At 59.5% G+C, this 57,671-nt stretch carries 50 protein-coding genes, 1 tRNA gene and 1 riboswitch (1 of these 52 only partly in view); of the genes, 15 read left to right on the forward strand and 36 right to left on the reverse strand.

Going from position 1 to position 57,671, the window contains the following annotated elements; translation table 11 throughout:
* Positions 1 to 826: the 3' portion of a LysR family transcriptional regulator gene (locus tag PV407_RS12590; RefSeq protein ID WP_332090277.1), read on the forward strand. It extends 71 nt beyond the left edge of the window; only the last 826 of its 897 coding nucleotides appear in the window; its start codon lies off the left edge, out of view; the stop codon is at positions 824 to 826.
* 33 nt (positions 827 to 859) lie between these two features.
* On the opposite strand, the gene PV407_RS12595 is transcribed toward PV407_RS12590, so the two are convergent.
* The 4 genes from PV407_RS12595 to PV407_RS12610 form a co-directional block, all read right to left on the reverse strand.
* Complete coding sequence (locus PV407_RS12595; RefSeq protein ID WP_332090278.1) at positions 860 to 2,242, reverse strand: glycine--tRNA ligase; 1,383 nt, start codon at positions 2,240 to 2,242, stop codon at positions 860 to 862.
* Between the two features lie 879 nt (positions 2,243 to 3,121).
* On the reverse strand, positions 3,122 to 4,621 hold the full coding sequence (locus PV407_RS12600; protein ID WP_332090279.1) for a CAP-associated domain-containing protein: 1,500 nt from the start codon (positions 4,619 to 4,621) through the stop codon (positions 3,122 to 3,124).
* Between the two features lie 168 nt (positions 4,622 to 4,789).
* On the reverse strand, positions 4,790 to 6,097 hold the full coding sequence (locus PV407_RS12605) for an extracellular solute-binding protein (protein WP_332090280.1): 1,308 nt from the start codon (positions 6,095 to 6,097) through the stop codon (positions 4,790 to 4,792).
* Between the two features lie 176 nt (positions 6,098 to 6,273).
* A complete protein-coding gene (locus tag PV407_RS12610) occupies positions 6,274 to 7,086 on the reverse strand; it encodes a helix-turn-helix transcriptional regulator (RefSeq protein ID WP_332090281.1) in 813 nt (270 codons plus the stop codon).
* 219 nt (positions 7,087 to 7,305) lie between these two features.
* Between PV407_RS12610 and PV407_RS12615 the strand changes: the two genes are divergently transcribed.
* Complete coding sequence (locus PV407_RS12615) at positions 7,306 to 8,856, forward strand: FAD-dependent oxidoreductase (protein ID WP_332090282.1); 1,551 nt, start codon at positions 7,306 to 7,308, stop codon at positions 8,854 to 8,856.
* A gap of 51 nt (positions 8,857 to 8,907) precedes the next feature.
* The gene (locus PV407_RS12620; RefSeq protein WP_332090283.1) at positions 8,908 to 10,155 is read left to right on the forward strand and encodes an ABC transporter substrate-binding protein; all 1,248 of its coding nucleotides are present in this window, start codon (positions 8,908 to 8,910) and stop codon (positions 10,153 to 10,155) included.
* Between the two features lie 149 nt (positions 10,156 to 10,304).
* Here the strand turns inward: PV407_RS12620 and PV407_RS12625 are convergent, their stop codons facing one another.
* A complete protein-coding gene (locus tag PV407_RS12625; RefSeq protein WP_332090284.1) occupies positions 10,305 to 12,095 on the reverse strand; it encodes a hypothetical protein in 1,791 nt (596 codons plus the stop codon).
* Positions 12,096 to 12,416: 321 nt separating this feature from the next.
* On the opposite strand from PV407_RS12625, the gene PV407_RS12630 reads away from it, so the two are divergent.
* Together PV407_RS12630 and PV407_RS12635 are read left to right on the forward strand one after the other, a co-directional pair.
* Entirely contained in the window at positions 12,417 to 12,689 is a 273-nt protein-coding gene (locus PV407_RS12630; protein WP_332090285.1) for a transposase, read from the forward strand.
* Between the two features lie 178 nt (positions 12,690 to 12,867).
* Entirely contained in the window at positions 12,868 to 13,461 is a 594-nt protein-coding gene (locus PV407_RS12635) for an NADPH-dependent FMN reductase (protein ID WP_332090286.1), read from the forward strand.
* A 54-nt stretch (positions 13,462 to 13,515) separates the two neighbouring features.
* Here the strand turns inward: PV407_RS12635 and PV407_RS12640 are convergent, their stop codons facing one another.
* The 9 genes from PV407_RS12640 to PV407_RS12680 form a co-directional block, all read right to left on the reverse strand.
* Positions 13,516 to 13,662, reverse strand: coding sequence for a hypothetical protein (locus PV407_RS12640; protein WP_332090287.1), 147 nt, complete (start codon positions 13,660 to 13,662; stop codon positions 13,516 to 13,518).
* Positions 13,663 to 13,689: 27 nt separating this feature from the next.
* Entirely contained in the window at positions 13,690 to 15,000 is a 1,311-nt protein-coding gene (locus PV407_RS12645; RefSeq protein WP_332090288.1) for an ABC transporter substrate-binding protein, read from the reverse strand.
* 51 nt (positions 15,001 to 15,051) lie between these two features.
* Positions 15,052 to 15,888, reverse strand: coding sequence for a carbohydrate ABC transporter permease (locus tag PV407_RS12650; protein ID WP_332090289.1), 837 nt, complete (start codon positions 15,886 to 15,888; stop codon positions 15,052 to 15,054).
* Between the two features lie 34 nt (positions 15,889 to 15,922).
* Positions 15,923 to 16,801 (reverse strand): carbohydrate ABC transporter permease, encoded by an 879-nt coding sequence (locus tag PV407_RS12655; protein ID WP_332090290.1) that lies wholly within the window; start codon positions 16,799 to 16,801, stop codon positions 15,923 to 15,925.
* Complete coding sequence (locus tag PV407_RS12660) at positions 16,798 to 17,847, reverse strand: ABC transporter ATP-binding protein (RefSeq protein ID WP_332090291.1); 1,050 nt, start codon at positions 17,845 to 17,847, stop codon at positions 16,798 to 16,800. The genes PV407_RS12655 and PV407_RS12660 overlap by 4 nt, the downstream gene beginning before the upstream one ends.
* A 606-nt stretch (positions 17,848 to 18,453) precedes the next feature.
* Positions 18,454 to 18,639 (reverse strand): hypothetical protein, encoded by a 186-nt coding sequence (locus PV407_RS12665; protein ID WP_332090292.1) that lies wholly within the window; start codon positions 18,637 to 18,639, stop codon positions 18,454 to 18,456.
* 92 nt (positions 18,640 to 18,731) lie between these two features.
* On the reverse strand, positions 18,732 to 19,886 hold the full coding sequence (locus PV407_RS12670; RefSeq protein ID WP_332090293.1) for an acyltransferase domain-containing protein: 1,155 nt from the start codon (positions 19,884 to 19,886) through the stop codon (positions 18,732 to 18,734).
* A 42-nt stretch (positions 19,887 to 19,928) separates the two neighbouring features.
* The gene (locus tag PV407_RS12675) at positions 19,929 to 20,600 is read right to left on the reverse strand and encodes a GNAT family N-acetyltransferase (RefSeq protein ID WP_332090294.1); all 672 of its coding nucleotides are present in this window, start codon (positions 20,598 to 20,600) and stop codon (positions 19,929 to 19,931) included.
* A 175-nt stretch (positions 20,601 to 20,775) separates the two neighbouring features.
* Positions 20,776 to 20,976 carry a hypothetical protein gene (locus tag PV407_RS12680; RefSeq protein WP_332090295.1) on the reverse strand — a complete coding sequence of 67 codons (201 nt, stop codon included), beginning with the start codon at positions 20,974 to 20,976 and terminating at the stop codon, positions 20,776 to 20,778.
* 248 nt (positions 20,977 to 21,224) lie between these two features.
* On the opposite strand from PV407_RS12680, the gene PV407_RS12685 reads away from it, so the two are divergent.
* Positions 21,225 to 22,979: an ABC transporter ATP-binding protein gene (locus PV407_RS12685; RefSeq protein ID WP_332090296.1), complete on the forward strand. Its 1,755-nt coding sequence runs from the start codon at positions 21,225 to 21,227 to the stop codon at positions 22,977 to 22,979.
* Positions 22,976 to 24,733, forward strand: coding sequence for an ABC transporter ATP-binding protein (locus PV407_RS12690; RefSeq protein ID WP_332090297.1), 1,758 nt, complete (start codon positions 22,976 to 22,978; stop codon positions 24,731 to 24,733). The genes PV407_RS12685 and PV407_RS12690 overlap by 4 nt, the downstream gene beginning before the upstream one ends.
* Positions 24,734 to 24,833: 100 nt before the next feature.
* On the opposite strand, the gene PV407_RS12695 is transcribed toward PV407_RS12690, so the two are convergent.
* From PV407_RS12695 to PV407_RS12730, 8 genes are all read right to left on the reverse strand, one after another.
* Complete coding sequence (locus PV407_RS12695; protein ID WP_332090298.1) at positions 24,834 to 25,190, reverse strand: GtrA family protein; 357 nt, start codon at positions 25,188 to 25,190, stop codon at positions 24,834 to 24,836.
* A gap of 51 nt (positions 25,191 to 25,241) precedes the next feature.
* A complete protein-coding gene (locus tag PV407_RS12700) occupies positions 25,242 to 26,231 on the reverse strand; it encodes a glycosyltransferase family 2 protein (protein WP_332090299.1) in 990 nt (329 codons plus the stop codon).
* Entirely contained in the window at positions 26,224 to 27,909 is a 1,686-nt protein-coding gene (locus tag PV407_RS12705; RefSeq protein ID WP_332090300.1) for a hypothetical protein, read from the reverse strand. The genes PV407_RS12700 and PV407_RS12705 overlap by 8 nt, the downstream gene beginning before the upstream one ends.
* A 1-nt stretch (position 27,910) precedes the next feature.
* Positions 27,911 to 30,265: a glycosyltransferase family 2 protein gene (locus PV407_RS12710; protein ID WP_332090301.1), complete on the reverse strand. Its 2,355-nt coding sequence runs from the start codon at positions 30,263 to 30,265 to the stop codon at positions 27,911 to 27,913.
* On the reverse strand, positions 30,235 to 30,471 hold the full coding sequence (locus PV407_RS12715; RefSeq protein WP_332090302.1) for a hypothetical protein: 237 nt from the start codon (positions 30,469 to 30,471) through the stop codon (positions 30,235 to 30,237). Before PV407_RS12715 ends, PV407_RS12710 begins: the two co-directional genes overlap by 31 nt.
* Positions 30,472 to 30,497: 26 nt before the next feature.
* Positions 30,498 to 31,868 carry a sugar phosphate nucleotidyltransferase gene (locus PV407_RS12720; protein ID WP_332090303.1) on the reverse strand — a complete coding sequence of 457 codons (1,371 nt, stop codon included), beginning with the start codon at positions 31,866 to 31,868 and terminating at the stop codon, positions 30,498 to 30,500.
* Positions 31,869 to 32,209: 341 nt separating this feature from the next.
* A complete protein-coding gene (locus PV407_RS12725) occupies positions 32,210 to 33,505 on the reverse strand; it encodes an enolase C-terminal domain-like protein (RefSeq protein WP_332090304.1) in 1,296 nt (431 codons plus the stop codon).
* A gap of 134 nt (positions 33,506 to 33,639) precedes the next feature.
* Entirely contained in the window at positions 33,640 to 33,963 is a 324-nt protein-coding gene (locus PV407_RS12730; protein WP_332090305.1) for a hypothetical protein, read from the reverse strand.
* Positions 33,964 to 34,208: 245 nt separating this feature from the next.
* Here PV407_RS12730 and PV407_RS12735 point away from each other — a divergent pair, with 245 nt between their 5' ends.
* Positions 34,209 to 35,162, forward strand: a complete 954-nt coding sequence (locus PV407_RS12735; RefSeq protein ID WP_332090306.1) for an SPL family radical SAM protein — start codon at positions 34,209 to 34,211, stop codon at positions 35,160 to 35,162.
* Positions 35,163 to 35,279: 117 nt separating this feature from the next.
* Here PV407_RS12735 and PV407_RS12740 read toward each other — a convergent pair whose 3' ends face one another.
* On the reverse strand, positions 35,280 to 35,627 hold the full coding sequence (locus PV407_RS12740) for a DUF2512 family protein (protein ID WP_332090307.1): 348 nt from the start codon (positions 35,625 to 35,627) through the stop codon (positions 35,280 to 35,282).
* 213 nt (positions 35,628 to 35,840) lie between these two features.
* On the opposite strand from PV407_RS12740, the gene PV407_RS12745 reads away from it, so the two are divergent.
* On the forward strand, positions 35,841 to 36,254 hold the full coding sequence (locus PV407_RS12745) for a DUF1259 domain-containing protein (protein ID WP_332090308.1): 414 nt from the start codon (positions 35,841 to 35,843) through the stop codon (positions 36,252 to 36,254).
* Between the two features lie 118 nt (positions 36,255 to 36,372).
* Here PV407_RS12745 and PV407_RS12750 read toward each other — a convergent pair.
* Positions 36,373 to 36,445: transfer RNA gene (locus PV407_RS12750), tRNA-Thr, on the reverse strand.
* Between the two features lie 219 nt (positions 36,446 to 36,664).
* Here PV407_RS12750 and PV407_RS12755 point away from each other — a divergent pair.
* From PV407_RS12755 to PV407_RS12780, 6 genes are all read left to right on the forward strand, one after another.
* Complete coding sequence (locus tag PV407_RS12755) at positions 36,665 to 38,974, forward strand: helix-turn-helix domain-containing protein (protein WP_332090309.1); 2,310 nt, start codon at positions 36,665 to 36,667, stop codon at positions 38,972 to 38,974.
* Between the two features lie 331 nt (positions 38,975 to 39,305).
* Complete coding sequence (locus PV407_RS12760; protein ID WP_332090332.1) at positions 39,306 to 40,172, forward strand: ABC transporter permease; 867 nt, start codon at positions 39,306 to 39,308, stop codon at positions 40,170 to 40,172.
* A 54-nt stretch (positions 40,173 to 40,226) separates the two neighbouring features.
* Entirely contained in the window at positions 40,227 to 41,099 is an 873-nt protein-coding gene (locus PV407_RS12765) for a carbohydrate ABC transporter permease (RefSeq protein WP_332090310.1), read from the forward strand.
* A gap of 80 nt (positions 41,100 to 41,179) precedes the next feature.
* The gene (locus PV407_RS12770) at positions 41,180 to 42,763 is read left to right on the forward strand and encodes an extracellular solute-binding protein (protein ID WP_332090311.1); all 1,584 of its coding nucleotides are present in this window, start codon (positions 41,180 to 41,182) and stop codon (positions 42,761 to 42,763) included.
* A gap of 146 nt (positions 42,764 to 42,909) precedes the next feature.
* A complete protein-coding gene (locus tag PV407_RS12775; protein ID WP_332090312.1) occupies positions 42,910 to 43,512 on the forward strand; it encodes a DNA-3-methyladenine glycosylase I in 603 nt (200 codons plus the stop codon).
* A gap of 76 nt (positions 43,513 to 43,588) precedes the next feature.
* A riboswitch (cyclic di-AMP (ydaO/yuaA leader) is annotated at positions 43,589 to 43,751 on the forward strand.
* A gap of 7 nt (positions 43,752 to 43,758) precedes the next feature.
* Positions 43,759 to 44,652 (forward strand): 3D domain-containing protein, encoded by an 894-nt coding sequence (locus PV407_RS12780; protein WP_332090313.1) that lies wholly within the window; start codon positions 43,759 to 43,761, stop codon positions 44,650 to 44,652.
* Between the two features lie 27 nt (positions 44,653 to 44,679).
* On the opposite strand, the gene PV407_RS12785 is transcribed toward PV407_RS12780, so the two are convergent.
* The 12 genes from PV407_RS12785 to PV407_RS12840 all read right to left on the reverse strand — a co-directional run bounded on the left by PV407_RS12785 (position 44,680) and on the right by PV407_RS12840 (position 57,415).
* Positions 44,680 to 45,705, reverse strand: coding sequence for a polysaccharide deacetylase family protein (locus PV407_RS12785; protein ID WP_332090314.1), 1,026 nt, complete (start codon positions 45,703 to 45,705; stop codon positions 44,680 to 44,682).
* A gap of 47 nt (positions 45,706 to 45,752) precedes the next feature.
* A complete protein-coding gene (locus PV407_RS12790) occupies positions 45,753 to 47,252 on the reverse strand; it encodes a sensor histidine kinase (protein WP_332090315.1) in 1,500 nt (499 codons plus the stop codon).
* A complete protein-coding gene (locus tag PV407_RS12795) occupies positions 47,249 to 47,923 on the reverse strand; it encodes a response regulator transcription factor (protein ID WP_332090316.1) in 675 nt (224 codons plus the stop codon). Before PV407_RS12795 ends, PV407_RS12790 begins: the two co-directional genes overlap by 4 nt.
* A gap of 73 nt (positions 47,924 to 47,996) precedes the next feature.
* Positions 47,997 to 49,718, reverse strand: a complete 1,722-nt coding sequence (locus PV407_RS12800) for an MDR family MFS transporter (protein WP_332090317.1) — start codon at positions 49,716 to 49,718, stop codon at positions 47,997 to 47,999.
* A 127-nt stretch (positions 49,719 to 49,845) separates the two neighbouring features.
* A complete protein-coding gene (locus PV407_RS12805; RefSeq protein WP_332090318.1) occupies positions 49,846 to 50,307 on the reverse strand; it encodes an Rrf2 family transcriptional regulator in 462 nt (153 codons plus the stop codon).
* Positions 50,308 to 50,358: 51 nt separating this feature from the next.
* Positions 50,359 to 50,871: an acyl-CoA thioesterase gene (locus PV407_RS12810; RefSeq protein ID WP_332090333.1), complete on the reverse strand. Its 513-nt coding sequence runs from the start codon at positions 50,869 to 50,871 to the stop codon at positions 50,359 to 50,361.
* A 151-nt stretch (positions 50,872 to 51,022) separates the two neighbouring features.
* The gene (locus tag PV407_RS12815) at positions 51,023 to 51,460 is read right to left on the reverse strand and encodes a chemotaxis protein CheW (protein ID WP_332090319.1); all 438 of its coding nucleotides are present in this window, start codon (positions 51,458 to 51,460) and stop codon (positions 51,023 to 51,025) included.
* A gap of 36 nt (positions 51,461 to 51,496) precedes the next feature.
* The gene (locus PV407_RS12820) at positions 51,497 to 53,086 is read right to left on the reverse strand and encodes a methyl-accepting chemotaxis protein (protein WP_332090320.1); all 1,590 of its coding nucleotides are present in this window, start codon (positions 53,084 to 53,086) and stop codon (positions 51,497 to 51,499) included.
* Between the two features lie 153 nt (positions 53,087 to 53,239).
* A complete protein-coding gene (locus tag PV407_RS12825; protein WP_332090321.1) occupies positions 53,240 to 53,566 on the reverse strand; it encodes a hypothetical protein in 327 nt (108 codons plus the stop codon).
* 131 nt (positions 53,567 to 53,697) lie between these two features.
* Positions 53,698 to 54,858 carry a Ger(x)C family spore germination protein gene (locus tag PV407_RS12830; protein WP_332090322.1) on the reverse strand — a complete coding sequence of 387 codons (1,161 nt, stop codon included), beginning with the start codon at positions 54,856 to 54,858 and terminating at the stop codon, positions 53,698 to 53,700.
* Positions 54,855 to 56,327, reverse strand: coding sequence for a spore germination protein (locus PV407_RS12835; protein WP_332090323.1), 1,473 nt, complete (start codon positions 56,325 to 56,327; stop codon positions 54,855 to 54,857). Before PV407_RS12835 ends, PV407_RS12830 begins: the two co-directional genes overlap by 4 nt.
* A complete protein-coding gene (locus PV407_RS12840) occupies positions 56,324 to 57,415 on the reverse strand; it encodes an endospore germination permease (protein ID WP_332090324.1) in 1,092 nt (363 codons plus the stop codon). The genes PV407_RS12835 and PV407_RS12840 overlap by 4 nt, the downstream gene beginning before the upstream one ends.
* Between the last annotated feature and the right edge of the window lie 256 nt (positions 57,416 to 57,671).

Genomic DNA, 57,671 nt, shown 5'->3' on the forward strand with positions numbered 1-57,671 from the left:
GCTGCGGATCGCGCAGCCGGCGCTCAGCAAGACGATCGCCCGGCTGGAGGAGGACGTGGGCGTGCCGCTGTTCGATCGAAACGGCAGGCACATCCGGCTCAACACGTACGGCAAAGCGTTTCTGCAAAAAGTCGAGGCGGCGCTCGATTTGCTGGAGGAGGGCAAAAAAGAAGCGAACGAGCTCGCCGGGCTGGAGCACGGAAGCATTCATCTGGCGACCTCGACGCTGGAGCTGCTGTCGGAGCCGCTCGGCGCCTTTCTGGAGCGGCGTCCCGACGTCGACTTCCGCATCACGCAAAGCTCCGCGGACGAGATGGCCGCCCTGCTCGCAGCCGGCGACGTCGACCTTTGCTTCACCGTCCTGCCGATCGAGGGACCGGACTATCGTTCCGTCTCCGTGCTGCAAGAAGACGTCTATTTGGCGGTTCCTCCCGGACACCGGCTGGCGGGCCGCCGCAGCGCCCGCTTGTACGAAGTGGCGAACGATCCGTTTATCGGCTACAAGGAAGGACTGCTGTTCCAGCCGATGAACGACTCCTTTTTGCGCGAAGCCGGGTTCGCGCCGAAATTCGTCTGCCGGGTCGACGAGCCTTCTGCGATCGCCCGCCTGGTCCGGGCCGGACTCGGCGTCGCCCTTGTCGGAGGATGCGGCAAAAACGCCGGGGTGCCGCTCAACCTGCTGCGCATCGAGGAGCCCGTCTGCCGGCGCAACTTCCGGCTCGTCTGGAACGGCAAACGGTATTTGTCCAAAGCGGCCGTCCATTTCCGGGACTTTCTGGCCGATTACTTCGCGGCCGCCCAACAAAAAGGCCGGCCCGGGGCGTAATTCCCCGCGGCCGGCCTCGGCAAGAGCGCCGTTTCAGAAGTTAATTTTGCTTTCGATAAACGACTTCAGCTCGGCGATCGGCATCCGCGTTTGTTCCATCGTATCGCGGTCGCGAACGGTCACCTGGCCGTCCTGCTCGGACTCGAAGTCGTACGTGACGCAGAACGGCGTGCCGATTTCGTCGTGGCGGCGGTACCGTTTGCCGATCGAGCCCGCCTCGTCGTAATCGACGTTGAAATGCTTCGCCAGCTCGGCGAACACGTTGCCCGCGCCTTCGGACAGCTTCTTCGACAGCGGGAACACGGCCGCCTTGAACGGCGCGAGCGCCGGGTGCAGGTGCAGCACGGTGCGGCTGTCGTCGCCTTCGAGCCTCTGCTCCTCGTACGCGTCGATCAGAAACGCCAGCGTCACCCGGTCCGCGCCGAGCGACGGCTCGATGCAGTACGGCACGTACCGCTCGTTCGTCTCCTGGTCGATGTAGTTGAAGTCTTCGCCCGAATGCGCCATATGCTGCTTCAAATCGTAGTCGGTGCGGTCCGCGATGCCCCACAGCTCGCCCCAGCCGAACGGGAACTTGAATTCGATGTCCGTCGTCGCGTTGCTGTAGTGGGACAGCTCATCCTCCGAATGGTCGCGCAGGCGGATGTTCGCTTCGTTCAGGCCGAGCGATTTGAGCCACTCGAAGCAGAACGTGCGCCAATATTCGAACCATTTCAAATCTTCGCCCGGCTTGCAAAAAAATTCAAGCTCCATCTGCTCGAACTCGCGCGTCCGGAACGTAAAGTTGCCCGGCGTAATTTCGTTGCGGAAGCTTTTGCCGATTTGGCCGATGCCGAACGGCATTTTTTTGCGCATCGTCCGCTGCACGTTTTTGAAATTGACGAAAATGCCTTGCGCCGTTTCCGGACGCAAATAAATTTCGTTCGCGCTCGATTCGGTGACGCCCTGGAACGTCTTGAACATCAGGTTGAACTGGCGGATGTCGGTGAAGTCGCGGCTGCCGCAATCCGGACAGGCGATCTGATGCTCTTCGATCAGCGCCCGCATCTGGTCGAACGACAAGCCGTCGACGACCATCTCGATGCCTTTGTCCGACAGCGCGTTCTCGATCAGCTTGTCGGCGCGGTGGCGCGCCTTGCACTGCTTGCAGTCGATCATCGGATCGTTGAAATTGCCGACGTGGCCGGAAGCGACCCACGCTTGCGGATTCATCAGGATGGCGGCGTCCAGGCCGACGTTGTACGGCGATTCCTGGATGAATTTTTTCCACCATGCCCGCTTGATGTTGTTTTTCAGCTCGACGCCGAGCGGGCCGTAATCCCATGTGTTCGCGAGTCCGCCATAGATCTCCGAACCCGGAAAGACGAAGCCCCGATGCTTGGCCAGCGCTACGATTTGGTCCATGTTGACACTCATTACCGCTTCTCTCCTTTTGCGAAAGTAGAAAGTAGTCGGCCATGCGGAACAATAAAAAAAGCTCTCTCCCATGGCATTCGACGATGCCTAGGGACGAGAGCTTCGATTCGCACCCGCGGTTCCACCCTAGTTGACGCGCCCCGCCGCAATTCCGCCTATAGCGTCATTGCAAGCCGTCCGGTCGATGCCCGAACGCGCGTCCCCTTTCTTCGACTGCGGCTCCGGATTGCCTTTTCCCCGCTACTTCCCCCGGGCTTTCACCGTCCCCGGGTCGCTTGTGCGAAAGTGGCTGCGGGTACTATTGATCCATCACGGCCGCGCTTATGCTTTGCACATCATTGTACCCAACTTTATAAAAAAAATCAATCGCTCGGCGGGATAAAGGGCGGAGCCGCTTGGGTTGACGGTTGCGGGGTTGGGGATCGCTCGCTGCTTAAGACAAGCTGGCGATGTCATCGCGGCTTCGTCGACAGTGTCGGCAAAAAGTCGGCATCTAACGTTCCAACTGCGTCGTCAGCAGAGATTAGCCGGAATTCCTCCCTCTAAGTTGGAGCAAAGGACTCGAGATTGACGATTTTACTGGAAAACCTACAGCTAACTTCGGGACAGTTGGACAAACGCACAGTTTCGCCGAAATTAACTGTAGGTTTTCCCGTTCTGCAACGCAAAGCGAGGCGATCGCAGCAAATAGCAGGACGTTTTCCCGTTCTTCTGCGACTGCCCCAAATCGAACGGAGCGGCGAACCCATCCGGTACGGCAACGCCTCTCGCCGCCCCTCTTAATCGAGTTTTTCTCGTACAGCTCAGCCTCAAGTCCGCCCGATCGTTCCGAAGCCAGTTCACCGTCCAAAATCGCGGCTCATTCCGCCGCCAAGACTCTTACCGCTTGAGCGGCGTATAAAAGTTTTGCGTATAATACACGCGCATCGAGCCGCCGAAGTAGACGCCTACGCCGAGCCGCGTCGTCTCCCCGAGCAAGCTTTCGCGGTGTCCGCTGTACGAATTGAGCCATCCCGAATGGGCGACGATCGCGTTCGGCTGACCGGCCGCGATGTTTTCCGCGCCGATCTCGTAATCGACGCCGGCCCGTTCGAACCGCTCCCGGATCGTATCGCCTTGCGGGCTCTTATGGTCGAAATAGCCGTTGTCCGCCATATCCTTGCTGTGCCCGTAGGCGATCGCCGCCATCGTATCGTCCCACTGGAACGGCTTCAGTCCCCGTTTCGCCCGCGCGGCGTTGGCCAGATCGAACACTTCCTTCTCGAAGGCGGTCCGCAGCGCGTCGCTCGGCGTGCCGTAATAGTCGGTCTTCGCTTCCTCCGTCTCCTTCGCGATCAGCTGGATCGCTTCCAGGGCGCTGTTTTCGTGCGTATCGTAATAGAACGTCACATAGCTGTCGTCGATTTCGTAGACGCCGTCCTCTTTGCCGGGATTGTTCAGGATATAGCGGGTAAAGGCTTTCGTAATCGATTCGAGCGGCTTGCCGAACGCCTTCGTCACGTCCTGCGCCGTTTTGCCCGGACCGATTTCGGCTTTGGCCGACGTCCACGCCGCGGAATTCGTATACAGCCCGACGACGAAGCCGTCCTTGACGCCGATCTGCGCGTATTGCGAATAGTCCTGATTGTAAATATACCATTCGAACCCGTATTCGCTCGCGTCTTTGCGGGCCGGCTCGCCGAGCTTCGAGCGGACGGACTGCTCCGAATCGCCGAGCGATACGCCGCGCACCGTAAACGCCCGGGACGGCGCCGGAAGGCCGGTCAGCGTCAGCTTGCCGTTTATCACATTGCGGATGAGCTGCACCGCTTCGGCGCGGGTGACGGTATCGGACGCACCGAAGCCTTCCACCGTCGCCGACGTTTTCCCTTGCGCCAGCCCTTTGTCCAGCAAGTAGCGGATCGAGCCGGCCGTATCCAGATCCTGTCCGACCGATGCGGCGATGAGGCGCGCCACCTGGCCGCGCGCGTACGGATCGCCCGCGCGTCCCGCGTCGACAGGCAGCCTCAGCTGCTTCGCATACGCGTAGTAGCCCGCGTACCACGGATCGTTCGGGCCGGACGCCGCCATCGTCTTGCCGGTGAAAGCGCGGAGCAGCATCGCGACGAATTGCGCTTCGCTGACCGTCTGATCCGGCTTGAACGTGCCGTCCGGAAAGCCGTCGACGATGCGCTGCGACACGGCCCAGTCGATCGCCGCTTTCCCCCAATGGCCGGCCGTGTCGGTAAAACCGGCCGACGCCGCCAAGGCCGCAACCGGAGCGGCCGCATCGCCTCCCGGCTCCGCCGAGGCCAGCGCCGACGAAAGCAGCAGGGCGGGCGCGAGCAGCGCCGATAAGGTCCATTTGCCGATATGTGCATAGCGATAGTCGGTTTTCATTAGGCTCCCCTCCCATCCCGATACGTTCGACGCCGGCGCCGGATTTTCCTGTTTCCGGACGAAAATGGGTACAACGGGCCGGACGGTCCGCCATAAAACAAACATACCGGCCGGAGCCCGTTTCCGGGCACCGTTCCGGCATGTTTGTTTTCGCTATGCGCTATGCGGCTACTTGTTTTTGTCCGCCTCGATCGCCTTCTTGACCGCTTCCTCGGCATCCCGCAGCGCCGTATTGACGTCCTTGCCCTCGTACAAAATGCCGCGCAAGGCGTTCGTTCCGAGCTGCGTCGTCGCGGCCGAGTAATATTTGCTCTGGGGCGACGGCTTCGCCATATTTTTCAGCGGGATCGCGGCGATATTGCGCCCTTTGTACAGCGGAGCGTCCTGGCCGAACACTTTCGGAATGTTCGGGCTGCTCAGCGCCGGGATGAACGTCGCCGCCTTCGCCTTCTCCGTCAGAAACGCCTCGGTGGACAAAAAGTCCATCACCTGGTACGCGTCGTCCTTGTATTTGCTGCCGACGTTCAGAAACATGAAGGTCGGATACGGCTGCGGGCCGAAGCCGTTCAACGTCGGGTACGAGACGATATCCCAGTTGAGCGGGGCCAAATCTTTCTCGACGTGCAGGCCGCTGACCGGCGTCCACATCGCCGACACTTGGTCCTGGAAAAACATTTTGACCAAGCTGTTCATCTTCGTCTGATCCGGATTGAAGCCGGGGATTTGGTAAAAGCGGGCGATGTTGTTCATGAGGCTCTTGACGTCGTCGTTCGTCAGCGACACCTGCAGCGTCTGCGGATCGACGAAGTTGAGCGACATTTGGTTGCGCAAAAAGTAATGGTTCGGCGAAATCGTGAAGCCGTAATATTGGACGCCGCCTTCGTTGCGCGTCAGCTTGACCGACAAATTGTACAGCTCGTCCCAGGTGATGCCGTCCTTCGGGTAGGCGACGCCGAACTTGTCGAACAAGGTTTTGTTGTAGTAAATGACGGCCGCCTGATTGTCGAACGGCAGCGCGTACAGCTTGCCGCCGCTCATTTGCCGGATCATCTCGAGCGTCTGCGGCTCGAAGCGGCTTAAATCGGTCTTGTATTTTTTGACGAGCGGTTCGATGTCGTACTGCGTGTTGTTCAGGAAGACGCTGTTGTAGGCGAGGCCGACCGAGCCGAAAATGACGTCGATCGGCTGGTTCGACGCGATCAGCTTGTCGAGCGCCCCGCTCGTGGTAGGGATGAGAACCGGAGTAATGTGCGGGAATTTTTCCTTGATCGCTTTGCCGAACTTTTCTTCGAAGTAGCCTTCGGCGTTGAAGTTGGAGCCGACGTTGTAAAAATATAGCGTGATCGGCTCTTTTTTCTCGGGCTGGGCCGGAGCCTCCCCCGCCCCTTTGCCGGCATCCGGCGCGCCCGCCCCGGAACAGGCGGCGAGTACGAGCAGCAGTCCCGCCGCTCCGATCGCAATCGATGGCTTCAGCATGAACGACACCCTCTTCTTTTTTTGGTTTATAAGCGCTTTCAACATCGATAATCGCTTCCATACCGGTATGAAAGATGTATGCTGTAATGCGATTACAGCCATTATAGACGGTTTTTTCCGAAAATACGTGCCAAAATCGATCGTTTCATGAGACAAAACATGTATGTTCGCCGCCGCTAAATGGGCATCGCATGCAGCTTGCGGAATTTCGAGGGATTCATCCGCGCATATTTCGTAAACATGCGGCTGAAATAGTAGCCGTTGTCGTAGCCGCATTGGCGGGCGATGTCGTCGAGGGTGCAGTCGGTCTGGACGAGCAGCCATTTCGCCCGCTCCATCCGGATCGAGAACAAATAGCGGGACGGAAGCAGCCCGAATATGCTTTGGAACCTGCGGGTGAATTGGACGGGATGCATGTCGAACAGCTTGGCGACGTCGCGCATTTGAATGTCGGTAAAGGCGTGGCGGTCGATCCAGTCTTTCGCCTCCCGCATGAGCGGATCCTTCGACGCGCCGTCGTACCTCGTCAGCGATTCGACTTCGGCGCCGAACAGCATCCAGACGTCGTTGACGTAGTGGACGACTCCCCGGTTCGTATGCATGTCCCCGATCATGAAATGGCCGAGCAAATGCCGGAAATTGTTGAACAGCCGGTCCTGCTCGGGTGTCGTGAATTTGTAGCCGAACCAGTCGCGCAGCAGCCGTTCGATCCGCTCCTCCTCGTCGGCCGCGCAGTCCGATAGGACGAACTTGATATAGAAAAAGGATAGCGGAGTCAGCATTTCGCGGCGAAAGTCGAGCGCCGGCGGACAAAGCACGATGTCTCCGGCCGAAGCTTCGCCGGGCACGTCGCCGATCCGGTACCGGAAGCGGCCTTCCTCGACCGCCATCATCGTCCATACGGCGGCGCGTTCGTTCTGGAGCAAAAATTTCGGCTTTTTCCTCCAGTAATTCGCGTTCAAGAGAGAAATCGGATAAGCCAACGGCATGATCGCCAATCCCCCAATACCCGTTTATGGATTCCGCCGTTTCCGGCGTATCCTATTTCGCGCCGTTAACGCCGATCGGGAGCGTCCGGCCCGGTCGGAAATTAAGTATAAATTTTTCTAATTATATGCATTTCGGCAAGCGGACGATGTCACTATACTTGTGTATGAAAGCGCTTAATCTCATCGGCATGAAACGAATACGGACAGGGGGACGACGGTATGGCTGACTTCAGTCGGCTGACGTACTACGAGCCGAAACCGGCGAGCGACAAGCCGCTGCGCATCGAAGCCGACCTTTGCGTCTACGGCGGCACCGCCGCCGGAATCGCCGCGGCGGTGCAGGCCAGCCGAATGGGGCTGCGCGCCGTGATCGCCGAATTCGGCCGCCATGCGGGCGGCATCGCCGCAAGCGGGCTCGGCAGCACCGATCACGGCAACAAGGCGGCGATCGGGGGAATCGCCAAACAATTTTTCCGCGATCTGGGGACGTATTACGGCACCTCGGCGGAGGACGGTCTCGTCTGGTATTTCGAGCCGCACGCCGCCCGGCGCATATTCCGGGAATGGCTGGAGCGGGCCGAGGTTCCGATTTATTACGAGCAGCATTTGGCCGGCGTCGAAATGCGGTCGGGCAAAATCGCGTCGATTTCGATGGAGAACGGGAATACGTTTTCCGCCGCGATGTTCATCGACGCAACGTACGAAGGCGACTTGATGGCCCGCGCCGGCGTCTCGTACCACGTCGGCAGGGAGTCGAACGCCGTCTACCGGGAAACGCGCAACGGCATCCAGTTCGGCTCGCATCACCACATGTTCAACGCCGCCGTCGACCCGTACCGGATCGAAGGGAAGCCGGACAGCGGCCTTTTGCCCGGCATCATGGATGTCGAGCCGGGTACGCAGGGGCAGGCCGACCGATCTATTCAAGCGTACAACTTCCGCATTTGTTTGACAAACGTACCCGGCAACCGGGCACCCATCCCGCAGCCTCCCGGCTACGATCCCGACAGGTTCGCCCTGCTGGCCCGCTACATCCGGGCGGGCGTATGGGACTACCGCTACAAACCGCCTCAGCTGCCGAACGGCAAAACCGACACGAACAATTTCGGCGCCGTCAGCACCGACCATATCGGAGCGAACCACGAATGGCCGGAAGCCGACTACGCGACGCGGGAGCGACTGTTTCAAAGCCATGTCGCGTACAATATGGGCCTGCTTTATTTTTTGGCGAACGACGAAAGCATCCCGCTCGAGCTCCGGCAGCAGCGAAGCCAGTGGGGACTGGCCGCGGACGAATTCGTCGATACGGCGAACTGGCCGCATCAGCTGTACGTGCGGGAAGGCAGGCGGATGGTTTCGGACGTCGTCATGACCGAACGGCACTGCCGCCATTTGCAGGTCGAGGGCGATTCGGTCGGGATGGCCTCCTATACGATGGATTCCCACAACTGCAGACGTCTCGTGCTCGAAGGGCTGGCCGTCAACGAAGGCAATGTGGAAATCGCCGTGCCCGGGCCGTACCCGATTTCGTACCGGTCGATCGTCCCGAAGGGCGACGAATGCGTCAACCTGCTCGTTCCGGTCTGTTTGTCCGCCTCGCATATCGCGTACGGCTCGATCCGCATGGAGCCGGTGTTCATGATTTTGGGCCAGTCGGCGGCCACGGCGGCCGCGATCGCGATCGCGGACGGAACGGCCGTTCAAGACGTCCCGTACGGCAAGCTGAGGGAACGGCTGCTGCGGGACGGCCAAGTGCTGGAGCTGCGGTAAAACGTCATTTTCGAAAGGGTGTTGCGCTTGAAACAATGGGGGATTCTTGCTTTGGCATCCGCCGTTCTGCTCGTTTCGGCTTGCGGAAAAAGCGGCGGAGACGCTTCGCCGGGAACCGCGCCCGATTCGGCGAAGGAGCCGCCGAAGCCGTTTACGCTGAACTATTACACCAACTTGAATCCGCAGACGATGGAGCTGGAGAAAGCGATCATCCAGGCGAAATTTCCGCATATTACGGTCAATCCGACGTTTTACAGCGCCCAGATGAAGCCCGAGCATTTGGCGCCCGCCGGGAACATCCCGGATTTGATCTCGTTTACGATCGGATCGCTGTGGGATTTCCGGGACGCGAACCTGCTGTCGGACTTGACGCCGTTTATTAAAAAGACCGGGTTCGACATGAACCGGTTTTTGCCGAACGTGCTGGAATCGGTCCAGTCTTACTCCGACAGCGGCGAAATTTTGTTTATCCCGTATACGCTCAGCAGCAACGTGCTCTACTACAACAAAAACATTTTCAACAAATTCGGGGTGCCGTACCCGAAAGACGGAATGACGTGGGACGAAGTGAGCGAGCTGGCCAAAAAGCTGACCCGCCAGGACGGCGCCGTGAAATATAAAGGCTTTCAATTCCAGCTGCAAAATTTGACGTGGAAAAATCAGCTCATGCTGCCGCTCGTCGATGCGGGAACGTACAAAACGCTCGTGAACGGCCCCGGCTGGAAGCGGTGGCTGGAGACGATGGGCGGCTTCTTCTCCATTCCGGGCAACGAGGTCGGCGGCTCGTTCGACAAAGCGCAGGACGTGGCGATGTACTCCGGCCCGAACATGCTCAGCACGCTGCCGGAGGCGGCGAAAAACGGCCTCGACTGGGACGTCGTATCGCTGCCCGTCTTCCCCGGCAACCAGGCGGGAGGCACGCAGCTTATATCCCCGTTCTACGCGATGCCGCCCAAAGGCAAATATATGGACGACGTGTTCCAGGTGATCGGCTACATGCTTTCCGAGGAGGTGCAGACGATCAAGTCGCGGAAAGGGCTCGTGCCGATCATCAACAGCGACTCCGCCGCCGCGCAATACGGCAAAGATCTGGAGGGCGTCGAAGGGAAAAATTTGGCCGCCTTCTTCAAGGATAAAGTCGGCAAGCCGTTCAAAACGACCAAATTCGACGACATCGCCAAGACGGTCATCTATACGGAAATGCTGCCGGCCTATTCCAAAGGCGGCAAAGACATCAATACGGTCATGCGCGAGGCGGAGGAGAGCATCAACAAAAAAATCGAGGAAAAACGCAAGTAATCCGCCGTTTCGCACCAAAAAGGAAAAGGAACTGCCGCCGTTCGCCGACCTCCCGATCCATACGCCTTGACAAGGCCGGGGCGCGGCCGGTCGGGTAACGAAGCGCAGCTCCTTTTCGTTCGTGCGGCCGTACGGGGCTTGCTGCCGTCTTACTCTAACGCGACGTTCCACTTGTACAGCTTCGTCCCGTAGCAGTTGAAATAAACCGATCCGTCCGGCGTCCGCGCCGCCGTCGACACGTGCCCGGGCAGCCCGCCCAGCGGCTCGGCCGTCATCCGGTTCGCGTCGATCGCGAACAATGTCTTTTCGCCGAAGGCAGCGATCCGGTCCGGGCCGAGTGCCAGCAGGCAGCCGCATCCTTCGCCGAGCGGAATGCGACGCAGGAACGATGCCGTCTCCGGCTCGAACACGGCGATCTCTTTGCCGACCCGCAGCCATACGAGGCCCGCCGCCGCGAGTACCGCGCCGGGCCGCTCCCCTCGCTCGAACCGGTGCAAAAACGAGATGCGCCCTTCCGTCTCCCACATCGCGAAATGGCACGGCTCGTCGCGCGCCTTCAGTCCGTTGCCGCCCGTTCCGGTCGTAAAATACAGCCGTTTGTCGTCGGCCGTCAGCCCGCCGATTTCCTGTCCCGGCACCGGATCGTACCACGACGTCACTTCCTTCGTCCCGATGTCGATGCGCGACAGTCCGCCGCCGTATACGCCGTATTTGGCCATCCACCCGGTCCATACGCCTCCGTCCGGTCCGACGACCGACTTCGCATGGGGCCGGATGAGCTCCGGACCGACCGGGCGAAGCGTGCGCGGGTTGACGTTGCCGTACTGGTCCCACGGCTCGCCCGGACGGTACACGATATGGTCGCCACCGGCGTACGCCGCCATGAACAGCTCGTCGCCGGCGAACGCCATGCCGTACACTTCCCCGCCGGCGTTGCACACCGCCCCCGAATTCCAATAGGAGCCGTCCTTCGGATCGTAGCGGAATATCGTTTGGCCGAAGCCGCTCGACCCCCACAGTACGCCGTCCCGATCGGAGATGACGGTATGAATGCGAGTCGCCGGCGCTTCCGTCGGAATCGGCCGGAGGTTCGGCTCGCTCTCGCCGGGAGGCAGGATAAAGTAGTCCTGCCCTTTGACTCCCGCCCGGGAGCCGTCCCGCAGCGGAATATAGCGGACGCTCAGACGGCCGCCTATTTTCATCTCCCTCGACTCCAGCATGCCGCTCCATCGCTCCGCCAAATCGCCGTCGACGGGCTGCATCGTTTTCGCGTCATAAAAACGGTTTTCTCCGTCGAGCGTCGTGCAAACGAACGTCTCCGTCACTTGCCGGATCGTCTCGCCCGGCGAGCCGAAGTCGGCGAACGTTTCCGACGCGATATCCCATACCCGCAAAAACGGCGTATCCATTCCTCCGCTGATGAAGATGCTCCCCGGCGCTCCGCCGTACACGTTTCGGCTGTACATGTCTTTCGGGTTCGCCGAGACGCGCCCGACGTCGACCAGCTCATGCTTCGCCGGGTCGTAGCGCAGCAGCGCGCAGCCGGGATACGTTCCGCCGTACACGAGACCGTCCGAGCCGACGACCAAATTCCAAATGTATTTCTCCGACTCGATCCGCAGCGGCTTCGCCCATTCCCGCGTTCGCAGGTCCAGGCTGTGCAGGTAGCCGTAGTCGGGGCAAGTTCCGATCAGCAGCTTGTCGCCGAGCGGCAAAACGGCCCATGCCCCCGAATCGCCGGGAAGCCGGATCGCCTCCCCCTCGTGCGTCTCCGTATCGATCAGAATGAGGTTGCCGACGGACCCGGCCGCGAAATTGGACAGCACCAGCTTCTCCCGTCCGTCCTTCGGATCGATGAGCGCCACCGCGCCCAAAATGTTGAAATTGCGGCAGGGCTCCGCCGCCTCCGCGTACATGGCGCGCTCCGTGCGAGTTTCCATAGGTTCCTCCCGATTTTGGCCCATCAGGCCATGGTTGACAGCGGGCAGTCGCAGTCATTGTAATACGATTGCAATCGTTTGCAGCAGACGAAAACTGATATTGCGCCGGTCATTTTTTGACTTTTTCGGTTCATCCCCGTCCCGCATCCGCTTTGGACGCATCCGCTTCCGAACCGGCATGATTTGCCGATAATGGGGCATAGTAAAGTTGCGTAAAAACCGGCGGATTTCGATCGCGAAGCCTGGCCGGCCGATGACTCGGCATTTGGCGCCGAAAACGAAAGCTTTCCGAACCCGCATTGAAGGAGGACTACTGCTAACATGAGCGAACATGACCGCATGAACCCGATGTCCGGCGAGCCCGTGGAAATCGACGGCGTTTATTCGAATGAATGGGGGCGCGAGCAGTTTTTGCAGAAGGGCGACGTTTTCCCGGCCGATCCGCAGCTCGGCACGACCGCCTGGGAGCTGGTGCGCTACAGCGTGGATCGCCTGACGGGCGAAACCGAGCACGCCCATTTGAATTTGGCCGACAAAAACGAGCAAAGCGGGCACGGCTCCCCGCGCAAGCATGTGGACCGGGGAGACAAGTAACGGGGAAAGGGACGTCGAACGTCCCTTTTTTAGAGCGGGAAAAACGGGGTCTTCGGTTTACAATAATCTTACTTGACTTCACCAAGTTATTTTTATATGATTACTTACGAAAAGTAATATACAAACAAATCAACAAGGTGAACTTCGACTCGAAGCCCTTCGATGAAAGGTGAGAAAGATGGGGTTTCTGGACAAATTATTCGGGAAACCGACCAAGGAGGAACGTCAAGTGGCAAATTTAAAAATCGGCATTATATTGGGCAGCACGCGTCAAGGCCGCGTCAGCCCGCAGGTAGGTCAGTGGGTGAAAGGAATCGCCGACAAACGCGGCGACGCGGATTACGAAATCGTCGACATCGCCGATTTCAAGCTGCCCTTCCTTGGAGAAACGAGCGGCGACGAGCCGGGGATCCAAGCGTGGTCGCAGAAGCTTTCCAGCCTGGACGGCTTCGTCTTCATCGTCCAAGAGTACAACCACAGCATTACCGGGGCGCTGAAAAACGCGCTGGATATGGCCCGCGAAGAATGGAACAACAAGGCGGCCGGCATCGTCAGCTACGGTTCGACGGGCGGCGCCCGCGCCGCCGAGCATTTGCGCGGCATCTGCGGCGAATTGAAAATCGCCGACGTTCGTACGCATCCGACGCTTTCTCTGTTCACCGATTTCGAAAACTTCACGACATTCAAGCCGGCCGATCTTCATCTGAATAACGTCAATACGATGCTCGACGAAGTCGTGGCCTGGAGCGGCGCGCTGAAAACGCTGCGTTAAAGCAGAAGAACCTTCGAATCCGCGTTTCGCGCGGAATCGAAGGTTCTTTTTCGCTTAACGGCCGAGCGCCGCATCCGGCAGAAGCCGGTCCAGCGCGTACACGTTCGCCAGCCTTTTCGGAGCGAAGTCCGAGGCGAAGCCGAAGGCCAACTCGGCTTTTTGCGGATGCTTCGGATTCGGCAGCCGCATGCCGACATCCATGTCTCTCGCCTCCGATCGTTCGCCCCGTTAATTTTTAAGCAGCCGCTCCGTTTCTTTCTTGAACGTGTCGAGCGTCGTCTCGATATTTTTGCCGTCGTACATAATGGCCTGGATCGCCTTGAAAAACTCCTGCATCACTTGCGGCCAGGCGACGTGCTTATTCGTGTCGGTCGCGTATTGCAGCTGGTCGTACGCAACTTTGCGGTTCGGCTCCTTCGCCCAAAGGTCTTTCATTTGCTGCGACTCGACCATTTTTTTCGTAAAAGGCAGATAGCCGGAGTCGAGCACGAACTGCAGCCCGCCCTTCGGATCGGTCATCATCCAACGGATGAATTCCCATGCCGCTTCCTTATTTTTGGAGCCGGCCATCAAAGCGATGTTCGCTCCCCCGGTCGGCGTCGCGTACACCTGATCCATAGGCAAGTATGCCGTCGCGTAGTCGAATTTGACGCTGTCCTTCAAGCTGCCGATCACGCCGGTCGACTGGAACATCATTCCGATTTTGCCGCTGGTGAACATTTGGTTGACGATATTGCCGGAGTCTTGGGCCGGCGGGTAGTACAAGGCGCCCGTGCTTTGCAGGTCCTTCAAAAATTTGAACGTCTTGACGCCTTCTCCGCCCGCGAAGCCGATCGACGTGCCGGCGTCGTTGAAAAACTTGCCCTTCGCCTGCGAAATCATCGCGATCGGATACCACGTATCGTACGGCATGCTGTAGCCGTAGCGCTTGTATTCGCCGTTTTCCTTGACGACGAGCGCTTCCGCCACCTTTCTCAGCTCCTCCCACGTTTTCGGGACGGCGAGCCCTTTCTCGTCCAGCATCGTCTTGTTGACGTGCAGAATCGGCGTCGAACGGTTGAGCGGCAGCGAGACGAGCTTTTTGTTGAACGTCGAATGGCCCATCAAGCCGGGCGTAAAGTCGTCCACGCTCATGCCGGACGTTTTCAGAAAAGGCGTCATGTCTTCGAGCACGTCCGAGTCGGCGAACATTTGCACATAGGCGCGCTCCAGCATCGTGACGTCCGGTCCGGATTTCGCCGCGACGGCCTGCTGCAGCTTCGTCACCGTTTCGTCGTACGAGCCCTGGAACGTGCCGACGACCTCGATTTTGCTCTGCGATTCGTTGAACCGGCTGATGGCGCTGCTTATATATTCGCCGTTTTTGCCTCCGAGCGAATGCCAAAACTGCACCGTCACTTTGCCCGCGGGCTCCTTCGGCCGAGCGCCTCCGGCGGGCTCGGAACCGCCCGCCCCGCCCGACCCGCTCGCTCCGCAGCCGGCCAAAATGCCGGGGAGCAGCGCCGCCGCCAATACGATCTTCGATACTTGTTTCCGCATCGGGAATACCCTCCATTACGATAGTAAGCTGTTGAAAATAGCAGACGCGTTTTATTTGATGCCGGAATAAACGAACGCTTTGACGATATGCTTGGAAGCGAACAAATAAACGATCAGGATCGGCACGACGAGCACGACGTTGCCGGCCATAATGATGTGCCAGTTGCTGATGCCCTCGGTCTCCCGCAGCATCGCGATGCCCATCGTCAGCGGACGCACGGGCGCCGAATCCGTCATGACGAGCGGCCAGAAATAGTCGTTCCAATGGCTGACGAAGCTGAACAGCGTGATCGTGGCCAAAGCCGGCATCGACATCGGAATCATGATGCTGCGAATAATGTTGAATTCGCCGGCGTTGTCCAGCCGGGCCGCCTCGATAATTTCTTGCGGAATTTGCATGAAATATTGGCGCAGCAGGAAAATGCCGAAGGCGTTCGACATGAACGGAATAATTTGCGGCAGCAGCGTTTGGATAAGCCCCCAATCGGCCAGCATCAAATAAACCGGTATGAACGTCACCTGGCCGGGAATCATGAACGCGAGCAGCACGGTGCCGAACAGCAAGCTTTTCCCCGCGAACTTGTATTTGGCGAACGCATAGGCGGCCGGGATCATGACGACCAGCTGCAGCGCGATGATGGAGACGGTCACGACGATCGAGTTTCGGGCGTAGACGAGAAACGGTCCCGCCTGCATCGCTTCGGCGAAATTGACCCACTGCGCCCGCGCCGGTATCCAGGTGGGCGGAAACGACAGCGTTTCTTCGAACGTCTGCAGCGACGTCGAGATCATCCATAGAAACGGGAAAACGAATACGAGCAGGACGGCGGCTTTCAGCAGCATTCCGAGCGTTCGCCCGGCGAGCTTGGCATAGGTCACTTGTTGCATCCCCCCTCTCATGCGGGACAAGCCCCGCGTCCGTTTATTGGTAATGCACTTTTTTGGCCAGCAAGCGGAAATACAGGAACGTGAGCAAGGCGATGATCGCCATCAGCACGACGCCGGTCGCGGAAGCGTAGCCGATGCTGTTCGTGCGGAATTCGTAAATGTAGTACACGAGCGTCGTCGTCGCCGTATTCGGGCCGCCGCCCGTCATAATTTTGACGGTGTCGAATACTTTGAACGACCCGATCGTCATCACGATCAGAATGAAAAACAGCTGGGGCGAAATCATCGGCAGCGTAATTTTCGTAAACACCTTGAACTTGCTCGCATTGTCGAGGGCGGCCGCTTCGTAGATGCTCGGCGGGATGCTTTGCAGCGCCGCGACGATAATGAGCGTGTAGTAGCCGAGATTTTGCCATACCGATACGATGACGATCGACAGCATCGCCGTGCTCGAGCTTTGCAGCCAGGGAGACGGCGGCAGGCCGAGCGACTTCAGGACGAAATTGAGAATCCCGTAGCTCGGCTCCATCAGCCACATCCAGACGAGCGCGACCGAAACGATCGAAATGATGTGCGGCGTAAACAGGCCGGCCTGCACGATCGCGTTGAAGCGCGATTTTTTGTTCAACCACACCGCGATGACCAGCGACAGCGCCATCGTCAGCGCGACGACGCCCACGGTATACACCACGGTATTGAGCAGGGCGCTGTAAAAATCTTCGCGGGACAAAATTTGCGTGAAATTGTCCGTGCCGATGAACTTGCTTTTGTCCTTGTTCATCAAGTTGTACTTGTAAAAGCTTAGCTTGATTAAATAAAGCACCGGATAAAGGACGAACAGCGCGATGCCGATCATCGCCGGCAGCACCAACGCGTACGGACGGATCGCTTCCCAAGCTTTCCGTTTTTTCATGACGATGCCCTCTTGAGCGCCGTCATGTACGCCCCGAAACGCGCGTCGCCGGGGTCGATCCGCTTCTCGTCCGCTCCGAAAAAGTACAGATGGTCGGCCTGCACGCCGAGCCACACGTCCTGGTCGACGGAAAAGCGGTCTTCCGCGCTCTTGATCATAAAAGCGTGCGGGCCGGACTTCACTTGGTAGATCGTCTCCGACCCGAGCATTTCCCGGGTCGCGATCGTGCCGCGAACGGCATAGTGGGCGTCCGTCCGCTCGGCCGACAGCACGCCGCTTTCCGGCCGAAACCCGAATTTCGCCCCGTCCGCTCCGACGTCTCCGACGTTCATCGGCGGCACGCCGATAAACTGGGCTGCGAACAAATTGCTCGGCTGCCGGTACATCGTTTCCGGAGCGGCTTCCTGCTGAATTTGCCCGTGGTTCATCAGGACGATCGTATCCGCCATCGACATCGCTTCGACCTGGTCGTGCGTCACGTAGACGAACGTCGAGCCGAGCTTTTTGTGCAGCTCGATCAGCTCGATGCGCATTTGCACCCTCAGCTTGGCGTCCAGGTTGGACAGCGGCTCATCCATCAAAAAGACGGACGGCTTCTTCACCATCGCCCGGGCGAGCGCGACGCGCTGCCGCTGTCCGCCGGAAAGCGTCGACGGCTTCCGGTCCAGGTAAGGCCGAAGCCCGACCGTTTCGCTGATGCTCTCGACGAGGCGGGTCCGCTCCGCCTTCGGCACTTTGTTGTTTTTCAGGCCGAACTCGATATTGTCCCGCACCGACATCGTCGGGTATATCGCGTAATTTTGAAACACCATCGCCACTCCCCGCTGTCCCGGGGCGACGTGCGTCACGTCTTTTCCGCCGATCAAAATCTTGCCGGACGACTGCGCATCGAGTCCGGCGATCATCCGCAGCAGCGTCGTTTTGCCGCAGCCCGACGGGCCGACGAGAACGGTAAACTTCCCGTCTTCGATCGTCAGGTTCAAGTTCGGGATGACAACGTGCTTATCGAACGATTGCGTCACCTGCACCAATTCGATGGCTGCCAAATGCGCCCTCCTCCTTTTTCCCTTTCCCGGTGATCATTCGCTTTTGCTCATTCATGCTCGGTTTCATTGTAGAGACCATTTGTTTTCGCATTATTACGCACATATTAAGATGTCGTAAAGAGTAAGCGCTTTATTAACGGCGAAAACGATTCGTCCTGCGAATGGTTTTTCCGGGAACCCGAACCGTGTTTCGAACGCGAAGCGCCTTGTTTTCCGTATTTTTCCTAGCGGCTGACGGCATAAACCGCGCTCCCTTCATCCATATGCTTGCGGAAGCGCGGTTTATGCAAGTTTTTGTTCGGTATTGTTTGTCCTTGGCGTTTTTGAGCATGGAACGCAACAAGGACCCCTCATAAGAGGAGTCCTTGTTTTAGTCGTATGCATTTCTCTTGATACGATCCAGTTCCAACTTGAAAAGTCCGGTTTCCTTCGCCGAGAACTCGACATCTTTAATCAGATTCTCGACACGATCATTCACGGCGCGTATGCCTTCGAGCAGCTTCTCGTCGGAGCTTCTATTCTCCGCATGGTACCCGTCAGCGAAAAACCGCCGGATCGCATCGGCATGCGCATCGGCAGTTCGATTAGACGGCGGGCAAGGGAACGTCAGTGGTCCCCTCTGCTGTCCGTCGCTTCGTCCAAATATTCGTTTTCGGGGGCGCCCTTGATTGCGCTATGGTTTTTGAACATGCTGAGGCGTCCGTTTCTCAGCTCGCCGTGCTCGCTCGTATCCGGCGTCTGATTGTCTTTCGGCTGGGCGTCGTGCTTGTTGTTGTTGTATTTGTTGGACATGCGGCCGCATCCTTTCGGGTAGTTTTAGGCGAAGCCACTATACGGCCTCGCTGGGCAAAATCTCCCCATAGGATGCTTCAAACCGCCCTCCGTTATGTGCGAACCGCATCGTCCTTCGGCACAAAGCCGGACGCTCCGTGGATATAGCCGCCCGAAGCGAGATGATCGTAGACGATTCGCTGCAGCGTCGTCTCCCGCGGCAGCCGCGGCAAATCGGCCGGCGTCGTGCCGAAACCGAACACCCGCTCGAGCGTCTGCAGCTCGTCCGACCGGACCGGGGTTATATAATAATCGCTTTGAAACTTCACGATGTTCGAGTCGGCGGGCAGCAGCCGCGGAAATTGCGGGGCAAGCAGCCAGGACGTGCAGACGAACGCCTTGAACGGCTTCTCCGGGAAACGGCTCTCCGCGAACGCCGCAGCCTGCCGGTACGAATCGCGGCACAGCTCGTGCGACATTTTGCTTCCTTCGGGGATGTGCACGTCGAGCACCGTATCGCCCGGCTGCAGGATCGGCTCCCATTCGCGCTCCGGCAGGATGACCGGTTCCCGCTCGGCCGCGCCTGCGGCCGAAATCGGGTTTCCCTTATGCGCCGACCCGTCGTACGCGTAGACGGACGTCCAGCCTCCCTCGGGATCGAACACGCCGTTCGTTCCGTCCGCCTGACCGTCCGCCCGGAAGCGGACGCCGGAATCGCTAAGCACGGCTACGTCGCCGGTCGTCCGGTGGCGGAACGCTTTGAACGGCATGCCGTAGCTTTTAAACATAAACTGCAGCCGGCCTAACCGGAACAGCCGGCCGGTCATATGGTTGACGAGCCAGCCGACCTGGCCGAGCCCCCACTTCCCGTGCAGGTCGTAATAATGCCTCATCCAGATCGCCATATCGTCCAGCGTATCGAGCCAAATCGGCTCCGGGATGCCTTTCGCCTCGTAGAAGTCGATCATTTGCGGCAGCGCGCCCATATAGACGACCGCCGCCAGCATGGCGGGCCGCGGACCGGTCGCGAGCAGCCTTTTGTTCGCATCGCCCGGCGCCGCCTTGTCCACAAACAGCTCGCGATGAAGCCGTCTCGCCGCGGCCTTCAGCCGTTCGTCGCCGCTTATGTGCGCCGCCTCTTCGACGACCGCCCGCGCCGCCTCGTCCGGCAACCGAATCGCGGCGCAAGCCCGCTCCATATACGCCGGGTGCAAAAAATCGACGACGCCGTTCGAACCGCCCAACCCTTTTAACCAATCCCCAAGCAACACCGTTCCCCCGCTTTCTTCGCCGCCGGCCCGCTTCCGGAATCAAATCGGCAGCAATGCGATCGTATCGAGCCCCTCCAGCCTGCGAATCATATCGTACCACGCCTCGGGCTTCCGCTCCTGGATCGCATAGTACGTCCGCAGAAAGCGGACGACGAGCGCCGCCGGCAGCTCCTTCACCGATTCGTCGTACGCCAGGAAGCAAAGATCGAGCCCGCTGACCGCTTCCCCGTTCAGCTCCCACGACGGATGCACATACGGGAAGTCGAGACGCCGGTACCCGAGATGGGACAGCACTTCCCTCCGCACGAACGGGTCCATCGGCTTTATGCCGCCGAACTCATGCTCCTCCACGAGATACGGATTGTAAATTTCCGCGAACATGCCGGTCAGCTCGCCTCCGCTTTGCCGAACCCATTCGAACAAATCGTTTTGCCGCTGCTGCGCCAAAAAGCGGCCGACGCCGAGCCCTTCCTTGCCGATGATCGTAAAATCGGTCATCGCCACGCCCATGTCCTTGTAATACCGGTACTCCGTCGCTCCGACGACTTCGCCTTCATGAACGGCGACGACGACGCGCAGCCCTTCGTCCTTGAGCGGCTCGGCCCACAGATCGAAGGCGAGCACCTCCTCGGGCGGGAACACCCGGCCCATCAGCTCGTGCATTTGCCGGAAATACCGGTCGTTTATGCTCGTGATACGAATAAATTCCATGTCTTCTCCACCCTTCCTTCTCATTACGCTCCATTGTAGCAAAAATCGCACGGAGAAGGTATAGCCGGTCCCGCCGCCGCCGCGGCGCAGCGAAAAGCCGTTTTCCCTCGACAAAGGAAAACGGCTTCGATGTCCGGCCATCGGACGTCCGGCCGCACCTACCCGGCGATCGCGTTCATTCGCCGCGCTCTACGATCGTTTTCAAAAAGAAGTACAAGTTCCGGACCTCGCTCGGATTGAGCTTGACCGTCGTTTCGGTCGTGAAATACGTTTCGCTCTCGCGCTTCGGAACGATGATTTGCACCTCACCGTTCGCATTGTTGTACGTTATGATTTTTTTCGCCTCTTCGCTTCGGACGTTCCCGCTCGAATTCATAATTCGCCGCTCCTTTTCCACCGTCATAGTTAAGCTTATTAAGCTCCGGCAGCCGTTATGAGCTCTATGGCCGCCGGATGTCACTTATGAACCGGATCTCTTTACTAATGAACTCGAATGCGCTAATCGAATGAACCGCATAAGCCCTCATCCGATTCGCGGTTGACGCGGCCGGCCGAATCTTCTATCGTACTAATCATCGGTTCTTTTAGAGACAGGGACAAAACGGCGGAAAGGAGAACATGCCCATGCCCGCATTCAAAATACCGCTGCGCGAATATACCGGCCTGCTCAGCCGCTACTTGCGCGCGCAGCGCGCCTCGATCGTCTGGCTGGCCGTGCTGCTCGCCGCGGGGCTGATCATGCAGCTCGTCAATCCGCAGCTGATTCGCTACTTTATCGATTCCGCGCAAGGAGCCGACTCGAACCGGGCGCTATGGATCGCCGCCGCGCTGTTCATCGGCGTTTCGCTCGTGCAGCAGATCGTCGCCGTCGCCGCCGCGTATATCGGCGAAAACGTCGGCTGGATCGCGACGAACAAGCTGCGGGGGGACGTGGCCGACCATTGTCTCCGGCTCGACATGTCGTTTCACAAATCGCATACGACCGGCTCGATTATCGAACGGGTCGACGGAGACATCAACGCGCTCGCCAACTTTTTCTCCAACTTCGTCATTGCGCTGTTCGGCAACCTGCTGCTCGTCGTCGGCATTCTCGTCCTGCTTATGCGCGAAGGCTGGATCGTCGGAACCGGGATGGCGGTCTTCGTCGTTCTCGCCATCTATGCGATCCAATATATCCGCAAATTCGCCATTCCGCATTGGGGCAAGCTGCGCCAAATGAGCGCCGAATTTTACGGCTTTTTGGGCGAGCATCTGGAAGGGACGGAGGACACCCGCGCCAACGGGGCGAGCGGTTACGTGATGTACAAGTATTACTCGCTGCTGAGAGCGTGGCTGCCGATCCGCACGCGCGCCTTTCTCGGCTGGGCGTCGATGTGGATCACGACGCTCGTCGTCTTTACGATCGGCAACGCGGTCGCCTTCGCGCTGAGCGCCTATTTGTACAAAAAAGGCGCCGTTTCGATCGGCACCGTGTACATGATTTTTTACTATACCGAGCTGCTCGCGAAGCCGATCGAGAAAATCCGCACCCAAATGGAAGATTTGCAAAAGGCGGACGCCAGCATCGTCCGCATCCGCCAGCTGCTGGACACGAAGCCCGCCATTGTTGACGGCGCCGGAACGCCGCTTCCCGGCGGCGCCCTGTCCGTCGAGTTCGACGGGGTGACGTTTCGTTACGAGGACGGCAAGCCGACGCTGGAGGCGGTCGATTTCCGTCTCGAGCCGGGGCAGGTGCTCGGCCTGCTCGGCCGAACCGGCAGCGGGAAAACGACGCTCGCCCGGCTGCTCGTCCGCTTCTACGATCCGCAGCAGGGCGAAATCCGCTTCGGCGGCGTCCCGATCCGGGAGGCGAAGCTGCGGGAGCTGCGCCGGAGGGTCGGCATGGTCACGCAAAATATCGAGCTGTTCCAGGGAACGGTGCGCGACAATTTGACGTTTTACGACCCGGCCGTGGCCGACGGGCGCATCGTCGCCGTTTTGGAGGAGCTCGGGCTGGACGGCTGGCTGCGCTCGCTGCCGAACGGTCTCGACACGACGCTCGATTCGGGCGGCGGCGGGCTGTCCGCCGGCGAGGCCCAGCTGCTCGCGTTCGCCCGCGTCTTTTTGACCGACCCGGGGATCGTCATTATGGACGAAGCGTCCTCCCGGCTCGATCCGGCGACCGAGCAGCGGCTGGAAGCCGCCGTCACGAAGCTGCTGCGCGGGAGAACGTGCATCATGATCGCCCATCGGCTCGCCACCGTGCAGCGCGCCGACCGCATTCTCATTCTCGATAACGGGCGGATCGCCGAGTTCGGCGATCGCGAAGCGCTGGCCCGGGACCCGGACTCGCGCTTCAGCCGGATGCTCGCGGCCGGCATGGAGGAGGTGCTCGCATGACGACGTTTCAAATGCTGTGGCGGCTCGTCCGGTACCGGCCGCTGCTGTACGCGCTCAACGCGGGCATGTGGACGCTCATTTATTTGGCCCCGATCGTGCCGGGACTTCTGACGAAATCGTTTTTCGACTCGCTCTCCGGCTCCGCGGCCGCGCGGCTCGGCATATGGTCGATAATCGCGCTGCTGCTCGTCGCGACCGCCGTCCGCGCCGGCTTCATCGTGCTCGGCTTTATAACCGACGTGCAGTTCCGGATGCGCATCGGCGGGCTGCTGCGGCGCAACATGCTGCATCATATTCTGAAGGAGCCCGGCGCGAAGGCGATCCCGGTGTCCCCGGGCGAAGCGATCTCCAATTTCCGCGACGACGTCGAGCAGACCGAGGAAGCGATCAGCTGGTCCGTCGACGCGTTCGGCATGACCGTTTTCGCCGTCGTCTCGTTCGCCATTCTGATGCGCATCGACGCGCGGCTTACGCTGCTCGTCTTCGTCCCGCTCGTGCTCGTCGTCACCGCGGCGCAGCTGATGACGTCGCGCCTGCAAAAATACAGGGCGGCGAGCCGCGAGGCGACCGGGCAGGTGACCGAGGCGATCAGCGAAATGTTCGGCTCGGTCCAGGCGATCCAGGTCGCCGGGGCGGAAGACCGCGTCATCGGCCGCTTCCGGCTGTTGAACGACCAGCGGCGCGGCGCGATGCTGAAAGACAAGCTGCTGACGCAAACGCTCGATTCGGTGTTTTCCAATACGGTCAATTTCGGCACCGGCCTCATTTTGCTGCTCGGCGCCCAGGCGATGCGGGCCGGCAGCTTCACGGTGGGCGACTTCGCGCTGTTCGTCTATTACTTGACGTTCGTGACGCAGTTCATCCAAAACTTCGGCAAGTTTTTGACCTATTTCAAGCAGACCGAAGTGGCCAAAATGCGGATGGAAAGCTTGCTGCAAAACGGTTCGCCGCTGCTGCTCGTTGAGCCGCACCCGCTCCATCTGCGCGGCCCGCTCGCGGAGCCCGCGCCTCCGGCGAAAACGGCGGAGGACCGTCTGGACGAGCTCGTCGTCTCGGGCCTCACCTACCGCTATCCGGAGACGGGCCGCGGCATCGAGGACATCAGCCTGCGGCTGCCGCGGCACTCGTTCACCGTCGTCACCGGACGGATCGGCTCCGGCAAAACGACGCTCGTCCGCGCGCTGCTCGGCCTGCTGCCGAAGGATGCCGGCGACGTCCGCTGGAACGGCCGCGCCGTCGCCGATCCCGGCAGCTTCTTCGTGCCGCCGCACAGCGCCTACACCCCGCAGGTGCCGCGTCTGTACAGCGACACGCTGAAGCGAAACATCCTGCTCGGCGCGGCCGACGATCCCGATCGGCTGGACGCGGCGATTCGCGCGGCCGTGCTCGAGCGGGATATCGCCGGTCTGCCGGCCGGGCTCGACACCGTCATCGGGCCGCGCGGCGTCAAGCTGTCCGGCGGCCAGGCGCAGCGGACGGCGGCCGCCCGCATGTTCGCCCGCGACGCCGAACTGCTCGTCTTCGACGACCTGTCGAGCGCGCTCGACGTCGAGACGGAGCGGAAGCTGTGGGAGCGGCTGTTCGAGCGCCGCACGGCGACCTGCCTCGTCGTCTCGCACCGCAAAGCCGCGCTCGCCTACGCCGACCGCATCCTGGTGCTGAAGGACGGCCGTCTCGAAGCCGAAGGCACGCTCGAGGAGCTGCTCGAACGCAGCGAAGAGATGCGTCTGCTGTGGAATCGCGAGCTCGAGTAGGGGATCGCGAAATATAGCGGCTTCGCGGATCCGCTAACCGTCCGAAAATCAACGGGGCAAGCTCCTGGATAAAGGAACCTGCCCCGTTTGCGCTGCCCGCTCAAGCTTGCCCTTCGATACGACGCGCCGGCGTTTCGGCCGGATCGCCGCCCCGGAACGTCCATCTCCGGTTCAGCCAAAAATTCGACAGCGGAATCGCCGTCATCGCGATCGCCTGCCCGACGGCGTAATGCAGCGACAGCCAGTCCGCGCAGACGTACATGACGAGCGCGTTCAGCCCCAGACCGGATAGCGATACGGCCGCATATCGGACGAATTCCGGCGACCGGCGGGCTTGCGAGCGGAACGTCCATCTCCGGTTGAGCCCGTATTGGGCGACAACGGTCAGGACGAAGCCGGCGATCGAGGAAGGGACGGAGCGGCTCCGAACCGTTCGACCAGGACGATCAAGGCGCAAAAATGAAGCAGCGCGCCGAACAGACCGACGATACCGTACTTCACCAGCCGGCTAGGCGTGCCGGCTTCCGGATAGCGCAAGCTCGTTCCCCTCCGTTTCGCGTTCGACCCGCTCCCGGATCAAATAGCGGGGGCGTCCCTTTACTTCGTTGTAAATCGCCGCCACGTATTCGCCGATCGTGGAAAGCGAAATCATGACGGCGCTGCCGATGACGAGCAGCAGCAAGATGACCGTCGTAAAGCCGGTCACCGCGTCGCCCGTCCATTTCCGGAACAGCGTCTGCGCCCCGAGCGCGAACGCGCCGAGCAAAAACAGCAAGCCGACGACGCCGATCAACCGCAGCGGCACGGCCGAGTAGGCGATGATCGCGTTCAGGGCGAGCTTCGCCAGCGACAGGAAGCTCCACCGCGTCTTCCCGCCCGAGCGGGGCGGCACGTCGAATTCGACCTGCACGGTACGGAAGCCGAGCCATACGATCATTCCGCGGAAAAACGTCGTCCGCTCCGGGAGCCGCTTCCAGGCGTCGACCACCTTGCGGTCGAGCAGCTTGTAATCGGAGGCGCCCTCGAAGCGATGTCCGGTCAGCCGCGTCAGCGCGCCGTAAAACGCCTTCGCGCCGAGCCGCTTGGTCAGCGGCTCCGTACCGCGCACCCGTTTGATCCCTTCGACGATGTCGGCTTTGGCGTCCGTCCGCCACAGGTGCACCATCATCGCGATCAGCTCGGGAGGATGCTGCAGGTCGGCGTCCATCACGATGACGGCGGCGCCCCGCGCCTCTTCGAGCCCCGCGCACAGCGCCGTCTCCTTGCCGAAGTTGCGGCTGAGCCGGATCCCTCTCACACCCCGCATCCGCATGGCGCACTGCTGCAGGACGTCCCACGTGGAGTCGGAGGAGCCGTCGTCGACGACGATGATTTCGTACCGCGAACTGGCGCGTCCGGCATGGAAGCCGACCGCCTCCAGCGTGCGCTCGAGCTGATGTTGTTCGTTGTAGGCCGGTATAACGACGGACAGCTCCGGGACGTACCGCTGATCAACCATCGCCGACTCCTCCTTTCTTATGCAGGCCGTACCCCGTCGGCCCGGTGACTTTGTACAGCCTCCATCTGTTGTCGCCGAATTCCCGATAAAGCTCGCACCATTCCGCCCCGTTCGCGTACAAGTTCGGATACGTTACGTTAATGGCGCTGCCGTCGGACTCCTTCGTCGGCCGTGGCAGCAAAATATAGTCGATTCCGTAGGCGTGAGGATCGCTCATCGCCTTGCGGAATATCCGATCGCTCGTTATGACATACCGTTCCGGGCGACCGGACTTCAAAATAATGCGATAGGCCGAATACGAATCCATCATGATGACGGCATCCGGCAAATTCTCGTTGAAATAATCGGCTATCGATTGCTCGATGCGCTGTTCCTCAAGATGGCCGCTCGTCGTAATATACGCATGTTCGTCCGGCGCAATTTCCGGCTTCGACATCGCGTAGGTGAGCAGCACGGCGCTGCCGACCAGCGAGGCAAGCAACAGCAAGCGTCCCGCCTTCTTCCATTTCCGAATTTGGCCCATCTCGTACGGGAGCCAGGCGACCGTAATCGGGAAGCCATACATGAAATAGCGGAACCATGCGAACGAAGTGCCTTTCAGCAGCATCAGCAGTTGTAGCGCCGGAATCGAAACGAACAGCAAGACGAGAACGATGAAATCCCAGCGAAGCAGGCGACCGCCCAACATCCGAAGCAGGGCGATGGCGCCAAGAGGAACGGCGTAATACGCCGTCTTTTCCAGCACTTTCAGCAGCGCCAGCTTCGGGGAGCCGACCATGCTCGTAAATTCCGAATCCATGGCCAATATGCCGGCTTGCGCCACATTCGAATATTCCGAATTCAAAAAATACAGCGGGTTGCCCATAATCAAATAATTCCACAAAATCCACAGCAGGCCGGAATAAACGACCGGCGACAGCAGCAAAACGAGCGTTCCTTCCCCGCGAAACGATTGGTACTTCCAGCGTCTTTGCTCCAGCGGCTTCTCCGCCATCCGGCGATGGACGAGCAGCGTCGCCGTCAGCGTTCCGACGCATAGCGCCGCGCCAAACGGAACCGCTTCGTAGCGCGTCCAAAATGCGAGCGCCAGCGTGAAGGAAGCCGTTACGAGACCGAACGGCTTCTCGTCGCGAAACCAGCGCACAAACGCCATGACCGTCCACATGATGAAAAAATTAAAAGCCGCGTCGCTGAGGCCGTTCGAGCCGAACAAGAAAATAAACGGATTGAGACAGTACGCGAGCGCCAGGGAAACGCCGACAAAAACGCCGTGTCCATAACGGAGCGCTTCCGCCGCAAGCAGGCTGGCGGTGGCGGCCGCAAACAGCGAGCTCATCGCCACTCCCGCCAAGCCGAATGTCGCGACGGATGGCAGCACCGGATACGCCAGCAAAAAGAGCATGTCGACCAGGCTCGGCAGCGGATTCCATACGAAGCCGATCGCGGCCAGGTGGGGATCGCGGCTGTATAACACGTAAAATGCGTTGGCGACGCGGCTCATCGCGTCCGAATGCGTATAATTGAGCGTATAGGCGTAATAAAACCCGAGCGCGAACTCCGCGGCGAAAACAAACAGAAACAACAAGGTCAGCAGAAGCGGGCGCTTGCTTGCGGCGGAAAGCGAACGGATGCCGGTCATCCGCTCCTCGCCGACCGCCGCCGTCGTCGATGCGGACATGTCACATGCCACCTCCCGCCGCCTTCGTCGTGTCCGGCCCGGCAGGTCCCGTCGTCAGCCCGTGAACCGTCTTTTCCCAATAGAACGGCTTCGTCACGAGCTGCCATGCCGCCTTGAACGCGGCGATGCTCATGAGCGCCCAGTAGATCGGCGTCAGAAGCGCGTATTTGACCAAGCCGTACGAGAAATCGTACTGCCGCCGAAGCTCCAGCTCCCGGACGACCCAATAAACGCCCGCAATGTTGGTGAACACGAACAAAAAGTTGCCGAGCAAAAATTCCAGCGCCGAAAAGTAGTAAATGATTCCCGGAAAAAACTGCGGAATGACGTCCAGCTTCCAGCCGTACCACAGCACGAGCATCAGCCAATAAATCGGATTGAGCAGCGGCAGCATCGGCGTCGCCAGCACCATCACCTGAAAGCCGAGAAACCCTTTCGTGCCGAGCTCGCGCCACAGCCGCAGCGGATTGCGCATATGGACGAGCCAGGTTTGCATATACCCTTTGATCCAGCGCGACCGCTGGCGAATCCAGTTGCCCGTCCGGCTGTTCGCCTCCTCCCACGTGCGGGAATCGACGATCGCCGTCGTATAGCCGGATTTATAGAGGCGGATGCCAAGATCGGCGTCCTCGGTCACATTGTACGGATCCCAGGCGTTCACTTCCTTGAGGACGGACATTTTGAAATGGTTCGACGTGCCGCCGAGCGGGATCGGAATGTCGAGCTGCATGACGCCGGGCAGCAGCAGTTCGAACCACATGCTGTATTCCTGCGTAAACCAGCGCGTCAGCATGTTTTGCCCGCTGTTGAAATAGTTCAGCTTCGCTTGAATGCAGGAACAATGATCCGGGCTGCGCAGGAAAGCGGCATGCACCTTTTTGAGCTGATCCGGATCGGGCCGGTCTTCCGCGTCGAAAATGACGACATATTCGCCCCGCGCCCGAATGAGCCCGTAATTGCACGCCTTCGGCTTCGTCTTCGGCAAGCTGTCCGGCACGACGATCGTCGTATAATACGGCGGCAGCTTCATCTCCTCGAGCATGCGCTGCGCCTCGATATCGTCCTCCTCGATCAGCAGCCGGACGTCCAGCTTCGCCTTCGGATAGTCGAGCTTCTCGATGTTGTCGAGCAGCTGGGGGATGACTTCGCTCTCCTTGTACATCGGTACCAGAATCGTATACACCGGCAGCGTCCGCTCGTCGATCAGCTCGATTTCCTCCGGCGTTATGCAGATTTGCGCGTTCTCTCTCGTGCCGTACAAAATGATCATGAACTTGAACAGCGTCATGGCGAAATAAAACAGCTGGACGACAATGTTCAGCACGATCAGCGTCCGCAGCGCGTTCAAGCCGATGCAGACGAGCAGCGCCGCCCCGAAAACGGCGAGAAGCGCCAGCTGCGGCTTCGTGAACGTAACGTGGGCGGAATTTTGCGGCTGCTCCTGCACGAGCTTGCGCGTGCTTTCGACGAGCAGCTCGGACTTGTAGATTTCTTTCCAGAAATATTCCAATTCCTCGCGCGTGGCGAGCACTTGCTCGACCGGCATGCCGACTTGCGTCTCGATATCCAGCAGCTGCGGCTCCTGCAGCGGCGCCCCGACGGCGACGAGACATCGGGTCTTGTCCTGGTGCACGACGACCGCATTGTACCGTCGCGCCGTTTCCTCCGGAAGCTTCGCCGCGTTCCCGAACGAAAACTCCGTGCCGATCCGGCCCAGATTGTTTTGCGTCGCGACGAACCGGTACAGCTTATCCGGCTCGATCATCCGCAGCGACATGAGAATGTCGCCCAGCATGCCGCCGCTGCGGCGCTGGAAGGCGAGCGCTTCGTCCAGCTGCTCCTTCGTGATCGCGCCGCTTTCGACGAGCATTTCGCCGAGCCTGCCTTTATGCGCCGGCAAATCGGACGCGGCTTCGATCTGCTCCTTCGTGACGGCGTTCATCTCCAAAAGCCGGTCGCCCAACCGGCCGCCGATCCGCCTTTGCCGATCCATCGCTTCGTTCAGTTGCCGGACGGTTATGAGTCCGGCCGCCACCAGCCGATCGCCGAGACGAAGCCCGTTCCCTTCGCCGCCCGTCGTATCGTCGTCGGCCGGCCGGAACCCTTCGCTGTCCATCATGTCCAGCTTCAAGGCGATCAGCCGGTCGATCGCTTCGTTCCGGCTCGCCGCCTCCGCCTTCAGCCACTGCAGCTTCCGTTCCAGCTCCCTCAGCTCGCGGTCCTGCTCGCGCTTCTCTTGCTCCACCTGCTCCTCGAACGTTTCCAGCCAATGCTCGATTTCTGCGATGTCCCGGTCCGTTTCGGGTCTGCGGAGCCCGAACCAGCTTATACCGAGCTTCGGTTTCGTCTGATCCATTGCTTCAGGTTCGCTTCCATCGTTTCCAGCTCGGCCAGCTCGCGCTCGGCTTCCGCGATTTGCCTCAGCAGCCCCGCTTGCTTCGACAAAAACGTCTCTCTCTGGCCGCGCTGTTTTCGTTCGAGAAATTCCGCTTTGCTCTCCAGCCGCTCCATATACCGCTTCACCTTACGCGGATCGTACCCGAAAAGCGCATGTTCGCTCACCCGCGGTTCCTCCTTCATCGTGCTGTTCATGCTGTCGTGCCGCTTCCGTCGCTCGCGCCGTTCCCGGCCGCCGAATCGGCCCGCTCCCCGCGGCTTGCTCCGATCTCGATCAATTCCAGCCGCTCCAAAGCGAGCAGCTCCGCCGAGTCTCCTTCGTCGAGCAGGACCGTGCGTCCCGCTCGCGGATAAGCGGCCCTTCCGTTCTTCGTCAGCTTGCCCGTTCCTTTTACGATCGTCCAGGACGCCGCGCAGCCGGCGCTTTTCGCCCTGGGATGAATAAGCGAGGCGCCCGGCTCCAGCCGAATTTTCCGCGTCTCGACCCAGCCTCCGTCCTCCTGCGGCTGACGGTCGAGCAGCCGCTCGCTCCTTCCTTCGGCCGGCGAGGATCGCTCTTCGCCCGTCGGCAGCAGCCGGAGCGCGTCCTTCAGCGCGGAGCTCTTCCGTTTGTCGGCGACGAGAATGCCGTCCCCGCCGACCGCAACGACGATGTCCGTCAAACCGACGGCGACGACGGGCGTATCCGTCACGTTGACGACGTGCGTATTCCGGCAATCGTCCGTCATCACGCCGCTCCCGAGCATGGGCGCGCGGATCGACTCGGTAAGCGAGCACCACGTCCCCAAATCTTTCCACGGACCGTCGTAGACGACGGCGGCGATGCGGCTCTCCTTCTCGACGACCGCGTAATCGAAGCTTTGCGCGGCCATGTCCGGAAAGACCGCAAGCAGCCCTTCGTACGTTTCCGGCAGCCCCCGCCGCTTCGCCAAATCCCGCAAATAGTCCGCGCGAAAGCAAAATACGCCGCCGTTCCAAAGCGCGCCCTGCCCGATCAGCTCGGCTGCCTCCGGCTTCGGCGGCTTCTCGCGGAACCGGAGGACGGACACCGGCTCCCCCGCCGACCGGACCGTCCGGTCCGGAACGATGTATCCGTACTTGTCCGACGGATAGCCCGGCTTGATGCCGAGCAGCGCCAGTTGGGCCCCGCTTCGTTCCAGCGCTTCCGGCAGCCGAAAAACGGCGTCGTAAAAGGCGTCGTCGGCCAGGCTGTCGACCGGCAGGACGAGCACGGGCTCGTCCCCGCCGCAGCCCCGGCGCGCGCGCAGGTAGTAGGCGGAAAGCAGGACGGCCGGAAACGTATCGCGCTTCGCGGGCTCGATCACGAGATCGATCCCGTCTCCGAGCTGGGCGACGATCGCCTCGCGCTGTCCCGCGGCCGCGGCGATCACGGCCTCGCGCTCCAGGCCGCTCCGCTTCAAGCGTTCCCAAATCCGCTGCAGCATCGACGCGGGCCGTCCCGCGTCGTCGGCGAGCAGCTTCAGCAGCTGCTTCGGATGCTTCTCCCCCGATAGCGGCCAAAGGCGCATGCCGGCCCCTCCGGAAAGCAGTATGATTTTCATAAACCGATCATCCTTCTTTCCTTCATTTTCCGACAAAATGCGCCATCATTTTTTAAGCTTTTCCGCCGCCCGCGGCGATCCCCGAAAGCCCGCAGCCCGTCCGAAATCATCGTATCTACACCTATCATAGCATAGTGAAAATACGTATAGTGATGGTGTTTGTTTCAAATTTTCATCAATATTCGTTAAAATCCCGGCTCCGACCAATGGATCATTTTTCCGAGCTTTCGACACCGCATTCATTCGACACGATTCAACAAAAAAAGAAGCCTCAACGAGAGGCTTCCAGACGTGCGGGTTCCATGATCCTCGTCCCGCGAACGGCATCGGCCGTTCCGGATTCATTCGCCGAACGGCAGCGATTCGTAGTGGGCGCTCGTGCCGAACGACCCGCCGCCCGCCGCATAAAACGAGTCGTCCAAATGAAAGACGCCGTTGTCGGGACGTATCCACGACGCATCGGGAGTCGGATGATAGCCGATCATCGCCGGCCAGTTGGCGTAATTTTGCTGCCCGTTCGACTCGATCAAGCCGACCTTCAGCCCAGGGACCGGCGCAAGCCGGGCCGCCACGTTTTTATTCCAGTCGACCATCCACGGATTGACCGTCAAATCGGCGCAAAAGCAAGGGACGCCGCGCTCCTTCGCCGCCTTCGCCACCGCCAGCGCGACGCTCATCGTCTTCGCGATCGGCTTGAGCGTAATCGCGCCGTACCCGAGGTCGATGCGCTCCCGCGCATCGCGCTCGTGGTGAACGCTTTCGTCGGCCGCCACCCGCACCGGAATGCGGTCGACCGCCGTTTTGTTTTCCTCGGGAAACGGCTCCTCCAGCAAAATCGTCCGCTCCAGCGCGCCGATGCGGTCCGCATGATCGAGCAGCCGCTGCACCCGCTCCGCCGTGTCGTACCGGCCGTTGCAATCGAGATAATAGACGACCCGGCCGCTGTCCGTATACGGCGTCGTCCGGTCTTTCGCCAGCAGGTGAACGAGCTCGATCTGCCGCTTGTCCCATTCCAGCATTTTGTCCAAGCTGCCGTCCTTGTCCGGGTCGGAGCCGAGCTTCAGCTTCAGAACGAAAAAGCCGTCATCCAGCATGCGGGTGATGTCCGCTTCGGCATGGCCGTACGAAACGACCGGCGTGCAGGCGAGCACCCGGTGACGTTCGGGAAGCGCGGCCTTGAACCGCTCGGGCACCATATCGTCGAACGTCTCGCCCCCGGCGTGCTTCGCGTACAGCAGCCATGCGGCATGATCGATCGGAACGAGCGCGTTCAGCGCGAACGTCTCGCGCAGATCGGTTCTCGCCGTCACTTCGCGCCCGTACGCCATAACCGGCGCCACGAGCCGCTCCAGCAGCTCGGTCGGCTCCTTCCACGCCTCCCCCCGGACGAGCTGCAGCGCCCGCTTCGTCAATGCCAGCATCGCCTCGTTGCCGCCCGCTTCGGAAGTAGCGAAAAAGACGCGCGGATCGGACCACAGCACGCTCTGCACCCCCAGTCCGACGGCCGAACGGCCTTCCTCGCTGTACAGCTTCGCCGCCGTTTGCCACAGCTCGCTCAAATAGCCGCCCTTGAATCCGAACGGCGTCGCGAGCGGTTCCTTCTCTACGGCGTATAGCGCCTTCTCGATCCGAATCATGTATCGGTCCACTCCGTTCTTGTCTTTAGTTGGAATAGACCATATTGTACTACACGTCGGAAAAAATGGGCATAAAAAAATCGCCGGAAACCGATATTCCGGCGACGTTTCGGCAAGCGCTGCGCAGGCGATCGTTACCTTACCCGGCGGTAGGGCCGCGTATAGCCGCCGTCCCGCTGCGCCAAAGCCCCCAAAAGGAGCGAGATGGCGGTAACGATGTGCATGATCATTCCGACGACCGGGATGACCCCGAGGAGCGACGTGACGATCCCGATCATGCTGCCGAGCCTTCCCGCGTTTTCCTTGTGGCAGATGAGCAGCGTAACGATATGCAGAGCGAGCATGACCCATAGTGCGGTATAGCCCGTAGATAAGATAAACGCGCCTCCGAGTACGGGAATGCCGAGAAACGCTTCCATGCCGCCCGTAACGAATTTCATCAATCTCGATAAACTCATGTTCGATTCCTCCCGGTCTTTTCGCCGATCGCTCGGCTTTCGCGAAGCATCTTCCGTATATGATCTTATTGTAGCACCGGGGAAACGAAGCGGCATCGGACTCGAGGCAATGGGGGCTCCCCGTCCGCGGTCGGGCTGCGAAGCACGACCTGCCGTCGGAACGGCGGTTATTGCGGAAACCGGAGCGGTTTGTTAAAATAGGAACAAACGTTCCCTATCGAATCCGACAAGGAGGTTCCACGCCCATGAAACGTCATGTCACCTACGAACCGCTGTCCGTCAAGACGATGCTGGGCGCGGTCAAAGCTCCTTCGATGCCGTTCGAATGGTCGATCAATCCGTATCGCGGGTGCCAGCACGGCTGCGCCTTCTGCTATGCCCGCGCCACTCATTCGTATTTGGGCGTCGAAGCCGACGATACGTTCCAAAACCGCATTTTTATAAAAACGGAAGGCCACGAAGCGCTGCGGGCGCAGCTGGAGAAAAAAGCGCGCTCCCGCAAAGGGATCCGCTCGATCGGCCGCATCGCCATCGGAACGGCGACCGACCCTTACCAGCAAATCGAGGCGAACGCCAAGCTGACCCGCGCCTGCCTGGAAGTGTTGGCCGATTACCCGATTCCGGTATCGATCACGACGCGATCCCCGCTTATCGTTCGCGATCTCGATTTGCTGCGGCGCATGCCCTCCGTTTCCGTCAACATGAGCGTCGGCACGCTGCGAACGGACGTCTGGCGCAATTTCGAGCCGTCGACTCCTTCTCCGGCCAAGCGGCTTGAAACGGTGCGCCGTCTCGGCGAAGAAGGCATCGCGACCAACGTGTTTATGGCGCCGATCCTGCCGCATCTATCGGATCGCCCGGACGATTTGGACGCCTTGATCGAGGCCGTGGCAAGCAGCGCGCCGCGCAGCGTGATGCATTCGATGCTTCGCCTCAGCACGCGCGAGGTCAAAGTATGGTTTTTCCGCACGCTGCATGAGCATTACCCGCATCTGACGGAAACGTATGCCGCCATGTATAACGGTACCGCTTACGCCCCCGAGCCGTACCGCGCGCAGGTGAAGCAGACGATCCGGCTCCTGCTGGAGCGCCACGGACTCGGCTTCGCGGAACCGTTCAACCGCCCTCCTCTCGCGGAGGCCGCGGCCGAGCCCGAGCAGCCGTCCGCGCCCGCGGTTCAGCAGCTGTATTTATTTTGATGCGCAAACGTCAAGCAGACGCCCGATGAACAAAGAAAAGCCGCCGCCTTCCGGAGGCAGCCGGCTCTTCCTTGCCGCATGTCGAACGGAGCGGACGGCATGCGGTTTTCGTTTATGCTAAACGGCTCTCTCTTGAAAAACCAAACGATGCAGCACCGCCTCGCAAATTGCCACGACAACGGAAATGACGAGTATTTCTCCGACCGACAGGCCCCAACTGTACACCATCTCGATCAGGTACAAATACAAAAACGTCAAAATCCCGTCCGCTATGGTCGCGACCGTATTATTGGTATTGCGGAGAATGAGCTGGTCGCCGACAAAATAAGCGATAATCGTGAGAATGGTAGCGGCTAACGCTGCCGGCCAAAACGTAACATTGGCAAAATACAGAAGCAAAAGCGTGACCACGATCCCGTTCAAAACCCACTTGATTACAAAATTGACGAGCGTTCGGTTTTCCATGGGTTCAGCTCCCAACCTAGTGTGAAATAGTATTCGTCGAGCGGTACTATAAACTTTCCCCAATGAAATGCGATTTATGAATGGAAATGAAGCCCAGCCGCGACCCGATGGCGAAAATATACCTTTCTCCCTTGTCTATTAATCCAAGCCATAGTTACCCAGCTTCATATGATGAGAGTGTAGTCCAAGGTTGCGATAAAGGAGCTGGGAACAATGGCTGTCAGTCCTCTTTGCCGTCGATTTGCGAACATACTCGGCGCTAGAGCGCAAATCATCAACGGCGTTTGCACGGCCTCGAGAGTCCGGAATAACATTAGACCCGTTATTTTGGGCAAACGAAGCCGGTCGTTTCTCGCGATCCCCCAGGCGTTTTCATTCGAAAGCATCGGTAGGGACGGGCGCGCGCTGTGCCTTGGAGAGACCGTTATTTTGACGGCCGAAATCAATCCTTTCATTTCCCGCTTAAGAAGACACAATATCAAAGTTACCGCCCTGCACAATCACTGGCTCTTCGACAAACCGAATCTCTGGTATATCCATTTTGAAAAGAAAGAAAGACCGCTCGTTTTCGCCAGAGAAGTTCGCGACGCTTTAAACGTTTTGACGACCCGGATCGTTCGGCCGTAATCCGAAATTTGTGCAATTGCGAAAAATCCCCGTCCAATCGGACGGGGACTTTGTCGTTCCAAATTAAAAACGCACCCCCTCGATCTCGAGAAAGCGCGTTGTTACCGGGTTAGGGTGATGCTGATGAAGGGATTCGAACCCCCGACCTACGCATTACGAATGCGTTGCTCTACCAGCTGAGCTACATCAGCGTGCTTGTTTGGTTCGCACTTAATATATAATACTCATTTTTCGCTAAATGTCAACACGTTATCGTCATTTTTTTTGATCGGCTTCGACAAGGCGGTATGGCAAGTTTCGGAGTCGTATTGGCTAGCGGTCCGATATCGTTTATGATAACGGTATATCGAAACGCTTTCACCGGTGATCGGCGGGATACGGCGTAAACGGCAAAAGGGCTGGTGAACGACATGTTCGGACAACATATCCCATTATTGGGCAAACTTCCGTTTCAGCGGAAGCTGCTGATCACCTCGATCGTGCTCAGCGTGCTGCCCGTGCTGCTGCTCGGCAGCGCCGCCTCGTACGTCGCCTCGTCCAGCATTCAGGACGAGGTCAACGCGAAGCATGAAGCGACGCTTCGCCAAATCGAGCTGCAGGTCGACTCGCTGCTGAAGCGTCTCGACTACATGTCGATCCAGATCGCGGGGGACGTAACGATCGAGAAGTCGGTCCGTCTCGGCATTTCGATGGACGACCGCGAGAAGCTGGAAACGACGCTCGATATGGTCAACACGCTTCGCAAATACCGCACCGTGTCGGATTTGCCGTTTAACGTGCATTTGGTCTACGGCCGGTTCGACACCGTTTACTCCACCTTGTACGGAATGCTGTCGAAAAACGATTTCCCGTATTACGAGGCGCTCCGGCAATATGAGCCGAAATTTACCGGCTCCTTGTTTTTGCCGTCGAATACGTATCCGAATCAGAGCGATTTTTTGATCGTGCGGCCGATCGGCAGCTCGTCGACCGTGGACGGCGTTCTGTTTCTGGAAGCCGATCCGACGCGGCTGTACGAGCTGCTGCAATCGGTGCAGATGGGCGGGGACAGTCAGTTGCTCGTCGTAAACGATTCCGGCCGAATCGTGCTGAGCCGGCAGCCGCAAGAAATCGGCACGACGCTCCCCGCCCCGTTCGCCAAACGGCTGGCGCAGACGTCGCCCGCATCGCCGAACGACGCGGTCGCGTACGGCGACGAACAATATCATGTATCCGTTCACCGGTCCGGCTATAACGACTGGACGTACGTCATCATTGCGCCGCAGGGCGAATTGACGGCGAAAGCGAGCCTGATCAAAAAAGTCACTTGGCTGATCGCCGGCTGCCTCGCGCTGCTGTGGGGGTTGATCGCCCTGCTCGCTTCGAAACGGCTGTATACCCCGATCCGGACGCTGCTCCTGAAGCTGCCGAGCCGGGCGAAGCCGTCCCAGGACGGGTTGCAGCAGCTCGACGCCTTCATGCAGCAGGTGATCGACACGAACCGGCGGCTGGACAGCGAGCTTCGGGAGCAGGCGCCGCAGCTGCGGGAAAATATGCTGATCAAGCTGCTGCAGGGCGAATGGAACGAATCCGAATTCGCGCTCAAGGCCAAGCAGTACGAGTTGCCGCTGCAGCAAAAATCGAGCTTCGTCGTCTGCCTGTTCGAAGTGGACGCGTTCGCGGAATTCCGCGCCAGCTACGTGGGCAAAGACCGGTCGCTCATGATGTACGCCTTGACGAAGCTGATCGCGGAAGCGGCCGCGGGTCCGTTCGCCTCGGTAACGGTGTCGCCTTCGGTCGGGCAGGTCGCGCTGATCGTCGGCGCGGAGCAGCCGGACGACGCGTTTGCCGGCCAAGTCGAGCAGCTGTCCGGACGGATTCGCCGTCAAGCGAAGGAGCTGTTCCGGTTTTCGCTGACCGCCGGCGTCAGCCGCGCCCGGCCGAAATACCGCGGCATTCACGAGAGCTACATGGAGGCGGCCGAACTGCTCAGCTTCCGCCATTTGCTCGGGAGCGACTTGACGATCGGCCATCGGGCGATCGAGTCGATGGATACGCTCAAGCTGTCGGCGCGCAATTTGATCAAACGGCAGAAGACGATCGTCAAAATGATCGCCGAAGGCGACATGGGCGGCGTCAATGCCGAATTCGACGAGATGATCCGCGACATTCCGCACCATTTGACCGGGTTCAAGCCGGTGACGGGCATTTTCACCAATTTGATCGCGGAAATCGACCACCTGCTGGAACAGCTCGGCTTCGAGCTGCAGTCGATGTTTGCGTACAATGTGTACGCCCGCGTGAACGAGCTGGAGTCGCTCGAAAAGATGCGGGATTGGTTCAAGCATCAATTTTTTCCGGCGTTCGCAAAGCATTACGAAACATTGACCGTTCCGAACCAAACGAAAATCGTGCAGCAGGTCGTCGATTACATTATGAACGGCACCGAAGGCGATCTGTCGCTGCAGGAAGCGGCTTCCCGGTTCGGACTGTCGCCGTCCCAGCTGAGCCGGATGTTCAAGGAAGAGATGAACGTCAACTTTTTGGACTACTGCATCGAGGTGCGCATGTCGCGGGCGAAGGAATGGCTCGCCCATTCCGATATGCCGATCAAGCAAATCGCCGACCGTCTGCGGTATACGACGGCGCAAAACTTTTCCCGGGCGTTCAAGCAAACGACGGGAATGTCGCCGGGCCAATACCGGGATTCCGTTCGCCGGCACACCGACGGATTCGCTTAACGCGAATTCGAGATAAGGAATGCGACCGCGGCCTTCGCCTTTTCGGCGAAGGCTTTTTTGCCGTACGGCGCCCCGGATGCGGACAAGTCTCATCTTTTGCAGGGCGTATCATCTTTTGCCCGGCGTCTCGAAAAAAGTGATCGTTTACAGGCTGACTCCGTCTCGCCTATGATGGCGGCAATCGATTCGAGACGATGACCGGTTATACCGGAAAGGGGGTTCACGCAAATTGAGAACGATTGCAAACCAACAACGGCCCGCATCCCGCGTCCCCGGACCGAAAGGCGGCCTATGGGCCGGCTTGGGGAGAAAGCTGTGGAAAAGCAGAGTCATGTATTTGTTCGCCTTGCCGGGCACCCTTTACTTCATTTTGTACAAATACGTGCCGCTGCTCGGCTCGGTGATCGCCTTTCAGGATTACAGCCCGTTTCAAGGCTTTTTGCACAGCGATTGGGTCGGCCTCAAGCATTTCCGGAGCATCTTCGACAACGCCGAAGTCGTGCAGGTGCTCATCAATACGCTGACGCTGTCGTTTTTGCAGATCGCCTTCGCTTTTCCCGTTCCGATCGTACTCGCGCTCATGCTGAACGAGGTTCGGCACGAATGGTTCAAACGGGTCATTCAGTCGCTCGTCTATTTGCCGCACTTTTTATCGTGGGTCGTCGTGATCGGGCTCGTTACCATCTTCCTGCGCAGCGACGGGGTGATCAACAGCTTGACGGGGTATCTGTTCGGGGCCGAGCCGATTTTGTATTTGCAGCAGCCGTACTTGTTCAAGCCGCTGATCGTCCTGGAGGTCATCTGGAAAGAATCGGGCTGGGGCACGATCGTCTTCCTGGCCGCGCTGGCCGGCGTCAATCCCGAGCTGTACGAAGCGGCGATCGTCGACGGAGCGAACCGGTGGCGGCGCATCTGGAACATTACGCTTCCGTCCATCCGCGGCACGATCGTCATTTTGCTCATTTTGCGGCTCGGCACCGTTCTCGACAACGGATTCGAACAAATATTCCTGATGCTTAATCCGTACGTCAAGCAGGTCGGCGAAGTGCTCGATACGTACGTGTACTACAAAGGCGTCCTGCAATCGGACTTCAGCTTCGCGACCGCGGTCGGGCTGTTCAAGTCGGTCGTCGGACTCGTGCTGGTCGTGGCGGCCAACAAGCTGGCCAAACGGTTCGGCGAAGACGGAATCTACTAGGCATACCCCCAAAAAGCGAAGCGTCATACCAAGAAAAGGAGGTGCGCATGCGGCATGGAGCACCGCACATGGCTCGGCCGGGCGGCCGATTGGCTGAACGTCGCCATACTCGCCCTGATCGCGGCGGCGATGGTCGTCCCGTTTCTGTACATTTTCTCCGTTTCGTTTTCGTCGATGGAGGAATTTTTGCGCAAGGACTTCATTTTCTGGCCCGAGCATTGGGTGACGGACGCGTACCGGTACATTTTATCGAACGACAAGTTCGTCAAATCGATTTTCGTGACGATTTTGATTACGGCGCTCGGCACGGCGCTCAATCTGGCGTTTACGTCCACGATGGCTTACGCGCTGTCGAAGCCGTTTTTCGGGCAAAAGCCGCTGCTGTTCATGGTGCTGTTCACGTTTCTGTTCAGCGCCGGCATTATTCCGACGTACTTGATCGTCAAGGAAACGTTCCTGCTCAATACGATCTGGGCGTTGATCATTCCGGTGCTGATCAGCCCGTGGAATTTGATCGTGTTTACGCAGTTTTTCAAAAGCATCCCGGAGGAGCTGAACGAAGCCGCCTTGATCGACGGCGCCGGACCGTTCACCGTATTCGCCCGCATCGTGCTGCCGCTGTCGAAGCCGGCACTCGCCACGTTCGGCCTGTTTTACGCCGTCATGCATTGGAACTCGTACTTTACCGGCATGCTGTATATAAGCAATCCGAACTTATGGCCGATTCAGCTGCTGCTCCGGCAAATCGTCGTCGTCAACGACACGTCGTCGCTCCAGGCCGACCAGCTCGCCAACATCCAGCCTCCGCCCGCGGAGACGACGCAGATGGCCGCCATTTTGCTGGCGACGGTGCCGATTTTGATCGTCTACCCGTTTCTGCAAAAGCACTTCGCCAAGGGGGTGATGATCGGTTCGGTCAAAGGGTAAGCGAACCGTACCGTAAGACGAGATTGATCGAGGGGTTCCGTCTGTAAAAACAAAGCTCATCCATACCGGAGGTGTCCGCCATGAAAGGAAACACATTCGCCGGCCTCGTCGCCGTAGCCGTCCTGTCCGCCTCGCTCGCCGCCTGCTCCGGCGGCGGCCAAAACGCGGGAGAAACGCCGAAATCCGGCGACGCGAACGCGCCGAAGACGAACAAAACGTACGACATCAGCTTCCTCAACTTCGCTTATACGATTTTCCCCGATCCGAACGGAAAAGGCGTAGAGGCGATCAAGCAAAAATTCGGCGCCAACATCAAGTCCCAGTTCGTGCTGCAGTCCGACTATAAAGAGAAGCTGAACGTCATTATGGCGTCGGGCGACATGCCGGACGTCGTGGCGATCAAAGATTTGGACTCGAACTATTACAAGTGGGCGAGACAAGGCGCTTTCCTGCCGCTCGACGAATACATCGACCAGTACGCGACGCTCAAAGGCGTGCCGAAGACGATTTACGATCAATTCCGCGTCAACGGCAAAATTTACAGCATCCCGATGTACCAGCCGACGTATACGTTCTCCGGAACGATCCGCCAGGACTGGCTCGACAATCTCGGCCTGAAAATGCCGACGAACTACAAGGAGCTGCTGGACGTCGCCATCGCCTTCACGAAAAACGATCCGGACAAAAACGGCAAAAACGATACGTACGGCTTCGCCCTCGGGGAAAGCATCTCCCCTAACCATGCGATGGGAGCCTATTGGTCCGGCGCCTGGTATCATAAGGACAAGGACGGCAATTATATGCCGGGCTTGATCGGCCCGGGACGCAAAGAAGTGATCGAGACGCTTACCGCGGCCTACAAGGAAGGCGCCGTCACGAAAGATTTCGCCGTGCTCAACTGGGCGCAGACGAACAAAGAATTTTACTCCGGCAAAGCGGGCATTTTCATCGGCACGCCGAGCGGGATGGTCGAAGATTATTACACCGGCCTGCTGAAGGTCGATCCGAAAGCGAAGGTCGCGCCGATCCCGTTCTTCAAAGCTCCGGACGGCTCCCAGGGCAACTTGAAGGGCCGCGGCTTCTTCGGACTGACGACGCTTTCGGCCAAGCTGAAAAACGATCCGGACAAAGTGAAAAAGATTTTGGAAATACTCGATTACGGCCGCCAGTTCATCCCGCTCGACCAGCGCACGCCGCAAAACCAGCAGTTCGACTGGATCATGGGCGGAAACGGCGTCGGCTACGACATGGTGAACGGCAAGGCGGTGCCGAAAGCGGGCCAGGAATCGAATACGCCGATCCAATACATGCTGCAGCGCCACGAGTTTTGGAAGCCGTGGGCGCCGAGCGACGACGCCAACCAGTTTTCCAAGGCGTCTTACAATTCGCCGGAAATGCAGGCGTTTATCGCCACGATCGAGCAGATGGAGAAGACGTACAATAAAAACCCGTACGACGATCCGTCCTACCTCGTCTACTCGGAAACGCAGGCGTCCAAAGGGACGGAGCTGGACAAATATTTGATCGACGAGCAGACGAAAATGATTTCCGGCCAGCGTCCGATATCCGATTGGGACAAAATGATCGAGGAATGGAAATCCCGCGGCGGCGCCCAGCTGATGAAGGAAGTGAACGACGGCATCAAAGCCGCCAAAAACCAGTAACGTCCGCAGCCGCCGTCGGCGCCGCGCCGGTTCGAAAGGAGCCGCGCGGCGCCGCTTGCGTCGCAATGCAAACGTATGTTTCCTTTTTATGGCGGCAAATGGTATACTTGTTGTCAACACGCACTCGCGAAAGGGGATTTTCCGTCATGCAGCAGCCTATCGTCCGATGCGGCTGGGTGAACGACAGCCAGCTCTACATCGATTACCACGACCGGGAATGGGGCGTTCCCGTCCACGACGACAACGCCCTGTTCGAGCGGCTCGTTCTGGAAGGCGCCCAAGCGGGGTTGAGCTGGTATACCATTTTGCGCAAAAGGGAGCATTACCGCGAAGCGTTCGACCGGTTCGATCCGGCGAAGGTGGCCGCCTACGACGAGCGGAAAATCGAAGAGCTGATGGGGAATCCGGGAATCGTCCGCAACCGGCTGAAAATTCGGTCCGCCGTGCGCAACGCCGTGGCGGTTCTCGACGTGCAGCGGGAGTTCGGCTCCTTCGACGCTTATTTATGGTCGTTCGTCGGCGGCAGCCCGATCCGCAACAGCTGGAAGCAGCTCGCCGACGTGCCCGCCAAGACGCCGATTTCCGACGCGATGAGCAAAGATTTGAAGAAGCGCGGCTTCTCGTTCGTCGGCTCGACGATCTGCTACGCCTTGATGCAGGCGACGGGAATGGTGCAGGATCACGTCGTGACGTGCTTCCGCCATCGGGAGCTGGCCGAAGCGACGCAGGGGGCGATTGCCAATAATTGAGGGTTTTCTCGGTATGCGATTTGTGTTAGCCTTCTAAAAGTAGCCGAAACTTCGGTAAATGGAAACGGCTGGATAAGCAAGTCGGCCGCTTCCGCTCACAAAGTGCGGGGGATTTTTTTTACGGACAAGCCGTTTAACGACGCTTTCCGTTTCGGGGTGAATCGCGACTTTTCTCGCGTAGGGCTGTATCCTCAGTCCGAATCCGACAACTAACCTCGTAGGCGAACAAAAGGAGAGGAATCGCATATGCATTGGAGAAACACCTGGAAGCGAGCGCTGCTTACGGGCGGTTTTGCTTTGTTTTTCATCACCGGCTCGGCCGTTTCGGCAGTAGGACGGCCCGTTGATCCGATTCTTCTTCAGCCCTGGTCGCCGCTTGTCCTGCAAAGCGGCGATATGTCGACCAAGTCGAATCCCGACTTTTCCGATTTTCAAGCGCAGCTATTGCGCAGTCATTTCAATGCCGTACAATCGCTGATCGAAAGCGAAAAAGAGCCGACGTCGATCGCCGAGCACATGCTTGCCGCGGTTCCGACGATATACGAGGTGCAGCCGCTGACGGCGGCCGCGCCGGACGATCTGTTCGCGATCAAGCCTGTTGCGCTCGGACTCGCTCAGGCGCCCGCGGCGGACCCTCAGCCGTTGGCGGCGGCCCGGCAGCCTGCGGCAGCCGACGCGAAAGCGGCGGAGCCGAAGGCCGCTCCGAAAGTCGCGGCGTCCATGCCGAAAAAGGTAAGCAAAGCGGCGGAAGCGGCGCAAACGGCGAAAGCCGCCGAACCGAGAAATCTCGTTACGACGGTCACCGGCGCGACGATTACGCCGAAGAAAACGGTCAAGGCGGTGGCGTCCGCCTACACGGCCAGCGCCGAAGAAAACGGCGGCTACGCCGGCAAAGACTATTTCGGCAATTCGCTGCAGGTCGGCTCGATTGCCGTCGACCCCGACGTCATTCCGCTCGGCTCGACCGTTTACGTGACCGGCTACAGCTACGACGGTTTGCCCGCCGGCGGCATGATGGCCAAAGCGGTCGATATCGGCGGCGCCATCGACGGCAACCGGGTCGATATATTCGTGCCGGATTCGCGCGAGAAAGCGAAAAAGTTCGGCTTGCAAAACGTTACGCTGTATGTCGTCGACTGAGGTCGGCGGCTTTTTTTTCGTTGCGTCTTACTTGCTTTTCGGCAAATGCAGCAGCTCCGGCACCGTAACGAGCCCGTATCCCTGTTCGCGCAGCTTCATGATGATGGACGGCAGCGCCTTGACGGTGCCGCTCAAATCCTGGCTGTCTCCGCCGGCGGAATGCTGCAGCACGATCGCCCCCGCTTTCGTATGGCCCAGGATGTTGCCCGACACCTGCTGCTCCCCGAGGCTTTTCCAATCGAGCGAGTCGACGTTCCAGTTTACGACGATATAACCGTGCCGGTTCGCCCATTGCAGCTGCCCTTCGGTGATTTCCCCGTACGGAGGCCGGATCAGCTTCGGCTTGTAGCCGGCAAGCCCGTTAAGCGTTAGTTCCGTTTGCTCGATTTCCGCCGCGAACTGCTCGACGGACAGCTTCGTAAACAGAGGATGGCGATAAGAATGATTGCCGATCGCATGGCCTTCGCGGATGATTCGCTTGACGACGGCGGGGTGCGCCTCGGCTTTTTTGCCGAGCAGGAAAAAAGTCGCCTTAACCCCGTAAGCCTTCAGCACGTCCAGCACCTGCGGCGTAAACCGCTCGTCCGGGCCGTCGTCGAACGTCAGCGCGATATTTTTCTCCTTCGACGTTCCGCTTACTTTGAACACGTCCGGATATTTCGCACGCAGCTGCGAAATGGTCAGCTTTTTGCCCGCGGCCGCGTTCGTCTGCGATTTTTGCACGCTGACCGACGGCGCCTTGGCTTCTCCGGACCGCTTCGTTCGGGCCGTCGGCCGGGACTGGGGCGCCGGTACCGGGTCAACCGGCTGTACCGTTTCGACCGGGGCCGGCGGGGTAGGCGCGGGCGGCGACTCGGACTTGCTCCGTTCCCTTTCGGCCGTCTCGGCCGCCAGCCGCAGCCGATCGGGGGCGCCGCCCGCCGGTCCGCGATCCGCTGCGGATTCCGCCGTATTTTGCGCCGCCTCGCCTTCTCCCGCTCCAGGTCCGGGTACGGCCGCCTGACAGCCCGCGGCGATAAAGCAGCTGAGCGCAATGCCGATGATGCGCTTCATGGACATCCCCTCCCGTCATACGCATAGTATGCTTGTACGGGACGGAATTATCCGTTCGGGGCGCCGCTGGAAGCCGATTCCGGCAAGGTGACGACGACCGTCGTCCCTTCGCCGACCCGACTGTCCATCCGGATCGCGCCTCCGTGCATATCGACGATTTTGCGCACGATCGACAAGCCGAGACCGCTGCCGCCGAGCGCGCGATTGCGCGAAGCGTCCGCCTTGTAAAACCGGTCGAACGCCTGCGCCAGCTCCTTGTCCGACATGCCGATGCCCGTATCCGCGATTTCGATCGTTGCGGTACCGCCCCGGCTTGCGGCCCGTATGCGAACGGCGCCCCCTTCCGGGGTAAATTTGATGCTGTTATGGAGCAGGTTCGTCCAAACCTGGCCCATCAGCTGCTCGTCGGCGTATACGTAAGCCGCCTCCAGATCGACGTCCATCTCCAGCCGCTTCTTCTCCCACTGCGGCTCGCACGCCAAGATCAGATGGCGCAGCTGCTTGTCGACCCGGTAGCGGCTTCGTTCGAACGGATGGCGTTCCGAATCGAGCGACGACAGCTTCAGCAAATTGTCGCTCAGCTTGGACAGCCGCTCCGTTTCCAGCTCGATAATCGATAAATACCGGTCGCGCTCCTCCGCGCGGAGCGAATCGCCGCGCAGCGCCTTGGCGAAGCCGCCGATCGACGTGAGCGGGGACTGGATTTCGTGGGATACGTTCGATATGAATTCCTGGCGCATATTTTCGATCTGCTTCAGGCCCGACGCCATATCGTTGATGCCTTCGATCAAAACGGCGAACTGGCGGTTGTCTTTGCCGCGCTTTTGGCGGAACACCCCTTCGATGCGGACGTCGAAGTCGCCGCGGGCTATGCGCCGCAAGGCGTCCAGTATGGCCGTCCACAGCTTGAGCTGGCGCGGGGCGCCGAACAGAAAGCCCGCTATCGCCGCGGCGAGCAGCAGCGCGTGAATGAGCAGCAGCGGCGTCAGCTGTTTGCGGTAATCGTGGAAAAGACCGGGCGCCGGCGCCTGTACGATCAGCGCGTACGTCGTCCGGCCGATCGTCAGCGGCCCGCCGACCGCGGCCGTGCCGTCGCGGAACGGATTCGGCCGGTCGAGCAGGCGTATCGGCCGTCCGCCGAGCATCGCCTCCAGCTCGGCTTGCCCGATGCCGCCCTCTGCCGCCGGTCCGTCCGCGCCTCCGGCTGCGCCGCCGAACCATCGGGCTCGGCCGGCCTCATCCGCCAGGCCGACTCGCACGCCCGTCGCTTCGGCGAGCTTCCCGGCAAAGCCGGCCGCTTCGGCGGTGTCGCCGGCTTCCCGCCAGACGGCGGCGACCAGCTCCCTTTTGGCGGCCAGCGCCTCCCACAGCGCTTCCTTGTCGCCTCGGCCGTGAATGAAGGCGCCCGCCGCAAACGCGATCGTCCACATTCCGTAAAACATGACGGTCATGTAAAGAAACCCGGCCACGATTTTATAAATCGGCGGCCTCCGCATAAACCGTTCTTCCCAGTTCGCCGCCGGTTTTTCGGCGCTCGCGCGGCTCATACCGAGTTCTCCAGCCGGTAGCCGAGTCCGCGGATCGTGCTGATTTTGAACGTATGACGCTCCTCCGGAAACCGTTCCCGCAGCCGTTTGATATGGACGTCGACCGTCCGCTCGTCGCCTTCGTAATCGTAGCCCCAAATGTGCTCGATCAGCTGCTCGCGGGAAAACGTTTTGCCCGGGTAGCTGGCCAGCTTGAACAGCAGCTCGAACTCTTTGAGCGGAAGCGTCAAGCTTTTCCCCTCGACGGAAGCTTCGTACGTTTTGCGGTTCAGCTGCAGCTCGCCGACCTGCACCGTCTGCGAGGCGACGATTTTATATCGCTTCAGCAGCGCCTTGACGCGGGCGATCAGCTCGGCCGGCTCGAACGGCTTCACCAAATAATCGTCGGCGCCGAGCTCGAACCCTTTCACCTTTTGCGACGTTTCGCCTTTCGCCGTCAGCATGAGCAAGGGCAGATCGTAGCTCTCTCTCAGCTCCCGGCATAACGCCCAGCCGTCCATATGCGGCATCATAATATCGAGAATGACGAGATCGGCCGTCACCGTCTCGAGCCGCGCCAGCGCTTCGCGGCCGTCGGCCGCTTCGAGCACGTCGAACCCTTCCCGTTCGAGAAAATGTCGCGCCAGCTCGCGAATGAACGGATCGTCGTCAACAACCAGAAGCCGTGTCATCGGCTGCCCCTCCTTTCGCCGTTTCTTTTATAAGCATAATGTACCTCGTCTTGTCGCGGAATAGAAGCTTGCTTCAGACGACCTCGGGCTGCAGCGCTCTCTGAGCCTCCGCCTCCGCTCCCGCTTCTCCCTTCGCCTCGCCCGGCTTCCCCTTCGCCCCGGCGTCTTCCCGTACGTTCAGCTTCGCGTTTCCCATCAGAAAGCTGATCAGGAAGCCGAGAATGACGATAGCCGCGCCGACCGCGAACAATTGCGTGATCGCATTCGCGAACAGCTGCTGCAGCTCGGCCGCCATCTCGCGGGGAAGCGCCGCCATTGCCGTTTTGTCGACGAGGACTCGCGGATTCGACAGCTGCCCGAGCTGCTCGGCCGGAATTTGCGGAAACTTCCCGGCAAGCGCGGACAATCCGTGATGCAGCCGGTCGGACATTATCGCCCCGAGCACGCTTACTCCGATCGTGCCGCCGACGGAGCGGAAAAATTGCACCGACGAGGTGACGACGCCTCGCTGCTTGCGGTCCGCGGCTTCCTGGGCGGCCGTATTGATGGCCGGCATGAGCGGCCCCATGCCGAGTCCGGCGACGATCATATACAGAACGATCGTCGTCTTCGTCGTATGGACGTCCATCGTCGACATCAGGTAAAAACCGATCGCCATGACCGCCAGTCCGCATGCGATCAGGACACGATACTGCACCTTGGCGAGCAGCCTGCCGGAAACGATCGAGGCGGCTACGACCGCCAGCATGAGCGGGGTCAAAATGTAGCCGGCCAGCGAAGCGCTGACGCCGACGATCCCCTGCACGTAAAGCGGAATGTACGTAATCGCTCCGAACATCGCCGCGTTCATCATAAAGCCCGTCGCGAACGAGACGGCAACGACCCGGTTGCGGAACAGCGAAAGCGGCAAAATCGGCTCCTTCGCCTTCGTCTCGGCCCATAGAAACAGCCCGAGCAGCGCCGCCCCGACCGCGAACAAGCCGATTACGAACGGCGAGCCCCAGCCGTAGCTCGCGGCGTTCTCCCCCGCGCCGCCCCCGAAAACAAGGGCGAGCATGACGGAGACGATCGAACCGCTCAGCAGCGCCGCCCCCGGCCAATCGATCGACCGTTTGCCGGGGCTTCGGCTTTCCTTCAAAGCGGCGGCAATAATCGCCATCGCCGCCAGGCCGATCGGCAGATTGACGTAAAAAATCCAGTTCCAGCTGAAGTGATCGACGATAAAGCCGCCGACAGCAGGACCGACGATGCTCGTGAGCGCGAACACCACCCCGAACATCCCCTGCATGTTTGCCCGTTTCTCCGGCGGCATCATGTCGGCGATTATCGTGATCGCCAGCGGCATCAGCGCGCCTGCGCCGATCCCTTGAATGCCGCGGAAGACGATGAGCTCGGTCATATTCGCCGCGAGGCCGCAAAGCGCGGAACCGCCGACGAACAAGCCCATCCCGATCATGTACATTTTTTTCCGTCCGTACAAGTCGGCCAGCTTGCCGAAAATCGGCATGCTCGTCGTGGATGCGAGCATGTAGACGGAAAAGACCCAGCTGTACAGCGATAGGCCGCCGAGCTGCTGTATGACGGTCGGCATCGCCGTCGCCATAATCGTTTGATCGAGCGCGCCCAGCAGCATGCCGAGCAGCAAGCCGGCCAATACCGGACCGACCTTCGTTTTATCGTTTGCCATCGTTCTCAACCCTTCTTCCCTGAATTGGATGAGAACAATATAGGCGGCATTTATGAACTGAATATGAACCGACCGAGAAAAATCGCACAAACAAAAAAGACCGGCCACGGCCGAGCCTCCTTCTTCTTGAGGAAAGCTCGGCGTCGGACGGCCGGAAAAAAGCGGTCGCGGTCGCCGGAACAGGAACGGCGTCAACCGTTCATTCCGTTAAAAGCCCGCTTTTTGGGGCAATTCGTCACTCCCGACAAAGCGGCGAAACGGATCCCGCCTGCCCGTCCCGCTCCACGATGTCGCGAATGACCGAATCGAGCGTAACGCCGGCGAGCTGCCGCTCCATCGCGGCTTCCGCCTCCCGGAAGCTTTTATCGAGCGCGCCTTGAATGTTGCGGCCGACCAGGCAAGCCGGATTCGGTTTGTCGTGCATCGAAAATAACGGATCGCCGTCGTCGCCCTGCACCGCCTTATAGACGTCGAGCAGCGTAATGCGTTCGATCGGCCTGGCGAGCGTGGCGCCGGCCACGCCCGGGCTCGTCCGGATCAACCCGGCCTTGCTCAGCAAGCTCATCATGCGTCGGACGACGACCGGATTCGTATTGACGCTGCCTGCGATCAGATCGGACGTGATCCGTTGCTGCTTGTTGATTTCCAGCAGGGCGAGAATGTGCACGCCCACGGCAAAACGGCTGTTGATCGCCATGTCGGACTCCCCCTCCCAATGTCAGCCGAAGCCGCCTCCGTGCCGGAAACGCTACTCCCACGGATAGACGGTCGTCAAAAAATCGGCGAACTTTTTGCTTTCCTCCCGGCGATGTCTCCGCATTTCCGCGCGGCCGATCGCGGTGCGGTGAAGCTGAATTTCCTCTTCCGATTCCGGAATGACCTTCGGCACCGGAACCGGCTTCTTGTCGTCGCCCAACGCGACGAACGTCAGAAACGACGTCGCGGATATGTGCCGCTCGCCGCTCAGCATGTCTTCCGTAATGACTTTGACGAACACTTCCATCGAGCTGCGCCCCGTATACGTGACGAACGATTCGAGGCAAACCGAAGCCGTCATCGGAATCGGCGACAAAAAGTCGACGGAATCCGTCGAAGCGGTTACGGCCGACCTGCGGCAATGCTTCGCCGCCGAAATGGAGGCGATATCGTCGATATAAGCCATCAGCTTGCCGCCGAACAGCGTGTTGTAATTGTTGACGTCCGTCGGAAACACCCGGAACGTTTTGTAGCAGCGGGATTCCTTCGCATATCTTTGTTCCACCATGCCTGGTTCACGCCTTCCGGTTATAAATCGTTTCTATCGTTTTTGCTCAAGCAGCAATAGGATGCCCGAAATAAGGAAAAATCCGAACCTGGCGATCCGGATTTTTCGCTGCGGATACGCATATTGTACCCGAAAAACCGTCCCGGTCTCAATGGGGAGCCGGGGCGGGATACACAACTTCGTCCAAACGGAGAATTTGGGCGAGCCGCCCTTCTCTCATGCCGATTCCGGCCAGCAGCCTGCCGCCCGGCCGCCCCGTTTCCGGGGGAGGCTGAATGTCCGCGTAGGTCGTCACTTTCGTGACCCGGTCGACGATCAGGCCGACCGGTTGCTCGCGGCAGGCGACGACGACGATGCGCGTGCTTTTCGTGTCCGTCTCGTCGTCGAGACCGAACAGTGCGCGAAGACCGATAACCGGGACGACGCTCCCGCGCAGGTCGAAGACGCCTTTCACGTCCGGCCGGGAGTGCGGTATATGCGTAATCGGCTGCATTTTGATAATTTCGCGAACCTCATCGATCTTGACGGCGAAATGGTGCTCGCCGACCCCGAACTCGATATATTGCTCCTGCCGTTGCATCGGCATCGTTCCACATCCAAACCGTTGCTGATTTCGTTCCAATCAGCGAATTTTGAAAATCGAGACGGACGCGTTGAGCTCGTCCGCCAGCTGCGCGAGCGATTGGCAGGTCGCCGCCGTTTCCTCCGATGCCGCGGCCGCTTCCTCGCTGGCCGCCGCGATCGATTGAACGGCGATCATCACGTTGGACGCTTGGGCGGTTTCCTGCTCGCAGGCGGCGGCGATTTCGTTCACCTTCGCGGAGGAGGCGTCGACCATCGCCGCAATCGACCGGAACGCTTCCCCCGTCCGGTTCGATTGGGCGACGCTGTCCATTACCGCATCGACGCTTTGCTTCGTATTGCTTTGCATCACTTTAATGATCGCCGATATTTGCTTGGTCGCCTCGCTGCTCCGTTCCGCCAGCTTGCGCACCTCGTCGGCGACGACCGCGAAGCCGCGCCCCTGATCGCCGGCCCGCGCCGCTTCGATGGCGGCATTCAGCGCGAGCAGGTTCGTCTGATCGGCGATATCGTCGATCACCTCGATAATGTCGCCGATTTTGCCGGAGTCTTCCTCCAGCTTGGCCATCTTGGCGCTAACCTCGCGCATGCCGGCGACGGACGATTCGACCACCTTCGCCCCTTCGCCGGCCGTCTTCACCGTCTCCTGCGCGAGCTCGGCCGCTTGCTCCGCGCCCTGCGCGACCGAATCGATGGCGATCGACAGCTCGCCGAACAGATCGGTGATCGACTGGGCCGATTGGGCCTGGTTCGTGCTGCTTCCGGCGATTTCCTGCGTGCTGGCCGATATTTGCTCGGATGCGGCCGCCACGCTTTGGGACGATTGGACGATGTTCCCGATCAAGCTTTGCAAATTCCGGATCATCGCATTAATCGAGCGCCCGAGCTGGCCGACTTCGTCCTTCGTATCGACGTCGGCTTCCTCCCGCAAATCGCCCTGCGCCACCTTCTCGACCACTTTGACCATGCGGGCGAGCGGATTGGCGATGGCGCGAGATATGTATATGCCGAGGAACAAGTTGAACAAAATCGCGGCGGCGATCACTGCAATCATAATATTGCGGGCGAGCGAGTAAGCCTTGCCCGATTCGTCGTATGTAGCCGCCGCGATCTCGACGTTCATGTCGATCAGATTCGCCAAGCTGGCGCGCATTTTAACGCCGACCGGATCGAGCTGCTCCTCCTTGAACTTATGGTACTCGGTCAGGTCCGGCAAGTAAGTCAGCTGCCGCGTTTGATCGTACAGCTTGATGTAGGAAGCGAACGCGGCGTCGAAAAGCTTGAGCTCGTCGACCTCCGCTTTCGTGAAAGCGACTTTGCGGTAGGAGTCCATCTTCTCTTGAAACTCCCGCTTATAGCCGTCGATATCGGCGGACAGCTTGTCCTTCTCGGCTTTCTCCGCCGCCCCGCTCATGTCGCGAAGCGCCACGCGCATTTGCTGGTAGCTGATTTGCGCCGCGGACAAATCCCGGACGGAGACGAGATTGTTCGAGTATACTTCCTTCACGTTGCCGTTCAGCATGCTCAGATTGGAAAGCGCATACAAGCCGACGGCCGCCATAATCGCCGCGACCGTCATAAAGGCGGAAAGCAGCTTGACGTACGTTTTCAAATTCAAAAACCATCTCATCGTATCGGTTCACCTCATATAGTCGGATACGCTCATTATAAGATGCCGGAACTGGATTGTCATCCGATATTTCGACATATTACTACATTTAATGACAGTATTCATCGACTATATTTGACAAATGACTATGTCTTTCCCTTCCATTGCAATCGATTACAGCCTATTCGATAAGAGAAGCCGTCCGGAAATACGACGAACGGTCCAGTAGGCTTCAAATACGGCCAATAATCGTCCCGCCTCAATCCCTGTTCTTCCTTGCTCCCGCAAGCCGCTTTCGGCTTCGGACATGCGGCTGACGAACCGAGCGATCGTTATCGGAGCCGACTGCGGTGGTTTGAATACGTTTACGAACCCCAGTATCGCTATTGCCGGCAATTCGGGTCGTTTTCCTCCATTTTGGGCTGGATAGCGATGTCCGGATTCGTTAGCCTGAAAAAACGATCGTTTTTGCGCCGATAAGCATACTACGATTCGTTCCATCCGCCGATGCGGCTCCCGGTTGCCGAGCGATCCCTAAGAAAAGAAAAGCTTCTGACCGAAGCTTTTCGACGGGGCGAGTTCGATAAGTAAGACCGCTGAGAAAAACGTTCCAGCGGTCCTTTTTGCCATGCTTAATATTCGTTGACTTTGCCCTTCACCTTGTACATGCCGGCATGGGCCATATTCAGTTCGACCCGAACCGACTTCAAGGCGTAGTCGGTCAGCGGCCGCTCCCCGTCGTCGGTCAGCTTGCCCCACGCATCGAATTTTTTGCGATACAGCACATGATCCAGCTCGAACAAGTCGATGCCGCGCTGGACGCCGTAGTCGAACGTACGCCGCACCTCCGACGCGATCTGCTTCTCCGCCGTTTGTTCGATTTCGCTTTCGCTCATCGGCTTCAACAATTCCGTTACGACGAGCTGGCCCGTAATTCGGATCGTATAAGAGGGTCTGCCGTTTTCCACGACGGGCGTAACGCTCGCTTTCGGACGATCGATCGACACCGAAGCCGCGGGCTCGCCTTCGACCAGGAGCATTACGTTGCTCCGTTGCGTATCGCGGTCCAGCCAGCGCAGTCCCGTCAAATCGCGGTCCGCCGCCCAAACGGACGGCTTTCGTTTATTGACGATAAACAAGCCGTCGACTTCCAGCTTCGGGTCGTTTTTGTCGCCTTCCTTCCATACATCGTTCGCGATGCCGAGCGACGGCAGAAACAAGCTCGACCCGGGTTCCCGGTAATCGGCGACCGCTTTGTACAGTCGCAGCGGACGGATATACGACCTTTGCCGGTAGTTGTCTTCCGGCTGGTGCAAAATCGAACCGAGCGGGGATTGGTTGAAAAACGGCAGCACCGTGAAGATGCGATCGATCGGTTCCTTCGTCCCGTATACCCATTGCGTATATCGCATCTCCCGGAAGCGGATCAGGCCGTCCATATAGTTCTCGAATCCGTGCTCCAGCGCTTTGTCCGTAAAGACGACCGAAGACACCTGCCCCCAAAACACCCGCTGCTGCGACGTCTCGAGAAGCCGATTCATCGCCTCGACGATCGTGCCGCCCTTCTCCCGGCCGGACCAGACGGAAGCCGGCTGTCCCGTTTTTCCCCCTTCTTGTTTGGACACGTTGGCGAAATCGAGCATTTGAGCGTACACGACGAATTGTCCGTCCGCGTAATCGTAGCCGATCGCCGTGATGTAGTTCGTATCCTGGATCGTTTTCACGTCCCAGCAGCCCGTCGCGACGATGGACAGCAGCGCCCCGACGAGAACCGTACAAGCCGTACGTATCAAGACCGCCCCCTCTTTTGTCGGGTGTCGTCCGTCGTATTCAGGAAAGTCGGTCGGCGCTTCGCCGTCTTCCACTTATTGTACCGGAGCGAACGGATCCAATCCCGCGGCGACGGCGGACTTATGGGGGCCAAGTACGGCACGCCGAACGATTCCAGCGTCGCCAAATACAGGACGAGGGCTACGACGGATACGATAAAGCCGAACATGCCGAGCAGCGCCGACACGATCAAAATGAGGATGCGCAGCAGCGTTACGGAGCCGGCGAGCGACTGGTTGACGAGCGTATACATCGCCATCGTCGAAATCGCCACCGCCACGAGCGTCGTCGGACTGGTCAGGCCGGCCCGGATCGCCGCGTCGCCGATGATCAGCCCGCCGACGACCGCGACGGTTTGGCCGACCGCCTTGGGCAGTCGCAGGCCCGCTTCCCGGAACAGCTCGAACAGGCCGAGCATCAGGAAAAAATCCATCGGGCCGGACAACGGCAGGCCAAGGCGGACCGAGGCGATCGTTGCCAGCAGCGGAAACGGAATTTGATCGAAATTGTAAGACGTCACGGCGATGTAAAAGCCCGGAAAAAACACCGCTATCGCGAGCCCCGCCAGCCGCAGCGCCCGTTCGACCGCCACGTAATACGAAGGGAAATGGAGGTCCTCCGGCGATTTTAAAATCATCGTCAAGTTGGCCGGAGCGAGCAGCGCCATCGGCGAGCCGTCGACCAGGATGCCGATCCGCCCGCGAAGCAGGCCGTCGGCCACAAAGTCCGGCCTGCCGATATAATCCAGCAGCGGAACGAGCGAGAAGCCTTTGTCGGTCAATCCTTCTTCGAGCTGCTCGCTGCTGATCAGACCGTCGAGGTTCAGACGCTCCAGCTTTAGCCGCGCCTCCTTCACGATAACCGGATCGGCTACGTCCCCGATATAGAGCAGCGCTACGGACGTATGGCTGCGTTGGCCGACTTTTATCAGCTCGCAGCAGAGCGACGTCGTCAGAAGCCGTTTGCGTACAAGCGCCACATTCGTCGCCAAATCTTCGGTAAACGCGTCGCGGGGACCTTTCACCGACACTTCCGTGCTTGACTCCTCCGGCTTCCGGATCGGCGGATTCGCGATATTCACCGTATACAGCAAGCGGGGCGATTCGAAAAACAGCACGAGTTCCCCCGTATACAGCCGGTCCGCCATCGGTTTCTCCCAATCCGGAGCGGCGATGCGGGAAAGCAGCAGCGAACCGTTCGTCTCGACCAGCTCGGAGGTCACCGTTTCCGCATCTTCCAGCATCCGCTGCAAATGAGGCAGCACGAACCCGTTGATCTGGGACGCATCGGCCATTCCGTAGCAGTACAGCAGCACGACGGGATGGGAGCGATCCCGCGGCCCGAGCCGGACGGATTCGATTTTCACGTCCTGCGACAGCGCGAACAAATCCCGGAACCGCCGCTCGTCCATTTCCGCCAATACCGGCTTCACGTCTTCGCACTCTCCTTTCGTCCCGAAGCGGGCACCAGCGACAAAACGAACAGCGCCAAGCCGAAACAAGCGCCGAGCACCGATATTCCCGGGAAGTACCAATTTGCGATGATGGAAGCCAGCGTCACGTCGTTAAACGGAACGGACACGATCGCCGCCATCAGCACGGCGCCTCCGGACAGTACGTAGTTCCGGCGCATGCGGCCCGCATGTTCCGTGAGGAGATACAGCATCAGCGAAACGCGGACGAACGAACCGGAAATCCACTGGTAAATGGAAAAAAAGTCAAGGTGCGAAATGAACTTTCCGAGCGTCACCATCCGCCACTGCTCGAATGCCGGATACCGCTGCTCCGCCGCCTCGAAAGGGCCGAATACGGAAATCGCGCCCGTCAGCGGACCGACCGTAAGCCCGACCGCGATGATCCCGAGCGCGATCATCCCTCTCGTCCGAAGCGCGGTCGAAACGTGATGCTTCATGAATAGGACGATGACAAGCTCGAGCACACTGCCGGACGTATACAGCAGCGCCCGGACGGAAGGCATGTAGCCGTGCGTAAAAAGCGGAGTGAGAAGCGAGTAGTCTTTGTACTGCAAATTGGCCGATGCGACGAAATAGCCGAGCGCGACGACGCCCGGAAGAAGCATGGCGGCGGCGATGGCGATCGCCCGGATTCCGGCTTTCGCGCCGAAATAGCAAAGCAGCGTCAATACGACGGCGATGACCGTCTTCGGCGTTTTCGGCAAATACGTCACTTTCGTCCACATGACGGTATCGGCAAGCGAAATAAGAGCGGCCGCGAACAAATACACGACGAAGAGGGCGGACATCAGCCGGCGGACCGTCTTTCCGTGCCGTCGTTCCACCCACTCGTTCACCGATTCGTTTCCGGTTTTGCGAAGCACGACATGCAGGATGCCGGCCCATACGATAACCGGGATGCAAGCGGCCGTAGCCCCGATCCATGCGTCCCGTTTGGCCGTTTCGAGCAAGACGGGGACGAGCAGCACATGATTGGAAATGCCGACCGACAGGATGAGCGTCATATACATCGCGAGCGGCGAAATCGGTTTGATCGATTGCAACATGGGTCCATCTCCCGGAAACGATATGACAGAACAAAATTTCCCGATTATGGTTTGTAGCCGGGCGCGGTTTTATCCATAAATTTAGGCGCGCTGGAAGGAACAGGAATTAGGCTGCAGCCGCTGGTTACAGTCGCGTTGTCTTTTTTGTGGTTTGGAGGCAACAACCACGACATCAAAGGCGACCGTGATTGTTCCGCGCTAGCGCCCATCCCTTCCGAGCTCCTGAGCGTCTCCTGAGTTTCTCCTGAGTTTCTCC

The organism is Paenibacillus sp. GYB003 (genome assembly GCF_036577625.1).
GTDB lineage: Bacteria > Bacillota > Bacilli > Paenibacillales > NBRC-103111 > Paenibacillus_AB.

What these genes read in the sequence shown, in the direction of transcription:
- PV407_RS12595 (WP_332090278.1), bottom strand. Translation starts at nt 2,242, where the DNA reads ATGAGTGTCAACATGGACCAAATCGTAGCGCTGGCCAAGCATCGGGGC.
- PV407_RS12600 (WP_332090279.1), bottom strand. Translation starts at nt 4,621, where the DNA reads ATGAAAACCGACTATCGCTATGCACATATCGGCAAATGGACCTTATCG.
- PV407_RS12605 (WP_332090280.1), bottom strand. Translation starts at nt 6,097, where the DNA reads ATGCTGAAGCCATCGATTGCGATCGGAGCGGCGGGACTGCTGCTCGTA.
- PV407_RS12610 (WP_332090281.1), bottom strand. Translation starts at nt 7,086, where the DNA reads ATGCCGTTGGCTTATCCGATTTCTCTCTTGAACGCGAATTACTGGAGG.
- PV407_RS12615 (WP_332090282.1), top strand. Translation starts at nt 7,306, where the DNA reads ATGGCTGACTTCAGTCGGCTGACGTACTACGAGCCGAAACCGGCGAGC.
- PV407_RS12625 (WP_332090284.1), bottom strand. Translation starts at nt 12,095, where the DNA reads ATGGAAACTCGCACGGAGCGCGCCATGTACGCGGAGGCGGCGGAGCCC.
- PV407_RS12630 (WP_332090285.1), top strand. Translation starts at nt 12,417, where the DNA reads ATGAGCGAACATGACCGCATGAACCCGATGTCCGGCGAGCCCGTGGAA.
- PV407_RS12635 (WP_332090286.1), top strand. Translation starts at nt 12,868, where the DNA reads ATGGGGTTTCTGGACAAATTATTCGGGAAACCGACCAAGGAGGAACGT.
- PV407_RS12640 (WP_332090287.1), bottom strand. Translation starts at nt 13,662, where the DNA reads ATGGATGTCGGCATGCGGCTGCCGAATCCGAAGCATCCGCAAAAAGCC.
- PV407_RS12645 (WP_332090288.1), bottom strand. Translation starts at nt 15,000, where the DNA reads ATGCGGAAACAAGTATCGAAGATCGTATTGGCGGCGGCGCTGCTCCCC.
- PV407_RS12650 (WP_332090289.1), bottom strand. Translation starts at nt 15,888, where the DNA reads ATGCAACAAGTGACCTATGCCAAGCTCGCCGGGCGAACGCTCGGAATG.
- PV407_RS12655 (WP_332090290.1), bottom strand. Translation starts at nt 16,801, where the DNA reads ATGAAAAAACGGAAAGCTTGGGAAGCGATCCGTCCGTACGCGTTGGTG.
- PV407_RS12665 (WP_332090292.1), bottom strand. Translation starts at nt 18,639, where the DNA reads ATGTCCAACAAATACAACAACAACAAGCACGACGCCCAGCCGAAAGAC.
- PV407_RS12675 (WP_332090294.1), bottom strand. Translation starts at nt 20,600, where the DNA reads ATGGAATTTATTCGTATCACGAGCATAAACGACCGGTATTTCCGGCAA.
- PV407_RS12680 (WP_332090295.1), bottom strand. Translation starts at nt 20,976, where the DNA reads ATGAATTCGAGCGGGAACGTCCGAAGCGAAGAGGCGAAAAAAATCATA.
- PV407_RS12685 (WP_332090296.1), top strand. Translation starts at nt 21,225, where the DNA reads ATGCCCGCATTCAAAATACCGCTGCGCGAATATACCGGCCTGCTCAGC.
- PV407_RS12690 (WP_332090297.1), top strand. Translation starts at nt 22,976, where the DNA reads ATGACGACGTTTCAAATGCTGTGGCGGCTCGTCCGGTACCGGCCGCTG.
- PV407_RS12700 (WP_332090299.1), bottom strand. Translation starts at nt 26,231, where the DNA reads ATGGTTGATCAGCGGTACGTCCCGGAGCTGTCCGTCGTTATACCGGCC.
- PV407_RS12705 (WP_332090300.1), bottom strand. Translation starts at nt 27,909, where the DNA reads ATGTCCGCATCGACGACGGCGGCGGTCGGCGAGGAGCGGATGACCGGC.
- PV407_RS12710 (WP_332090301.1), bottom strand. Translation starts at nt 30,265, where the DNA reads ATGGATCAGACGAAACCGAAGCTCGGTATAAGCTGGTTCGGGCTCCGC.
- PV407_RS12720 (WP_332090303.1), bottom strand. Translation starts at nt 31,868, where the DNA reads ATGAAAATCATACTGCTTTCCGGAGGGGCCGGCATGCGCCTTTGGCCG.
- PV407_RS12725 (WP_332090304.1), bottom strand. Translation starts at nt 33,505, where the DNA reads ATGATTCGGATCGAGAAGGCGCTATACGCCGTAGAGAAGGAACCGCTC.
- PV407_RS12730 (WP_332090305.1), bottom strand. Translation starts at nt 33,963, where the DNA reads ATGAGTTTATCGAGATTGATGAAATTCGTTACGGGCGGCATGGAAGCG.
- PV407_RS12735 (WP_332090306.1), top strand. Translation starts at nt 34,209, where the DNA reads ATGAAACGTCATGTCACCTACGAACCGCTGTCCGTCAAGACGATGCTG.
- PV407_RS12740 (WP_332090307.1), bottom strand. Translation starts at nt 35,627, where the DNA reads ATGGAAAACCGAACGCTCGTCAATTTTGTAATCAAGTGGGTTTTGAAC.
- PV407_RS12745 (WP_332090308.1), top strand. Translation starts at nt 35,841, where the DNA reads ATGGCTGTCAGTCCTCTTTGCCGTCGATTTGCGAACATACTCGGCGCT.
- PV407_RS12755 (WP_332090309.1), top strand. Translation starts at nt 36,665, where the DNA reads ATGTTCGGACAACATATCCCATTATTGGGCAAACTTCCGTTTCAGCGG.
- PV407_RS12760 (WP_332090332.1), top strand. Translation starts at nt 39,306, where the DNA reads ATGTATTTGTTCGCCTTGCCGGGCACCCTTTACTTCATTTTGTACAAA.
- PV407_RS12765 (WP_332090310.1), top strand. Translation starts at nt 40,227, where the DNA reads ATGGAGCACCGCACATGGCTCGGCCGGGCGGCCGATTGGCTGAACGTC.
- PV407_RS12770 (WP_332090311.1), top strand. Translation starts at nt 41,180, where the DNA reads ATGAAAGGAAACACATTCGCCGGCCTCGTCGCCGTAGCCGTCCTGTCC.
- PV407_RS12775 (WP_332090312.1), top strand. Translation starts at nt 42,910, where the DNA reads ATGCAGCAGCCTATCGTCCGATGCGGCTGGGTGAACGACAGCCAGCTC.
- PV407_RS12780 (WP_332090313.1), top strand. Translation starts at nt 43,759, where the DNA reads ATGCATTGGAGAAACACCTGGAAGCGAGCGCTGCTTACGGGCGGTTTT.
- PV407_RS12785 (WP_332090314.1), bottom strand. Translation starts at nt 45,705, where the DNA reads ATGAAGCGCATCATCGGCATTGCGCTCAGCTGCTTTATCGCCGCGGGC.
- PV407_RS12790 (WP_332090315.1), bottom strand. Translation starts at nt 47,252, where the DNA reads ATGAGCCGCGCGAGCGCCGAAAAACCGGCGGCGAACTGGGAAGAACGG.
- PV407_RS12795 (WP_332090316.1), bottom strand. Translation starts at nt 47,923, where the DNA reads ATGACACGGCTTCTGGTTGTTGACGACGATCCGTTCATTCGCGAGCTG.
- PV407_RS12805 (WP_332090318.1), bottom strand. Translation starts at nt 50,307, where the DNA reads ATGGCGATCAACAGCCGTTTTGCCGTGGGCGTGCACATTCTCGCCCTG.
- PV407_RS12815 (WP_332090319.1), bottom strand. Translation starts at nt 51,460, where the DNA reads ATGCCGATGCAACGGCAGGAGCAATATATCGAGTTCGGGGTCGGCGAG.
- PV407_RS12820 (WP_332090320.1), bottom strand. Translation starts at nt 53,086, where the DNA reads ATGAGATGGTTTTTGAATTTGAAAACGTACGTCAAGCTGCTTTCCGCC.
- PV407_RS12825 (WP_332090321.1), bottom strand. Translation starts at nt 53,566, where the DNA reads ATGGAACGAATCGTAGTATGCTTATCGGCGCAAAAACGATCGTTTTTT.
- PV407_RS12840 (WP_332090324.1), bottom strand. Translation starts at nt 57,415, where the DNA reads ATGTTGCAATCGATCAAACCGATTTCGCCGCTCGCGATGTATATGACG.